This window comes from Pseudomonas sp. KCJK8993 (assembly GCF_046230915.1).
In the GTDB taxonomy this organism is placed as follows: Bacteria; Pseudomonadota; Gammaproteobacteria; order Pseudomonadales; family Pseudomonadaceae; genus Aquipseudomonas; species Aquipseudomonas piscis.
The window spans coordinates 1-47,323 of the sequence record NZ_JBJJLO010000043.1; the positions used below are offsets into that span (position 1 = coordinate 1).

Consider the following 47,323-nt stretch of genomic DNA (forward strand, 5'->3'; position numbering starts at 1 on the left):
GTGGCAGGTATTTATCGCGAGCCGCCGCGGTTTGCGTCTATGCTCGCAACATGCTCCCGTTCGCCGATTTGCTCAACCTCCCCCGCCAGCTACGCCAGCCCGAAGTGCGCGATCTGGCCTGGGTGATCCTCGCCCCGCCAATGCTCAGCGCCACGCCCTGGCCCCAACGCCACCCCCTGGCCGGCAGCGACTGGACCCTGGAGCCGCAACGGCTGGCCCACTGGCTACAAGTGCAGGACCAGGACAGCGGCGCACTGCGCCAGTGGCTCAGCCGCAGCCCGACCCGGCGCCTGGGCCTGTACTACGAGCGGCTCTGGCAGTTCGCCGTGCAGCACGCCCCGGGAGTGGAGCTATTGGCGGCCAACCTGCCGATCCGCCGTGACGGCCATACCCTGGGCGAGCTGGACATGCTCCTGCGCGACCGCGACGGGGTGCACCACCTGGAACTGGCGATCAAGCTCTACCTCGGCCCGCAGCAAGGGCCCGGCGGCGATAGCGCGCAATGGCTAGGCCCGGGCTGCCACGACCGCCTGGACCGCAAGCTGGCCCACCTGGCCGCGCACCAGCTGCCGCTTTCGGCCCGGGAAGAAAGCCACGCCACCCTGGCGGCGCTGGAGGTCGGCCAACCCAGCGCCCACCTGTGGCTCGGCGGCTATCTGCTGTATCCCTGGCCGGGCCATGCCGACCCGCCCCTGGGCGCCCATCCGCAGCACTTGCGCGGGCGCTGGCTGCATCAGCGCGACTGGCCGGCGTTCATCGGCAAGAGTCCGCCGGGACGCTGGCAGCCCCTGCCCCGGCATGCCTGGCTGGCCCCGGCGCGCTACCCCGGCGAACACACCTGGAGCGCCGCCCAGTTGCAGCAATGGCTGGCCGAGCTGGATCCCCAAGCTCCGGCGCAACTGCTGGTGCGCCTGCAAGAGAGCGCCGAAGGCGACTGGATCGAGGCCGAGCGCCTGTTCCTGGTAGCCGACCAGTGGCCCGACCTGCCCGCCGTACCCCAGCCCTAGCCCGCCTCAGAGCAACAGGCGCAGGGCCAGCGCCGCCAGGGTCGCCAGCAACACCGGCAGGGTCAGCACGAGCCCGACCCGCAGGTAGTAACCCCAGCCGACATGAATGCCCTTGCGGTCCAGCACATGCAGCCAGAGCAAGGTCGCCAGGCTGCCTATGGGGGTAATCTTGGGCCCCAGGTCGCTGCCGATCACGTTGGCGTAGACCATCGCCTCCCTGACCACGCCCGTGGCCTGGCTGGCGTCGATGGACAAGGCGCCGACCAGCACCGCCGGCAGATTGTTCATCACCGACGACAAGCCGGCTGCCAGCAGCCCGGTGCCCAGCGCCGCACCCCAGACCCCGCCGGCGGCGAAAGCGTCCAGCCAGCCGGCCAGGTGCGCGGTAAGCCCGGCATTGCGCAAGCCATACACCACCAGGTACATGCCCAGGGAGAACAGCACGATCTGCCACGGGGCCTCCTTGAGCACCTTGCGCGTGGAAATCCTCTGGCCCCGGGCAGCCACGCTCAACAACAGGCAGGCGCAGCCCGCTGAAATGGCGCTGATGGGAATGCCCAGGGGTTCCAGGGCGAAGCAGCCCAGCAGCAGGATCGACAGCACCCACCAGCCGGCGAGAAAGGTGCCGCGATCGTGAATGGCGCTTGCCGGGTCGGCCAGTTGCCGGGGGTCATAGGCCTGGGGAATATCCCGGCGAAAAAACCACAGCAACACCACCAGGGTGGCGACGACGCTTACCAGGTTCACCGGCAGCATCACCGCGGCGTAGCGGTTGAAACCGATACCGAAGAAGTCGGCGGAAACGATGTTCACCAGGTTCGACACCACCAGCGGCAGGCTCGCGGTGTCGGCGATGAACCCGGCGCCCATGACGAAGGCCAGGGTGGCTGCCCTGGAAAAGCGCAAGGCCAGGAGCATGGAGATGACGATGGGCGTCAGGATCAGCGCCGCGCCATCGTTGGCGAACAACGCCGAGACCAGTGCCCCGAGCAGTACCATCCAGGCAAACAGCCTCCGGCCCTTGCCCTGCCCCCAGCGCGCCACGTGCAACGCGGCCCAGGCGAAGAAGCCGGCCTCGTCCAGCAACAGGCTGATGATGATCAAGGCGACGAAAGTGCCGGTGGCATTCCAGATGATCTGCCATACCACCGGGATATCGGCGAGCTGCACTGCCCCGCAGAGCAGCGCCAGCAGCGCACCGCCCAGCGCGCTCCAGCCCACGCCCAGCCCCCGGGGCTGCCAGATCACCAGGATGATGGTCAGCAGGAAGATCGCTAGGGCAATCAGCATGTCTTGGCAGGCATCCATGACTCGCGGGCAACGCCCCATGGGTAGGGCTTGAGGAGCGACGGTCCCGCCATTTCGCAAGCCGGGACCGCCGAACTGGAGGGAACTCAGGTGCGCTTCTGTTGCTCGACCCACTGGCCGAAGGCGTTGATGAACCCCTGGAGGAATGGCCGGGTGGCCTCCGCCAGCTTGCCGGACTCATCGAATGCGGAACCGGCGCCGCCCAGGTAGGCCTCGGGCTGCTGCATGCATGGCACATTCAAGAACACCAGGGACTGGCGCAAGTGATGGTTGGCGCCGAAACCGCCGATGGCCCCCGGGGACACACTGATCACCGCTCCCGGCTTGCCGCTCCAGTTGTTCTTGCCGTAGGGGCGCGAACCGACGTCGATGGCATTCTTCAGCACCGCCGGCACCGAGCGGTTGTACTCGGGGGTCACGAACAGCACCGCATCGGCCTCGACGATCCGTTGGCGGAACGCCACGTAGCTGGCCGGGGGAGTCGCCTCGATGTCCTCGTTGTAGAACGGCAAGTCGCCGATCTCGACAATGTTCAGCTGGAGATTGGCCGGGGCCAGCTCAGCCAGGGTCAAGGCAACCTTGCGGTTCAGGGACTGCTTTCTCAAACTGCCGACCAGTACGGCGACCTTGTAGACATTGCTCATTGGAGTTTCCAACCGTTGGCTTGGGGGAAGTGCTAGTTATAGATGAGCCAAGGCGGACTCTGCTACCCCGGCGCCAGGCGCCCTCGAATATTTTTTCCCCTGGGCAAAACTTCCGCCCCGCCAGCTGGGTCTACAACACCGAAATTTGCGTGTTCTATCTCCAGAGGCTCTAAAAAGATGGCAGAAGTACTTGTCGGACAGTTCCATGCAAGAGATGCCGAGGGGCGGGTGTATTCCGTCCACGAATTCCAGGAATCCATGCCAGCGCAAGATGGCGAGGCCAGCGCGGAACCCGTGACCACCTACCGCCTGGCCATCGGTGACCGGGTACGCAAGCTCGACGACAACAACTTCCTGCTGGTGCAACTGGACGTGACCCTGGTACGCGAACCCGACTTCCCCGTGACTCCCTGACCTGCGATCTCCCCTCCTTGCGCGCCGGGCATTCGCCCCGGCCTGCCCCTGCGACAACCGCTACAGATTCCGGGCGCGGACTTGGGGTAGGATTCGACGCTTGCGTCCCTAACCGGCTGGATATGGATTTCAAGCATGCGTTTACGTCATATCGAAGTGATTCAGGCGCTCCTGCAAACCGCTCACCTGGGCACCGCCGCCCAATTGCTGCAGCTATCGGTGGCCGAAGTCGAGGCCCTGCTGCGCGATGCGGAAAGCCAGCTGGGCTTCATGTTGTTCGCCAGTGTGCGCGGACGCTTGCAGGCCACCCGCGAAGCGCGGGAGCTGCAGGGTGCAATCACCCGGGTCTATGACGCCTTCGAACCCGTGCAACGCCTGGCCGACAGCCTGAGGTTCCACCAGGCGCCGCCTCTGCGCATCGTCGGCACCGCCCCCTTGGTCCAGCAATTGGTGCCCCACTGCATCGCCGCCCTGCGCCGGCGCTTCGCCGATACGCCGTGCAGCCTCCTATGCCAGAGCACCCGAGAGATCATCGACAGCCTGCTGTTGCGCCATTGCGACCTGGGCCTGAGCCTGCATGACCCCGAACATCCGGACATCCACAGCCAGGCCCTGGCCCAGGGCAAGCTGTTCCTGCTGGCGCCCCATGGCTGGCTGCAGGCCAAGCAGAAATACGTGTCCCTGCAGGACCTGGCCGGCCAGGCCATGGTGGGCCTGGAGGGACACGACCCGCTGAGCGCGGCCCTGGCCGGCAAGTTGCAGAACCTGCGGCCCAGCCCGGTGATCCAGACCCGGGTCCAGACCTACCAGATGATGCGCAGCCTGGTGGAGGCCGGCGAAGGCCTGGCCATCGTCGACCCGTTCACCGCCGCCGGGGCCCGGGGCTCGGGGCTCGACATCAGCCCCTTGTCGCCACCCGTGGGCGTCACCCTCTACGCCTTGCGCCGCCACGGCAGCGACAGCTCGCCCCTGCTCAATGCCCTGCTGGAGTTGCTGGCCGAGCAAGCCACGGCGTTGCTGGCAGGCTAGGCTGGCTCTTCGGCGAACAGCAGGTACCAGAAGATCGCCGTTTCAGCGGTCTGCGGGTCGATGCCGCGATAGCGCAAGTGATCCACGCCGCCCACCACGTAGCCGCAACGTTCGTACAAGCGGCAGGCACCGAGGTTGTTGTTCTGGGTTTCCAGCATTACCCCCGGCAGGCCCTTGTTGCGGCTCCAGAACTGCGCCACCTCCAGCAGGGCCCTGGCCACCCCATGGCGCCGCGCCGGGGCATGTACCGCCAGTTCATCGATATGGCCATAGCCGTTCCAGTTGGTACTGACCACCACATGCCCCACCGGATGCTCATCCAGGTAGGCCATGAAGACCTCGCTGTCCGGAGCATCGCGGTAGCTGCTGAATTCCTCCGGGTCGATGCCGTAGCACTTGCGATAAGGCGCGACCTGGCGCAACGGCCAACTGGCCACCGCCACACCGCGCTCGGCCTCGGCGTAGGCTTCGACCTGGAAACTGAAGTCGCTGTCGTTGATATAGGCCGCGAAACCGTCATCGGCAACACGGACCGCGAGCCCCTGAGGCGGGCAGATTGCAGGCGGCATGGACACTCTCTCTTCACTCCCGGACGCAATCGACGGTGTACTGCCGTCCGTTGTCCAGGTCCTCATGTTGCAGGCCGTGCACATCGGCGACGAACCCGGGGAAGCGACTGTCGAAATCCCGGGCGAACGCCAGGTAGTCGATGATCGAACGGGTGGACTCGGTAAAGCGCTCGCCGGGCATGATCAATGGGATGCCCGGCGGATAGGGCACCAGCATCACGGCAGCGATGCGCCCCTGCAACTGATCGATCGACACCGCCTCGACATCGCCGCGCACCAGGTGGTCATAGGCATCGGCGGGTTTCATCGCCACCTCCGGCAGCACCGTGTACATGCGCTTGAGGTGCTTGGCGGTGGCATTGCTCCGATAGCAGGCATGCAGTTGGTCGCACAGGTCTTGCAAGCCCATGCCCTGGTAACGCTGCGGGTCCTGGCTGGCGACGCTGGGCAGGCAACTGGCCAGGCTGGCGTTGGCGTCGTAGCTGCGCTTGAACTCCAGCAACTCGGTGAGCAAGGTGCTCCACTTGCCCTTGGTAATGCCCATGGAGAACAGCACCAGGAACGAATACAGGCCGGTCTTCTCCACCACCAGCCCACGCTCCCAGAGGAACTTGCTGACCACCGCCGCCGGAATCCCGTGCTCGCTCAAGGCCCCTCCCGCGGTCAGCCCAGGCATGACCAGGGTCACCTTGATCGGGTCGAGCAACACGTAGTCATCGGTGACACCGGCAAAGCCGTGCCACTCGCCCTCGGGCTCCAGCAGCCAGTCGGCGGTGCATACCTGGTCGATGCCCTCGACCCGCTCCGGTTGCCAGACCGAGAACCACCAGTCATCGGCGGCGATGTTCTGCCGCAGGTTGGCCAGGGCGCGGCGGAAGCTCAGGGCCTCGTCGAACATTTCTTGCAGCAGCGAGCGGCCGGCCGGGCCTTCCATCATGGCCGAGGCCACGTCCAGCGAAGCCATGATGCTGTACTGCGGGGACGTGGAGGTGTGCATCATGAAGGCTTCGTTGAAGCGGTCACGATCCAGTTGCCGGACCCCACCGTCCTGCACATGGATCATCGACGCCTGGCTGAAGGCGGCCAGCAGCTTGTGGGTCGAGTGGGTGGTGAACACCAGCGGGCTATCGGCCGAACGCGAGGTGCCCATGCCGTAGCGCCCAGCGAAAAACTCGTGGAACGCCGCATAGGCGTACCAGGCCTCGTCGAAGTGCAGCACCTCGACGCTGTTGCCCAGGCTCTGCTTGATCAACTCGGCGTTGTAGCACAGGCCGTCGTAGGTGGAGTTGGTGATCACCGCCAGCTTGACCTTGGGCGCCCGGCCACGGGTCAGCGGACTGGCGTCGATCTTGGCCTGGATCGACTCGACGCTGAACTCGCCCAGCGGGATCGGGCCGATGATTCCCAGTTCGTTGCGCTCCGGGCACAGGTACAGTGGGATCGCCCCGGTCATGATGATTGAGTGCAGCACCGATTTGTGGCAGTTGCGATCCACCAGCACCAGGTCATCGCGGCCGACCATGGAATGCCAGACGATCTTGTTGGCCGTGGAGGTGCCATTGATCACGAAGAAGGTGTGGTCGGCACCGAAATTGCGCGCCGCGCGAGCCTCGGCTTCCGCCAGGGGCCCGGTATGGTCGAGCAGCGAGCCCAGCTCCGGCACCGATACCGACAGGTCCGAACGCAGGGTGTTCTCGCCGAAGAACTGGTGGAACGCCTGCCCCACCGCGCTCTTGCGATAGGCCACGCCACCACCGTGACCCGGGGTGTGCCAGGAATAGTTGGAGTCGGCGGTGTGTTGTACCAGGGCCTTGAAGAAGGGTGGCAGCAGGCCATCCAGGTAACCCCGGGCGGCGCGGGCCACTTGCCGGGCCAGGAATGGCACGGTGTCTTCGAACAGGTAGAGGATGCCGCGCAACTGATTGAGTTCGCTCATGGCATCGGCGGGGGCGTTTTCCAGGGTCACCTGCTCGCCCAGGGCGAAGATCGGCAACAGCGGCGCCCGGACCCGGGCCAGGCGAATCAACTCCACCATGTTCTGCAACAGGTGGGTGTTCTCCCCCGCCCCCTCGGCGGCGATCAGCATGCAGGCCAGGCCGTGATGGGTGGAGGCCACCAACCGGCCCTCGGCATAGTCCACTGCGGAAAAGATGCTGAAGCCATCCTTTTCCAGCTCCCGGGCGATGCCCCGCACCCGGTCCCCCGCGACCGTGTCGGCCTTGATATCACGGTGCACGATCAGGATCGGGAACTGCAGGTCTTTATACATGGGGCGACAAGTCCTGAGACGACGGGTAAGCCCCGCCAATGGACTCAGGGTAGAAGCTGCACGGCTGGCGTGTCACCCCGGCTGGGGACACCCTGTAACAAAACGTCGCACTGGAACAACAACCGGCTGGAGCCGCCGCCGGGCCCGAGAGGCTGCGACAGCGGCTACAGGATCAATGCTGGGTGTCGAGCAGTTGAGTCCAGAGCGCCGGGCCGCCAGCGGATTTGGCGATGGCTTCCAGGCGGGCCTGGTGCTCGGCCAGTTCCGCCTCGTTGGCCATGATGATCCGTCCGCGTGGCCGATCGGCCGACAGGCGCCGGATCGCCGAGGCCTGGGCACGACCCTCGCCCGCCCCGCCATCGGCGCCATTGCCGGCCAGGGACAGGCTGGTCTGGCCGCCGGTCATGGTCAGGTAGACGTCGGCGAGGATCTCCGAGTCGAGCAGGGCGCCGTGCAACTCACGGCCGGAGTTGTCGACGCCATAGCGCTTGCACAAGGCGTCGAGGCTGTTGCGTTGGCCCGGGTGCCGCTCGCGGGCCATCAGCAAGGTATCGAGGATGCTGCAGTGCTGGGTGATATCCGCCCGCTCATGCTGGCCCAGCAAGGCGAATTCGTTGTTGATGAAGCCAACGTCGAACGCCGCGTTGTGGATGATCAGCTGTGCGCCCTTGATGAATTCGAAGAACTCATCGGCCACTTCGGCGAAACGCGGCTTGCCCACCAAAAATTCGTTGGTGATGCCATGGACGCCGATGGCGCCCTCGTCGCTCTCGCGATCAGGTTGCAGGTAGACGTGGAAATGACGCCCGGTCAGGCGTCGGCCAATCAACTCGACGCCACCGATTTCAATGATCCGGTGGCCGTCGGTCACCGGCATACCGGTGGTTTCGGTATCGAGGACAATAGATCTGTTGGCCATCAGTGGTCAGTTCTCAATCTGGCAAAGAGCGGGATTTTAGCACGCCCCGCCCGGGGACTGCGCACGGGGGCGGCAAGACCGGCCCAGCGCACATGAATGCATTGAACGGCAGGACGACAGCCATCAGCCCTTGCTGCCACGGACCTCGTCCACGCCACGGTTGGCCAACTGGTCGGCCCGCTCGTTGCCATGGTGGCCGGTATGGCCGCGCACCCATTTCCAGGTGACCTGATGCCGGTTGACCTGCTCGTCCAGCTGTTGCCACAGGTCGGCATTCTTCACTGGCTCCTTGGTAGCGGTCTTCCAGCCGCGCTTCTTCCAGTTGACCATCCACTCGGTGATGCCCTTCATCACGTACTGCGAGTCGGTGATCAGCTGTACGTCGCACTGGCGCTTGAGTTCCTGCAGGCCGCGAATCGCCGCCAGCAGCTCCATGCGGTTGTTGGTGGTATTGGCCTCTCCCCCCCAGAGTTCCTTCTCGACGCCCTTGCACACCAGCAGCGCGCCCCAGCCACCCGGGCCGGGATTGCCCTTGCAGGCACCGTCGGTAAAGATTTCTACGCTATCGCTCATCCACGCCTTCCATCAGAAATTGCCATCGCCCCGCCAGCCACCGCCGACAGGGCCAAGGCCGGGCAAGCCCGGCCGATCTATATAAAGAGAGGGTTGCAGCAGCGGGTCAGGGCTCGCTGTTGCGCCGGTTGACCTTGGCCATGGGCAGCGGCACCAGCTTGCCCACCGGCTCGCGCCGGACCTGGCGTACCGGGCGCAGGCCCACGGCGATCTTGCGCGCCACCAGCAGGTAGAAACCGCCCCCCGATAGCTGCCATTCGCCGGCCCCGCGTTCCCAACCGGCCAGCCGCGCCTGCCATGCTGGCGAAGCAAGCGGCGGACGATAGCACCCGAAGCGCCGTTTCTCCAGCGCGAAGCCCAGCAGGTTGAGCCAGTCGCCGACGCGCGAGGGTGCGATACAACGGGCCTGGCGCAAGCCGTCGTGGGCGAATACCCGGCGCAAGCCCCAGGTGCTCCAGGGATTGATCCCGACGATCAGCAGGTGGCCTCCCGGACGCACGCTGCTGGCCGCCTCGCGCAGCAAGCCATGGGGCGACAGCGAGAAATCCAGGCCATGCTGCAGCACCACTACATCGGCAGCATGTTCGCTCAGGGGCCAGGCCTGCTCCTCGCAGACAATCTCCACCCCCGGCAGCGGCGCTCCCAGGCGAACGTTGCGCTGGACCTGGGGCGCCGGCGGCGGGGTCTGCGCCGAAGGGCCGTAGTGCACCAGGTAACCGCCGAAAAACCGTCCCAGCTCCTCTTCGAGCATGCGCCGCTCTTCATCCAGCAGGAATTGCCCCAGCGGCCCGGACAGCCAGTCCCGGGCCGTGCTGATCAGGGCCAGCCAGTCGGGATCTGCCTGAGCGAAGGCTTTATCGGTCATTGCATTCTCCAACACGCCAGGAAGTTCTAAGATGCGCCATTGTTTTCCCCTTGGCGAATCCGAAGATGATACAGATCAGTGCCCTGCCCGCCTTCACCGACAACTACATCTGGTTGTTACAAGATCATCGCAGCCAACGCTGCGCCGTCGTCGACCCGGGGGATGCGGCACCGGTACTGGCCTGGCTGGAACAACACCCGGACTGGCGCCTGAGCGACATCCTGGCGACCCATCACCACCACGACCACGTCGGCGGCATCGAGCGCTTGAAACAGCATAGCGGCGCCAGGGTCTATGGCCCGGCCCGGGAGAAGATCCCCGCTCGCGATGTGGCCCTGGACGACGAAGACCAGCTCAACATCCTCGGCTGGGACTTCCAGGTCCTGGCGGTGCCCGGCCATACCCTGGGGCACATCGCCTACTACCACCGGGGCCTGCTGTTCTGTGGCGACACCCTGTTCGCCGCCGGTTGCGGTCGCCTGTTCGAGGGCACCGCCGAACAGATGCACCAGTCCCTGGGCCGCCTCGCGGCGCTGCCGGACGACACCCTGGTCTACTGCACCCACGAATACACCTTGGGCAACCTGCGCTTCGCCCAGGCCGTGGAGCCGGACAACCCGGACATCGCCCAGCGCCTGGAGAAGGTAGTGCAAATGCGTGAGCAAGGCGTCATGACCCTGCCATCGACCCTGGCCCTGGAGAGGCTGACCAACCCATTCCTGCGTACGGGTGAAACATCTGTTAAACAAAAAGCAGACGAACGGAACGGCCGGGATACCCCGTCGCAGAGTGCGGTCTTTGCGGCGTTGAGAGCCTGGAAAGATAAATTCTAAGAGACCCCGGCATTGGCATAGAAATTCTGAATGGTTGACCGCTCTTCGGGTGCTTTCTAGAATCGCCCGACATTTTTGCCCGGAACTGACTTCCAGCCAATGTCGTCATTTATTCGTTACGCCATCAGTTCAGACGCATTGACGCGCTTGGCCCAGGCCATCGCGGTAGCTGTGTCGGCGACTCTTGCGGGCTGCCAAAGCACCGGTCACGTCCCGCAGACTGAAGCGACACACACTCCGAATCTCAACGCCCGCATCAAGCAGAAACCCATCTGGCTCGGCAAACAGCCCAGCCCGCAAGTACCCCAGGACGTCTGGGAGCGCATGCGCCAGGGCTTCCAGTTGCAAGAAAACCTGGGCGTCAACCCGCGTATCGAACAACAACGCCTGTGGTTCGCCAGCAATCCGTCCTTCCTGCAGAACGCCAGCGAGCGCGGCAGCCTTTATATCCACTACATCGTCGAGCGTCTTGAAGAGCGCAACATGCCGCTGGAGCTGGCCCTGCTGCCGGTGATCGAAAGTGCCTACAACCCGCTGGCCTATTCCCGAGCCGATGCCGTGGGCCTGTGGCAATTCGTCCCGGCCACCGGCCGCTCCTTCAACCTGCGCCAGACCCGCTTCTACGATGGCCGCCGCGACATCACCGCCTCGACCACCGCGGCCATGGACTACCTGACCCGCCTGCATGACATGTTCAACGGCGACTGGCTGCTGGCCCTGGCGGCCTACAACGCCGGCGAAGGCACCGTGAGCCGGGCCATCGAGCGCAACGAGAAGCTGGGGCTGCCCACCGACTACTGGAACCTGCCGCTGCCATCGGAAACCCAGGCCTACGTGCCCAAGCTGCTGGCCCTGTCCCAGGTGGTGCTGGCCCCCGAGGCCTACGGCATCAACCTCAACCCCATCGCCAACGAGCCCTACTTCCAGGTGGTGGAGATCAACCAGCGCATGGACCTGTCCAAGGTCGCGGCGGTGGCCAACATCGATGAGGACGAGCTATTCCAGCTCAACCCGGCGTTCAAGCAGCGCACCACCATCGACGGTCCGCAACACCTGCTGGTGCCGACCTCCAAGGCTCAGTTGCTGACCACCAGCCTGTCGACCATGAAACCCGAGGAACTGATCAGCAAGCGTTCGCTCAAGGCTGCGTTCGCCAGCGATGAAGGCCGCGACTCGCTGCGCAAGCGGGTCTACCGGGTCAAGCGCGGCGACAACCTGGCGCTGATCGCCAAGGCCAACAAGGTCGGGGTCCAGGACCTGCAGCGCTGGAACAAGCTCAGCGGCAAGAACCTCAAGGTCGGCCAGACCCTGGTCCTGCAGGACGCGCGCCAGGCCGTCGGCAAGAAGACCACCGTGGCCGCTACCGAGAAACGCAAGTCGACCCAGTACAAGGTCAAGCAAGGCGATTCGCTGTACATGGTGGCCAAGCGTTTCAACGTCGAGATGCAGCACCTCAAGCGCTGGAACCCACGGGCCGGCCAGGCCCTCAAGCCGGGCCAGACGCTCACCGTCTACCTGCCGCACTGAGTGCCGACGGGGCCTGCCGGTGCCAGCACCGGCAAGCCCTGCGCCTGAGCTTCCCTGGGCACCCGGCAATACCGACACGCCCCGCTCCGGAGCCATCCGCGCGTCCCGCCAGAACGAGCTTTTTCCTGCCGATACAAGCTGTTACTGTACCGGACACATAGCCCAAGCCGCCTGGATCGGATCTCTGACTCGATGCGTCTCCTGCTCCCGCTCCTCATCAGCCTGGCCTTGAGCTTTCCCGCTAGCGCGACGCTCATCGAGAGTCATGGCTATGCGCAGTTCGGCACGCTCAAGTACCCGGCCCGCTTCACCCACTTCGACTGGGTCAACCCCGCCGCGCCCAAGGGCGGCACCTTGCGGGTCATGGCCTTCGGCACCTTCGACACCCTCAACCCCTACACCTTCAAGGGCACCAGCCCGGTGGCCACGCCGAACTTCCTGCAATACGGGGTCAACGAGCTCAACGAGCCGCTGATGGTGGGCACAGGCCTCTATGCGCCCTCCGGCGACGAACCCACCTCCAGCTACGGCCTGATCGCCCGCTCGGTGGAGTACAGCGAGGATCGCAGCTGGGTGGTGTTCAACTTGCGCCCCGAGGCCCGCTTCCACGACGGCATGCCGATCACCGCCCGGGACGTGGCGTTCTCCTACCGCCTGCTGCTCAAGGAAGGCCATCCGCAATACCGCACCAACCTGCAGGAAGTGCAACGGGTCGACATCCTCGGCCCGCAGCGTATCCGCTTCGTGCTCAAGCGCGCCGGCAACCCGCTGCTGATCCTGCGCCTGGGGGAAATGCCGGTATTGCCCCAGCATTACTGGAAGGACCGCGACTTCAAGGCCACCACCTTCACCCCGCCCCTGGGCAGCGGCCCCTATCGCATCACCCAGGTGCAGCCGGGCCGCCAGCTGGTGTTCGAGCGGGTCAAGGACTATTGGGGCAAGGACTTGCCGGTCAACCGCGGGTTCGCCAACTTCGACCGGGTCGAAGTGGAGTTCTACCGCGACAGCGACGTGGCGTTCGAGGCCTTCAAGGCCGGTGAGTTCGATATCTACATCGAGCACCAGGCCAAGAACTGGGCCAGCGGCTACGACTTCCCGGCGGTACGCCGTGGCGAGGTGATCAAGGCCCAGGTGGCGCACCAGATCCCCACCCAGACCCAGGGCCTGTTCATGAACACCCGGCGCGCGACTTTCGCCGATGCGCGGGTACGTGAGGCCCTGGGCATGATGTTCGACTTCCAGTGGACCAACCGCGCGCTGTTCAGCGGCGCCTACCAGCGCGCCCTGAGCTACTACCCCAATAGCGAGTTCTGCGCCACGGGCGTGCCCCAGGGCCGCGAATGGCTGTTGCTTTCACCCTATCGCGAGCAGTTGCCCGCCAGCCTCTTCACCCAGCCCTTCAGCTTGCCGAGTACCGATGGCCGCGGCATCCCGCGCCAGACCCTGCGCCGGGCCCTTGGCCTGCTGGGCGAGGCGGGCTGGAAGCTCGACGGCCAGCGCCTGCAGAACAGTGCCGGGCAACCGCTGCGGTTCGAACTGATGCTGGTCAACCCCAACCTGGAGCGCATCCTCCAGCCCTACGTGGAGAACCTGGCCAGCATCGGCATCGACGCGCGCCTGCGCACCGTCGACCGCGCGCAATACAAGCAGCGCCTGGACCAGTTCGACTACGACATGATCCTCATGACCCTCAACCAGACCCTGAGCCCGGGCCTGGAGCAATGGCAGTACTTCCACTCCAGCCAGGTAGCGGTCAAGGGCAGCAAGAACTATGCGGGCATCGACAACCCCATCGTCGATCACCTGCTGGAGCAGCTCCTGGCGGCCCAGAGCCGCGACGACCAGCTGGCCGCCGGCCGTGCCCTGGACCGGGTGCTACTGTGGCAGCACTACATGATTCCCAACTGGTACCTCAACTATCACCGCCTGGCCTACCGTAACCGGTTCGCCTTCGTCACCACGCCGCCCTATACCCTGGGTCTCGGCGCCTGGTGGCTGAAGTCCTTGGAGACCACCCAATGATGCCCCTGCGTGCCCTGCTCCTGCGCACCAGCGGCGTGTTGCTCGGCGTCATCGCCTGCTGCGCCCAGGCCACGCCACAACATGCCGTGACCCTCTACGGCGAAGCGCCGAAATACCCGGCGGGTTTCCAGCACTTCGACTTCGTCAAGCCCGACGCCCCCAAGGGCGGGACCTTCCGAATGGCCGGTTTCGGCAGCTTCGACAGCCTCAACCCGTTCATCAGCAAGGGCGTGCCGGAGAGCAACATCGGCCTGGTGTACGACACCCTGATGGCCCAGAGCCTGGACGAACCCTTCACTGAGTACGGCCTGGTGGCCGGGCGGATCGAAAAAGCGCCGGACAACAGCTGGGTACGTTTCTACCTGCGGCCCGAGGCACGCTTCAACGATGGCCACCCGCTGCGCGCCGAGGATGTGGTGTTCAGCTTCCAGACCCTGACCAGCGCCGGCTCGCCGCTGTATCGCGGCTATTACGCCGATGTCGAGCAGGTGATCGCCGAAGACCCGCTGCGGGTCCTGTTCAAGTTCAAGCACAGCAACAACCGCGAGCTGCCGCTGATCCTCGGCCAGCTGACGATCCTGCCCAAGCACTGGTGGGAACACCGCGACTTCGCCAAGAGCAACCTCGAAGTGCCCCTGGGCAGCGGCCCCTACCGGGTGACCGAGGTCAAGGCCGGACGCTCGATCCGCTATGAGCGGGTCAAGGACTACTGGGCCCGCGACCTGCCGGTCAATCGTGGCTTCTACAACTTCGACACCATCACCAGCGACTACTACCGCGACAACACCGTGGCCCTGGAAGCCCTCAAGGCCGGCCAGTTCGACTACTGGCTGGAAATGAGCGCGAAGAACTGGGCCAATGCCTACAACGTCCCGGCCGTGGCCCAGGGCCGGCTGATCAAGGAGCAGATCCCCAACGGCAACCCCACCGGCATGCAGGGTTTCGTCTTCAACACCCGGCGCCCGCTGTTCCAGGACGTGCGGGTGCGCCATGCCCTGAGCCTGCTGCTGGACTTCGAATGGAGCAACAAGCAGCTGTTCAACGGCGCCTATACCCGCACCCGCAGCTACTTCGAGAACTCGGAGATGGCCGCCACCGGCCTGCCAGGCCCGGACGAGCTGGCGATCCTCGAACCTTTGCGCGGGCAGATTCCCGAGCAGGTGTTCACCCAGGCCTTCGCCCCGGCCCTGTGCGACGGCAGTGGCATGATCCGCGCCCAACAGCGCCAGGCCTACCAGCTGCTGCAGGAGGCCGGCTGGCACATCGTCGACGACAAGATGGTGGACGCCCAGGGCAAGCCGGTGGTGCTCGAGTTCCTGCTGGCCCAGACCGAGTTCGAGCGCGTGCTGCTGCCGTTCAAGCGCAACCTCGCCGACCTGGGGATCGACCTGGTGATCCGCCGGGTGGACGTGTCCCAGTACATCACCCGGGTCCGCTCGCGGGACTTCGACATGATCGTCGGCAGCTTCCCGCAGTCCAACTCCCCGGGTAACGAGCAGCGTGAGTTCTGGATGTCCAGCAGCGCCGACAAGCCCGGCAGCCGCAACTACATCGGCCTCAAGGACCCGGCCATCGACCGGTTGGTGGAGAGCCTGATCAACGCCGACTCCCGGGCCAGCCTGGTGGCCCATGCCAAGGCCCTGGACCGGGTCCTGCAATGGGGCTACTACGTGATCCCCAACTGGCACATCAAGACCTGGCGCGTGGCCCACTGGGACCACATCGGCCACCCGCAGGTCGCGCCCAAGTACGACATCGGGGTCAATACCTGGTGGATCAAGCCCGATGCCAAGCCCGCCGTGGAACCGGCGCCGGACAACCAGGCGGCCGCGGCCGAAGCGGTGCAATGAGATGCTGGCCTATATCGTTCGCCGCCTGTTGCTGATCATCCCGACCCTGCTGGGCATCCTGCTGATCAACTTCGTGATCATCCAGGCCGCCCCGGGCGGGCCGGTGGAGCAGATGATCGCCAAGCTCGAAGGCTTCGACGGCGCCACCAGCCGCATCGCCGGCGGTGGCGCCGAGGTCTCGGTGGCCGGATCCAGCTACCGTGGCGCCCAGGGCCTGGACCCGGCGCTGATCAAGGAAATCGAGCACATGTACGGCTTCGACAAGTCGGCGCCGGAACGCCTGTGGATCATGATCAAGAACTACGCCACCCTGGACTTCGGCGACAGTTTCTTCCGCGATGCCAAGGTGGTGGACCTGATCAAGGAAAAGATGCCGGTCTCGATCTCCCTCGGGTTGTGGAGCACCCTGATCATGTACCTGGTGTCGATCCCCCTGGGGATCGCCAAGGCCACCCGCCACGGTAGCCACTTCGACGTCTGGACCAGCTCGGCGATCATCATCGGCTACGCGATTCCGGCATTCCTGTTCGCCATCCTGCTGATCGTGGTGTTCGCCGGTGGCAGCTACCTCAACTGGTTTCCCCTGCGCGGCCTGACCTCCAGCGACTTCGAGCAACTGAGCCTGGGGCGCCAGGTGCTCGACTACTTCTGGCACCTGGCGCTGCCGGTCACGGCCCTGGTGATCGGCCACTTCGCCACCATGACCCTGCTGACCAAGAACAGCTTCCTCGACGAGATCAACAAGCAGTACGTGATCACCGCCAAGGCCAAGGGCCTGACCCAGCGCCGGGTGCTCTATGGCCATGTGTTCCGCAACGCCATGCTGCTGGTGATCGCCGGCTTCCCGTCGGCCTTCATCGGCATCTTCTTCACCGGGTCCTTGCTGGTGGAAGTGATCTTTTCCCTGGACGGCCTGGGCCTGATGAGCTTCGAGGCCGCGATCAACCGCGACTACCCGGTGGTGTTCGGCACGCTGTTCATCTTCACCCTGCTGGGCCTGGTGGTGAAACTGATCGGCGACCTGACCTACACCCTGGTCGACCCACGCATCGACTTCGACAGCCGGGAGCATTGAGATGAACCTGTCCCCCCTCAATCGCCGGCGCTTCGAGCGCTTCAAGGCCAACAAGCGCGGCTGGTGGTCGCTGTGGCTGTTCCTGGTGCTGTTCGTCCTGAGCCTGGGCGCCGAGTTGATCGCCAACGACAAGCCCCTGGTGGTGCATTACGACGGCGGCTGGTATTTCCCGGCGCTCAAGCGCTACCCGGAAACCACCTTCGGCGGCGAATTCCCCCTGGAAGCCAACTACAAGAGCCCGTACATCCGCGAACTGCTGGCGCAGAAGGATGCCTGGGTGCTCTGGGCGCCGATTCCCTTCAGCTACCAGAGCATCAACTACGACCTGCGGGTGCCAGCCCCGGCGCCGCCCTCCAGCGACAACCTGCTGGGCACCGACGACCAGGGCCGCGACGTCCTGGCGCGGATCATCTACGGCTTCCGGGTGTCGGTGCTGTTCGCCCTGACCCTGACCATCCTCAGTTCGATCATCGGCGTCACCGCCGGCGCCCTCCAGGGTTTCTACGGTGGCTGGGTGGACCTGGCGGGCCAGCGCTTCCTGGAGATGTGGTCCGGGCTGCCGGTGCTTTACCTGCTGATCATCCTCGCCAGCTTCGTGCAGCCCAACTTCTGGTGGCTGCTGGGCATCATGCTGCTGTTTTCCTGGATGAGCCTGGTGGACGTGGTGCGCGCCGAATTCCTGCGCGGGCGCAACCTGGAATACGTGCGCGCGGCCCGGGCCCTGGGGATGCAGAACGGCGCCATCATGTTCCGTCACATCCTGCCCAACGCCATGGTCTCGACCATGACCTTCATGCCGTTCATCCTCACCGGCGCCATCGGCACCCTCACCGCCCTGGACTTCCTCGGCTTCGGCCTGCCTCCCGGCGCACCATCCCTGGGCGAGCTGGTGGCCCAGGGCAAGTCCAACCTGCAGGCGCCCTGGCTGGGCATGAGCGCCTTCGCCGTGCTGGCCCTGATGCTCAGCCTGCTGGTGTTCATCGGTGAATCCGCCCGCGATGCCTTCGACCCGAGGAAATGACATGACCCAGGACAACCTGATCGAAGTCCGCGACCTGGCGGTGGAATTCGTCGCCGGCCAACAGCGCCAGCGCGTGGTCGAAGGCCTCAGTTTCGACATCAAGCGCGGCGAGACCCTGGCCCTGGTGGGCGAAAGCGGGTCGGGCAAGTCGGTCACCGCCCACTCCATCCTGCGCCTGTTGCCCTACCCGCTGGCCCAGCACCCGTCGGGCAGCATCAACTATGCCGGGCACGATTTGCTGACCCTGAAGGAAAAGAGCATCCGGCACATTCGTGGCAACCGCATCGCCATGATCTTCCAGGAGCCCATGACCTCGCTGAACCCGCTGCACACCATCGAAAAGCAGATCAACGAGGTGCTGGCGATCCACAAGGGCCTGACCGGCAAGGTCGCCACCCGGCGCACCCTGGAACTGCTGGAGCTGGTGGGCATCCCCGAGCCGCGCAAGCGCCTCAAGGCCCTGCCCCACGAGCTGTCCGGCGGCCAGCGCCAACGGGTGATGATCGCCATGGCCCTGGCCTGCGAGCCGGAACTGCTGATCGCCGACGAACCGACCACGGCGCTCGACGTCACCGTGCAGTTGAAGATCCTGCAGTTGCTCAAGGAACTGCAGACGCGCCTGGGCATGGCCCTGCTGCTGATCAGCCACGACCTCAACCTGGTGCGGCGCATCGCCCATCGGGTCTGCGTCATGCAGAAGGGCCGCATCGTCGAGCAGGCGCCCTGCGAAGAGCTGTTCCGGGCCCCGCAGCATCCCTATACCCGGGAACTGCTGGCCGCCGAGCCCAGTGGCCTGCCAGTCGCCAGCCAGGTCGGCGCGCCACTGCTGGAAGTGAATGACCTCAAGGTCTGGTTCCCGATCAAGAAGGGCCTGCTGCGCCGCACCGTGGATCACCTCAAGGCGGTGGACGGCATCCATTTCAGCCTGCCCCAGGGCCAGACCCTGGGCATCGTCGGCGAGAGCGGCTCGGGCAAGTCGACCCTGGGCCTGGCGATCCTGCGGCTGATCGCCAGCCAGGGCCTGATCCGCTTCGAAGGCCGGCAGCTGGACTGCCTGTCCCAGCAACAGGTACGACCGCTACGGCGAGAAATGCAGGTGGTGTTCCAGGACCCCTTCGGCAGCCTCAGCCCACGCATGAGCGTAAGCCAGATCGTTGGCGAGGGCTTGCGCATCCATGGGATTGGCACCCTGCAGGAACAAGAACAGGCGATCATCGCGGCGCTCGAGGAAGTGGGCCTGGACCCGCAGACCCGCCACCGCTACCCCCACGAGTTTTCCGGCGGCCAACGCCAGCGCATCGCCATCGCCCGGGCCCTGGTGCTCAAGCCCCGGCTGATCCTGCTGGACGAACCGACCTCGGCCCTGGACCGCACCGTCCAGCGCCAGGTGGTGGAGCTGCTGCGCAGGCTGCAAGGCAAGTACAACCTGACCTACCTGTTCATCAGCCACGACCTGGCGGTGGTCAAGGCCCTGAGCCACCAACTGATGGTGATCAAGCACGGCCAGGTGGTGGAACAAGGCGACGCCCGGCAGATCTTCGACGCGCCGCAACACCCTTACACCCGGCAATTGCTGGAAGCCGCGTTCCTGGTACCGGCAAACGCCGGATAACCCCTGACAGGAGACCGGTGACGAGGCCCTGCCTCATCACCGGAGATGCCAAATCCATGCATGACAAACAATGGACCATGATGGCCCTGGGCGGTCTTTTCGCAATGAGCGTCCAGGCCCAACCGATGACTTTCCAGCCGGACAAGCACAGCACCGTCACGCTTGCCCTGCATGGCCAGCAGGTCAACCTGGAAGTACAACGCAACGGTCACACCCAATCCAGAGAACTGCGGGTGCAGGCCGAAAAGCCACTGCACATCGAGCTCGACGATTTCAACTTCGATGGGGCCGGCGACTTCGCCATCTGGCATGTCGATGATGGGATGGGTACTTACACGATCCACCGGGTGTTCATCTACGACCCGACGCAGGGCGAGTTCGTCGAGCGATTTCCCGCCTGCGGTGATGAATTCCTCAATCTCAAGGTCAACAAGCCCGGGAAATTCCTGGTCAGTACCTACTATCAGGGCAACATCCCAAGACGCTGCCTGACGCGACTCAAACCAGGCTCCGGGGCCTGAGCCACTGCCTGCCGATCAGTCTCGATGCTGGCGCTTGCTGGCCTGCTTTTGCAGGTACATCGCCTTGTCGGCATCGGCCAGCAGCGCCTCCACGTCCGGATGGCGCTCGGCGTTGTATTCGATCTGGCCAACGCTGAAGCGAATGTCGTAGCCGCGCTTCAACGTGGCGTTGCGTTCATCGAGGATCTCGCGCAATCGGGCCATGATGTTCGAGGTTTCCACATGATCGGCGGCGGTCAACAACGCCACGAACTCATCGCCGCCCAAGCGGCCGATCACATCGCTCTCACGAAAGGCGATACGCAGCACATCGGCGAAGGTCTTCAATGCCCCGTCGCCCTCGGCATGGCCATAGGTGTCGTTGATCTGCTTGAAATCATTGAGATCGAAGAACAGCAGCGTCGCCGGTTTCTCCAGGCGCCTGCAGACGCCCAGCGCGTGCCGGGCCAGGGCCTCGAAACCACGGCGGTTGGACAGCAGGGTCAGCTCATCCATGCTGGCCATCTGCACGGCCGCCAGCTCCTGCTCGGCCATGCGCGCCAGGTCCCGCAGCAGCGCCCGTTCCTCGTCGTCCAGGTCCCGGGGCTTGACGTCGATCAGGCACAAGGTGCCCAGCTTGCTGCCGTTGGCCACCGTCAGCGGGCAACCGGCGTAGAAGCGGATCCCGGGGTCGCCCACCACCAGCGGATTGTCATGGAAACGCATGTCCTGTTCGGCATCGCAGACCGTGAGGATCTGGTCGCCAAGGATCGCGTGCCCGCAAAACGAGATATCCCGCGCCGTCTCGCTGGCCTCCAGGCCCATGCAGGACTTGAACCACTGGCGATCGCCATCCACCAGGCTGACCAGGGCGATAGGCACGTTGAACAGGCGCTTGGCCAGGCGGGTCAGGCGGTCGAACCGTTCCTCCGGCGGCGTGTCGAGGACATTGAGCGCCCGCAGGGTCTGGATTCGCAGGGCCTCATTGTTCGGTTTGCTTGGGTACAACATAGCTGACTCCATTCGCGGCTAAGACGGCAAGCGTAGTCCAAAATGGCCAGTGCCTGGGCCAGAGCTGTCGCCAGGCGATAACGCGCCCGCTCACGTACCGCGGGCCGCCATGGCATCCTGCGCCCGCTGCTTGACGAACTCGGGGAGCTGCCGGGCGGGCAGCGACTTGCTGTAGTACCACCCCTGGATCACCAACTCCGAGCTTGAATGCAGGAAATCCAGCTGCTCGCCTGTCTCCACGCCCTCCACCACCACCTTGAGATCCAGGGTCTCGCAAAAACGCAGCAGGCCATTGAGTACCAGTGCACCCTTGGGCTCGCATTGGGCAAGAACGAAGCTGCGGTCGATCTTGATCCCATCCACCGCAAACTGGTGCAAATAGCTCAAGGCGGAAAAACCGGTACCGAAATCATCGATGTAGACCCGTGCCCCCAGCGCATGCAGTTGCCCGATCCAGCGCTGGGTCAACAGCGCATCGCCCACCAGGGCATCCTCGGTGATTTCCACCGACACCTGGCCACCAGCTCGGGCAAGGATCTCCAGCAGGCGCCGACCATGCTCCGCCGACGCCAGGGTGGCACTGGAGATATTGATCGTGATCGGCAGCTCGAAGCCCTCGCGACGCCAGGCCTGATGCTGGCGTACCGCCTGGGAAGCGACCCAGAAATCCACCTCGGGCATCAACCTGGCCTGCCCCAGCCACTGCAGCAACTCCCAGGGCGAGCGCACCTGGCCATCGCGGTCCCGAGCGCGGATCAACGCCTCGCACCCGGTGCAACGGCCACTGTCCTTGTCCACCTGCGGCTGGTACTCCAGGTGAAAGTCGTATTCGCTCAACTGCTGGATTCGCGCCAATTGCAAGGACTGCTGGGCCGCTTGCCGATAGGAGGTCACCATCGGGTCCAGTTCGAACAGGCGGCCCCGCTCTTCCAGGCCATGAAAGGTGGTGTCGAAGGTCTTCAGGTAGACCTGCTCGGCGCCTTCGCCCTGGTACTGGATACTGCGGATATAGGGAATGTAGATCAGCGTACCGATCCCCAGCAGCACCAGTTGCAACAACACCGCGCCCCAATCGCCCTGGGTACTGAGGTAGGCATTGAGCAGTACCGGCGAGGTGAAGGGCACCTCCACCAGTGCCGGGCGCACCCACCCCTGCTGGACCACCAGCAACGCCAGGCTGACGTTGACCATGGGCACCAGCATGAATGGCATCAGCAATCTCGGGTTGAGGATGATCGGCAGGCCGAACAACAGCAGCTCGTTGATGTTGAACAGCGACAACCCCAGGCTGGCCAGGGCCAACAGGCGCATCGAGCGATTGCGAGAAAAACCCAGGATCGCCAGGATCAGCGCCAAGGAACCGCCAGAGCCACCGATGAAGGCGAAACAGCCCAGCAAGCCGCTGTTGAGGGCATAGCGCACAGGACGCCCAACCGCCTGGTCCAGGGCATTGAGCGACACCGCCTGATCCATCACGTCCATGAATGGCTGCATGGCGTGACTGCCATGGATCCCGAAGAACCACAGCAGCGAATTGCTGGCCGTCAGCAACATCCCACCCAGGTAGGGACTGCCCAGCTCGTCGAGGTCCAGCGGCCGCTGGATATAGGCAAACTCCTGGATCTGCAGCAACAGTTGCAGCACCAGTACCAGCAACAGCGAAGTGACGATCCCCGGCAGCACCATATTGATGGTGCTCTGCAGGTTGTAGCCCACCAGGTCCTCGGCGATCAGCCGGGTCCAGCGTCGACGGTGCAGCCAGCCGATGATCGGAACATTGACCAGTGGCGAGGCGATGGCGATGAACAGCACGAACGTCGCCGCCGCCAGCGGGTAATCGCGCAACACGTAGGTGGCGATCACCACATGGGACAGGCAGAGAAAGGCCACGGGAAGCTGCGGCAGACGATGCTGGATCGCCAGCATGTAGCCGATGGAAGCCGCGACCAGCAAGGGAATGATCGAGCTGATGCGATCGTGTAGCCCCGTCAGCAGTTCCACCACCGCCCGCGGAGCTCCGAGGGCCTCTACACACTGGGCGAGTATCAGCAGCACCGCCGAAACCAGCAGGCACGGCAGTAGCCAGAGCAGGCCCTCGCGGATCGAACGCAAAGCCTCGGCCCCTGCCAGGAGCGCCAGGCGATGGGTGAAAAACAGCTTGAGTCGCGGCAGGCGCATCAGCTTCCCCTCCCTTGCAGTCACTACCGACCTGCTACCGGCAGGCATTTCAGGTAGCGCTTCCCCCCCGCACGGCGGCGTTCTATGACCGCTCGAGGCTGATAGCGAAGATACCACTGAAGAAACCCGTATCAGCAAGCATTCAATCGCCCGTGCCCGGCCAGGGCTTGGCTACGCTTGTTCAAGGGGCAGCAGTCGACAAAGGGGCGCCAGCATGCAGCGTATCCAGACCATCACACCCTGCCTGTGGTTCGACCACCAGGCCCAGGAGGCGGCGCAGTTCTACTGCACGGTCTTCGAGCGCTCGCACATCACTCATGTGAGTCACTACGGCAAGGCCGGCTTCGAGTTCCATGGCCGTGCCGAGGGCTCGGTGATGAGCGTGGTGTTCGAACTCGACGGCCAGGCCTTTACAGCGCTCAACGGCGGTCCGGCCTTCACCTTCAACGAGGCGGTATCGCTGCAGGTGCATTGCCGGAGCCAGGCCGAACTGGACCACTACTGGAACGCCCTGGGCTTTGGCGGCCCGCCACAGGCCCAGCAATGCGGCTGGCTCAAGGACCGCTTCGGCCTGTCCTGGCAGATTGTGCCGCAGGTCCTGGCGCAGATGATGTGCGACCCCGACCCGAGCCGTTCGCAACGGGTGATGCAAGCCCTGCTGGGCATGAAGAAACTGGATATCCAGCGCCTGCAGCGCGCCTTCGATGGCAAATCCTGAGCCATCCCCTCTACAATCGCCGGCACCCTGGACAATGGACGACCCTGATGAAGAGCGCCCTGCACCCTGACATCGCCCCGCGTTTCTGGCGCGACCCGGCCCTGCCCTTCATCGAGGCCCGGTCCATCGCCGATGGACGCAAGGTCTGCTACAACCGCCATGCCCATGAGCAGTTCTCCATCGGCTGCATCACCGCGGGCCAGAGCACCTACCTCAGTGAAGGCGAACAGTGGCAGATCGGTGCCGGCACCGTGGTGCTGATGAACCCCGGCGTGGTGCATGCCTGCAACCCCATCGACGACCAGCCCTGGTCTTATCGCATGCTCTACGTCGACACTCCCTGGCTGACCGCCTTGCAGCATGAGCTGGGCTTCGATGCGGCTTCGGGCTTTCGTCCGTTCAGTACCCCCCACAGCGACGACCCGCAATTGTTTGCCGAGCTCGAGACGCTGTACCAGGTCCTGGTGGACGAACGCGGCGATGCCCTGCACAAGCACCGCTGTGCGGTGGCATTCTTCAGCGACCTGCACCAGCGCCTGAACCCGGTCGACAGCCGCCCCCGGGACAGCAACGAAAAGCTCGAACGGGCCGCCCGCTACATCCGCCAACACTGCACCCAGCCCTTGGCCCTGGAAGATATCTGCCAGGCCGCCGAGCTCTCGGCCTCCTACTTGACCCGCGCCTTTGGCCAGCAGTTCGGCATGCCGCCCCATGCCTACCTGGTCAACCAGCGAGTGCAGTTCGCCCAGGCCCGCCTGCGCAGCGGCGCATCGATCGCCGAGGCGGCCCTGGAGGCCGGTTTCGCCGACCAGGCGCACTTCCAGCGGGCGTTCAAGCAGCACTTGGCCGCAACCCCCGGGCAGTACCAGCAGGGCCTCAGGTAAACAGGTACGCCGCACTGAGGGCCAGCAACGCCGCCATGCTGCGGTTGAACAGGCGCATGCCCGCAGGATTGTCCAGGTAGTGGCGCAGGAAACTGCCGGCATAGGCCCAGCAGGCAATCGACAGGTAGCAGATAACGAGATACACCGCGGCGAACAGCCAGACCAGCCGCGTATCGCCGTCGGCGGCAAACGCCCCGATGCCAGCCACGCAAGCCAGCCAGGCCTTGGGATTGAGCCACTGCATCAGGGCGCCGTACCAGGCCGAAGGTGCGCGGACCTGACCGTCGGCAGCCACTCGACCATCATCCCGCACCAGCTTCCAGGCCATGTACAGCAGGAACGCCACGCCAAACAGGCGGATGCCCTGGGTCAGCACCGGCCACTGGCGCAACAGTTCGTTCAACCCCAGGCCCGTCAGTACCAGCAGCAAGGTAAAGCCCAGGGTCGCGCCAGCGACGTGGCCCAGGCTGGCCTTGAAACCGAAACGGGCCCCGCTGCCCAGGGCCAGGATATTCACCGGCCCCGGGGTAATGGATGCGGCCAGGGCAAAGGCCGCCATGGAAAACACTACGCTCATCTCTCGCCTCTCTTGTCCGGATCGAATCGACCGCCGACAGGTTACGAAGCGAGCAACATCACGTATTGAAGAAAACAACCCTGCAATCGTCGTTCAGCTATTGAAACGCGTGACCAGGGCATTGAGCTCATGGGCCGTGGACTCAAGGTCGCCGCCGATGCTGCAGGAGTGCACGGCGATATCTGCGTTCTGGTCCGAGACCCGGGCGATATTGGTGATCTGCCCGGAAATCTCCTCGGCCACATGGGCCTGCTGCTCGGAAGCGGCGGCCATCTGCTGGCTCATCTGCTGGATGCGCTCCATCGCCGTATTGATGCCATCCAGGGCCTGCTCGGTACTGATGACCTGGGCCACCCCGGACCGCGCCTCGACGCTGCCCTGGCGCGCCACTTCCACCGCCTGGCTGGCCACCTCCTGCAAGGTGGCGATGATCTGCTGGATGCTCTGGGTCGACTCCCGGGTCTTGGACGCCAAGGCCCGCACCTCGTCGGCCACCACCGCGAAGCCGCGGCCCTGCTCGCCGGCGCGCGCGGCCTCGATGGCGGCGTTGAGCGCCAAGAGGTTGGTCTGCTCGGCAATGGAATGAATCATGTTCGCCGCCAGCTGGATCGACTGGGTTTCATTGGCCAGGCCTTGGACCGACTGGCTGACCGTGTCCACGGTAGCGGCCAGTTTCTCGATCATGACCCGGGTCCGCCGGGCTTCCTCGGAACCGACATGGGTCAGCTCGTTGACCCGGTCGGCCGCCGAGGCGGTGTCCTGCACATGCACCGAGACCTGGGCGATGGACGCCGCCATCTGGTTCATCGCCGTGGCCGCCATGTCCGCCTCGTCACGCTGCTTGCCCAGGGCCGACTCCGCCTGGCGCGACAGGTTCTGGCTGGTGGAAGCCAGCTCCGCGGCCTGGTTGGCATAGTCCCCGAGGCGGCTCAGGGCGGTACGGATCTTCGCCGCCTCGCTGATCAGGATCATCTGCAGGCGCGCTACCGGCCCACGCTCGTCGGTATAGGTGCGGGCAATCAGTTCGCTATCGAAGCTGCCCAGGGACACCGCGCTGATGCGCGCCAACAGCCGCCGGGTGCGATAGGCGCCATGGGCCTGCACGGCGAACAGCCCGGCCACGGCGCAAGCCAATCCGGCCCAGGGTCCACCCAGCCAGCTGGCCAGGGCAATGGCGGCCAGGGCGAGCAGCGGCGGTAGCAGGATCTCGCCAGCCACCAGCAGCCGCTGGCTCCAGGGCATGGCCATGTCGGCGCCACGCATGCGCTGGTAGAGGGCTGCGGCCCGCTCGACCTGCTCGCGCTCGGGCTTGACCCGCACCGACTCGTAGCCGGTGATCACCCCCGCGCTGAAAATCGGCGTGACATAGGCATTGACCCAATAGTGGTCGCCGTTCTGGCAGCGGTTCTTGACGATGCCCATCCAGCTCTTGCCGTCCTTGAGGTAGGACCACATGTGGGCGAACACCGCCGGCGGCATGTCCGGGTGGCGCACGATGTTGTGCGGGCTGCCGATCAGTTGTTCGCGGGTGAAACCGCTGACCTCGACGAACTCGTCGTTGCAGTAGGTCAGCTTGCCGTGGGAGTCGGTGGCGGAGATGAGCCGCTGCTCGGCGGGGAACACCCGCTCGCGCTGGGTCACTGGGAGATTGTTCTTCACCTTGAAAAAACCTCGCAGGAAGTCTGTTGATTGCCCGTCATGATCGAACCGCAACTGCGCATCCTGCGATGACTCGAAGACTGCTCCTGCCCCCGGCAGGACTTCCCCGGCAGTCGGCGCCGGTGGAGTCGAGTGTAGATAGCGGCTTGGTGAGCGCTATCGAATACGCGGTGGAGGCAGGAACGATCCGGCAACAATCTGCAAAATCCTTGACGTGGATCAATACATAGCCTGGCAACTGAAAACCTTTCTGAGAAAGCTTCGTGATGGTGTAGCACAAGCCTGGTCCCGGGACCCTGCGTCGCACCCGGGGAGGATTGACAAAACGCCGGACGGTTATTGAAACTGGGCGCCTTGTTTGCGAGCCGGCCACCACCATGCCCCACGCCACCTTCCACGCTCCGCGCGCCATTGGCCAAGTTGCCAAGGCCCCGGCGTGGATGGCCTGCAGCCGCAAATCGAAGAAACAGCCGCTCATGTGACCGGGGCGCTGTGTCCCGTCAGATGAGCTGACAGGACCTCGCCACGGAACACCCCCTTGCCGACCGCCCCTCTACTCTTCTGACGACGACCCGACGGTCAAGCATCAGGAGAATATGCATGTCATCGTTTCAAGGTATCTGGGTCCCCATCGTCACGCCCTTTCGCCACGGCGCCATCGATTTCGCCGCCCTGCGCCGCCTCGCCGCCCACCTGCTGGAGAGCGGCGTGGCCGGACTGGTAGCCTGCGGCACCACCGGTGAAGCCGCCGCCCTGGACAAGGCCGAACAACTGGCGGTGCTCGACGCCCTGCTGGAACTGGCGCCTGCCGGGAAAGTGCTCATGGGGCTGGCGGGCAACAACCTGCCGGCCCTGCTGGACCTGCAACAACGCATCCTGGAACGTCCGGTGGCCGGCCTCCTGGTGCCGGCGCCCTACTACATCCGCCCCTCCCAGGCCGCCCTGGAAAGCTTCTTCGGCTACGTGGCCGATGCGTCCAGCGTGCCGCTGATCATCTACGACATCCCGTATCGCACCGGCGTGGCCCTGAACCAGCAGACGTTGCTGGCGATCATCCGCCACCCGCAGGTCGCGGCGGTCAAGGACTGTGGCGGCAACCTGGACAAGACCCTGGCCGTGCTGGCCAGCGGTGAAGCGCAGGTGCTGTGCGGCGAAGACCTGCAACTGTTCAACGCGCTCTGCCTGGGCGCCAGCGGCGCGATCGCCGCCTCGGCGCATATCCGCCCGGACTTGTTCGTGCAGTTGCAACGCCAGGTGGTGGACCAGCAGCTGGACGCCGCCCGCGCCACCTTCATGCGCCTGGCACCGTTGATCCAGGGCTTGTTCAGCGAGCCCAATCCGGCGCCGGTCAAGGCCTTGCTGGCCCATCAGGGATTGCTCGAAGCACAGTTGCGGGCACCGATGGAGGATTGCAGCGCAGCAACCGCCGAGCACCTGCAGCGCCTGCTGGCCGCCTTGTAGCCCGCAAACCGGCTCCAGCCCTCGCGGCAGGAGCCGGCAGGCCGTTCAGCGCACCGGAGGAACGCGGATCTGCCCGGAGCGGCACTGGGTCTTCACGCCCTTACCGCAGTCGGCGAACTCCAGGTCCTTGCCCAGGCACACCCGCACTTCAGACAGCTCCGGCCCGCTGCACAGGACCGCCACGCCATTTTCAGTGATGCCCGGGTTGCTCTGGCGCAACTGCTGGGCGATTTCCGCCGCCTCGTAGTAGCGCACGCTGGTGGAGGGTTGCAGGGTCTCGGGAATCTTCACCTTGCCCAGGGCCTGGTCGGCCTTATCCAGGTAACCCATGGCACCCAGGCCACTGCAGGTACCGTGCTTGCTCCACTCATGCTTGAGCAGCTTCTCGGTAGGGAAGAGGGTCAGGCCCTTGGCGATTTCCTCGCGGTTGAGCTGGGTCAAGGGGGGACACGATTGCGGCCAGCCGCCCCGGGCATATTGCGGCCACAGGCCATGCAGGACGAACCCGTAGCCCTTGCCCGAGCACTGCTCGTTGTCCGGATGCATCAGGCAGAAGGTCGGCGACCAGGACAGGCTCAGCAAGTAGTAGTCGAAGCTGCCGGCTACCGAATCGCGTTGCTGCTTGGGCGAACGCGCGTCGCTGACCCCCACCATCCCCAGGGTCAGCGCCAGGGCTGCCAGCAGGGTGAAAAACTTTCTCATCGTGACCTCTCCTTGAAAAACAGACGTGTCCCTGCCCGGATTGCGGGACGCTGCCGATCCAACAGGGCGGATCCTTATTGGCACGCAGGCGTTGCAGGAACATGACAGGAACGCCAAGGCGCCCCCGGATAGCCGGTCAGCGTCGGCGCGCCAAGATACCAGCGAACCCGGACGAAAGCAGGACGGCAACCCAGGGTCGAGCGCAAGATCCGCGGTTAGGGAGAGAGGTTCTTCGCGCTCGCCGATGGATCCGGCTCCTGGACGAAAACGCTGTACCGCGCGCCCTCCATGGCCTCGAAGGCGATGAGTTTCTGCACCAGGGGTTCGCTCAGCACCTTGCCGGCATTGAGCAGCAACATGCCATTGTCGGCATTCAGGTTGCGTCGCAGGATCATGCCGCCCTTCAACTCACGGGTCCCCAGGACCTTCACCGTCGGGTCATCGACCGTCACGTCGTCGAGATAGGCCGCGCACACCCGGACGAAATCCTCCACCAGGTTCGGGTCGTACAGGCGGCCGGCATATTTGCGGATGAACAACAAGGCCTCGTCGCTGTTCAAGTGGCGCTCCAGGACCAGCCCGGACTGCAGCTCAATGAAATCCACAGCCAGCTTCAGCAGTCGCGCGCCCCAGGGAATGGCTTCGCCCTTGAGATGCTGGGGAAAACCGCTGCCGTCCCAGCGCTCCTGGTGATGCAAGATCAGCCGGGCGGCATCCTGCATCGGTTCCAGGGCCATCAACAGCGTTTCACTCTGTCCCGGATAGGCCCGGTAGCGCTCTTGCTCGGAATGGCGCAGCAGGTCCGCCGGTGCGGTCAGCATGGCATCGCTCCAGCCCAGCTTGGCGATGTTGTAGAGAGCGGCGGCCATGGTCAGGTCGCGACTCGCGGCTTCGTCCAGGCCACGATCCTTGCAGCAGGCCCTGACCAGCTCGATGATCTTGCGGTTGGTCTGCTTGTCCGCCGGAAGACGCAGGTTGGCCAACAAGGAAAACACCTCGGTTGCGGTCACGTAGCTGTGCTTGAGCTCTTCGTAGGCCAGGTCCAGCATGTCCGCGGTCTGCTGCAACTCCGCGGTCCGCGCGGCCACCCGTTGCTCCAGGGTGGCGTTGTTGGCCTTCAGCTCGCGGTTCTGCTCCAGCACTCGCTGCTGCAAGCGCTTGAGTTCCCGCTCGGCCTGCTGGTACTGCAGGTTCTGGCGCAATACCAGCAACAGCTCCTGGTCGTTCCAGGGTTTGTTCAGGTACTGATGGATTTGGCCTTCGTTGACGGCCTTGACGATGGTGTCCAGGTCGGCATAGCCGGTCAGCAGGATGCGCCGGGTGGCCGGGTGGCCCTCGCGCACCTTCGCCAGGAGCGTGGCACCGTCCATGCCGGGCATGCGCGCATCGCTCATCACCAGGTCCACGGGCTGCCGCGCCAGGATATCCAGGGCCTGGGCCCCACTGTTGGCCAGCAGTACTTCATAAGGCTGGCCGCGCAACAAGCGACGCAGGCTGTTGAGAATCGGCTCTTCATCATCGACCAGGAGCACTCTTGGCCGCTCGGCCGGGGTCAGGGCTGGTTGTTCTTCCATGGCTGTTCTCGAGCAAAGAGGTGGGGGCGGACCGCCCCCTGTGGCCCGCCTTCGACAAGGCTAGATGATTTTTCCCCACCGGCCATGCCAACCACAGGCGAAATGACGGCGAGCTAACTATGCTCCATACGCCGAGTTCGGGTGTCCGGCGAACAGGTCCATGATGAGGGGAAAAGGATGATCCCGTTGGGTTGCGGATGTGGACGTGGATCGGCGAGCGCTGCCGCATGATTACGCCCTGTACACGGATCAATCGCCGGGTACTCATCGTCGACGATACCCGGTCGATCCACGACGACTTCGCCAAGATCCTGTGCAACGCGCCGCAGGGCCCTCTGGATGCAGCCGAGGCCCTGCTGTTCGGCCCATCGGGCAACAGGCCCGCGCAGTGCTTCGAAATGGATTCGGCGTTCCAGGGGCAGGAAGCCCTGGTAAAGCTCGAGGCCGCGCTCGCCGCGGGCAGGCCCTACGCCATGGCTTTCATCGACATGCGCATGCCGCCGGGCTGGGATGGCCTGGAAACCATTGCCAGGCTGTGGCAAGCCGATCCGAAACTGCAAGTAGCGCTTTGTACCGCCTATTCGGACTATTCCTGGGAAGACATCGACCAGCGGCTGGCGCTGGGCGACCGTCTGCTGATCTTGAAGAAACCCTTTGACGCCATCGAGATCCGGCAAATGGCCAACACCCTCACGGTGAAATGGCAAATGACCGAGGATGCCGCGCTCAAGATGGAAGAACTGGAACAAGCGGTAAGCGAACGTACCAGGGAGCTGTCCAACGCCAACATCATCGTGCAGAACAGCCCGACGATTCTCTACCGGCTGCGCGGCGAGCCATCGTTTCCCCTGATGTATATCTCCCACAACATCACCCGCTACGGCCATCGCGCCAGCAACCTGGTGGGCGCGGCCGACTGGGCCCAAGCCCTGATCCACCCGGATGACCAGCCCAATGTCGATGCCGCCATGGCCCGGGTCCTCGACCGCCACGCCCAGGGCTCCTCGATCGAATTTCGCCTGCGTACCGGACAAGGCGACTGGCGCTGGGTCGAGAACCGTTATGTCCCGGTCCGCGACCTGGATGGCCGGCTCCTGGAGATCGAGGGCATCATCCTCGACATCACCGAACGCCGGCAGGCCGAAGAAAAGATGGCACTACTGGCCCGTACCGATGCGCTCACGGGCCTGGTCAACCGCGCCACCCTGATCGAGCGCCTGCACCAGGCATTCGCCGCGGCCCGGCGTGGTGCGCCAGCCTTCGCGGTGTTCTACCTGGACCTGGATCACTTCAAGCGGATCAACGACACCCTGGGCCATCCGGTGGGCGACCAGCTGTTGCAGGAAGTATCCCGCCGCATCCGCTATACCGTGCGGGAAAACGATGTGGTGGCGCGCCTGGGTGGCGATGAGTTCGCCATCTTGCAACTGGACGTCGGCGATCCGACCCAGTCGGCCGCCATGGCCGGCAATATCCTCGATGCGCTGCAGGCTCCCTACAGCTTGTCCGGTAATTCCGTGCACATCTCGGCCAGTCTCGGCATCAGCAGCTACACCCCTTCCAGCCTCGACGCCGACAGCCTGTTGAGCCAGGCCGACATGGCGCTGTACCGGGCCAAGGAACTGGGCCGCAACCAGTATCATTTCCACTCCCATGCCATTACTCAGGAAGTGGCCGAGCGCATGGTCATCGCCAGTGAACTACTCGTGGCGCTCGAAGGCGATGAATTGGAGCTGCAATATGCACCGGAACTGGACATGCACGATGGCAGGGTCCTGGGCATGGAGGCACAAGTCATCTGGAAACACCCGCGGCGAGGCCTGCTGCGTGCCATTGACTTCGTACCGGTGGCGGAAAGGACCGGAACCATCATTGCCCTGGGACGCTGGATCCTGGATCACGCCTGTCAGCAACTGCACAGGTGGTCCGCCGAGGGGCTGACACCACCTGTCATGGCGCTCAAGATCTCCCTGGCCCAGCTCAAGAGCGGGCCCGAGCTCATCTACGATGTATTGCGTACCACCGCGCGATGGGGGATCGCGCCCTGGGACCTGCGCTTCGATGTCACCGAAGCGACCCTGGCCCAGACCAAGTGGTCCCATAACGATGTATTGCCAAGACTGCGCGAACTGGGGGTCAGGATCGCCATCGCCGACTTCGGCACCGAATATTCTTCGTTCGACTACCTGAGGACCTATCGGGTCAATCATCTCAAGCTCGGCCATGGGTTCATCAATGGTGCCGCCCAAGACCCGGGCTACGCCAATACCTTGCGGGCCATCGTCAATTTCGCCCGGGACCTGGACATCGGCATCATCGCCGAAGGAGCTCCCCCTTCGCCTCAGCAACCAGCCGCGCCTGCCCCAAGCCTGTTGCCCAGCGTACAGAGCCTGTATTTCAGCGAGGCGGTCAGCCCGCAGCAAGCCATCCTGTTGCTCAAGGAAAAAAACAAGGTAGCGCCGCTCCCACAGGAGGATGAGGAATGAAGGTACCTTTCCCCCCATCCAACCGCCGCATCTTGATCGTCGACGACACCCCGCGGATCCATGAGGACTTTCGCAAGATCCTTTGCCCGGACGCCATTCCCCAGGCGTCCATGGTCAGTCTGGAACGAGAACTGTTCGGCACCCGCCCGCCGGCGCCCCTCGCGTTCGAACTGGACTCGGCCTACCAAGGCCAGGAGGCCTTGAACCTGGTTGAGCAGGCGGTAGCGCAGGGACGGCCATACGCCCTGGCCTTCACCGACATGCGCATGCCTCCTGGCTGGGACGGCCTGGAAACCGTCGAACGACTGTGGCAAGCCGATCCGGACCTGCAGATCGCCTTGTGCACGGCCTATTCGGACTATTCCTGGGAGACCATGGCCCAACGCCTGGCGTTCGGCGATCGGTTGCTGATCCTGAAGAAGCCTTTCGACAGCCTGGAGATTCGCCAGATGGCCAGCGCCCTGACCTGGAAATGGCAGATGGCACAGGATGCCCGGCAGAAGCTGGACGACCTGCAACGAACCATCGAAGAACGGGTTGCCGAACTGCTCAGGGTCTCGCACCTGTTGCATTACGACCTGCTCACCGGGCTGCCGTCGAGCGTCCTGCTGGGCGACCGCCTGGGCCAGGCCATGGCCCGCGCCCGGCGCTATGAGCAGGAACTGGCGGTGATGTTCCTTGGCCTGGACCGTTTCAAGCGGATCAACAATGCCCTGGGCTATCCGGCGGGCGATGAACTGCTGCAAAGGATCGCCCAGTGCCTGCAACATGGCATGCGTGAATCGGACTCGGTATTCCGCTATGGCTCCGATGAGTTCGTGGTATTGATCTGCGCCCTGCAACCGACCCATTTACACAACGTCGCCCAGAAGATCCTGGCCCTGGTCAACCAGCCCCACGAGATCGCCGGACACGAACTGCGAGTCACCACCAGCCTGGGTATCAGCCTCTACCCAGGGGATGGCCAGGAAACCCTGGCCCTGATCAAGCAAGCCGAAATGGCCATGCGCAACAGCAAGGATCAAGCGCTGGGCGGCTACGCATTCTTCACCGAGGACATGACCCTCCGCGCGCGTGAACAACAGCGCCTGGAATCGGGTATTCGCCTGGCCCTGGAACAGGGGGAATTCCAGCTGCACTACCAGCCCAAGGTCCATCTGGACTCCGGTGAAGTGGTGGGCGCCGAAGCGCTGATCCGCTGGTACGACACGCGGCAGGGCTGGATCAGTCCCGCGCAATTCATTCCAGTGGCCGAGGACTGCGGCCTGATCAATCGCATCAGCCATTGGGTATTGGGCGAGGCCATCGGCCAGGCCCGCGCCTGGCAACGGGCAGGCCTGGAGCGCATCCGGCTGTCGGTGAACCTGTCGGCCAGCGACTTCCGGCGGCCACACCTGCTCGAGCACATCCGGGTACTGCTCGATGACAGCGGGCTGGACCCGGCATGGCTGGAGCTGGAGATCACCGAAGGCGTGCTGATGCAGAATGTCGATACGACCCTGGCCACCCTGCAAGCCATCAAGGCCATGGGGATACGTCTGGCCATCGATGATTTCGGCACCGGTTATTCAAGCCTGAGCTACCTGCGCAAGTTTCCAGTGGATGTGCTCAAGATCGACCAATCCTTCGTCCAGGGCTTGAGCCACGAACCCCGCGACGCGGCCCTGGTCGGCGCCGTCATCAACCTCGGGCGCAGCCTGAACCTGAACGTCATCGCCGAAGGGGTGGAAACCGCACAGCAGCTGGCGTACCTCCAGCAACAAGGCTGCGAGGAAGGCCAGGGCTACTATTTCAGCAAGGCCCTGCCGGCCGAAGATTTTGCCCGTTTACTCGACAACCGGGCGTTGCGCCCATGGATGGCCGGTCATGCCCAGTGAATGCCTGCCGGCCAGCCGCCGGTACTTCGTCCATACCGTGCTGGGCCTGCTGTTGGCCTGGGGCAGCCTGCCTGCCCTGGCCGCGCCCCTGGATGAACCTCTCAAGCCCCTGCCCCCGCCTCCCGACCTGGATCCCCAGCGGGTCGAACTGGGCCGCCGGTTGTTCAACGATCCGCGCCTGTCGGTGGATAACAGCCGTTCCTGCACCAGCTGCCATCGCCTGGACCTGGGTGGCACCGACAGACAGCCCAGGTCACCAGGCATCAAAGGCCAGTTCACCCGGGTCAATGCCCCAAGCGTGTTCAACGCTGCACTGAACTTCCGCCAGTTCTGGGATGGCCGTGCCGAAACCCTCGAGGAGCAGATCGACGGCGTGCTGCAAAGTCCCATCGAGATGGGCAACAACTGGGAGGGCCTGCTGCAGACCCTGGACCAGGCCCCGGAATATCGCCAAGCCTTCGCCCAGCTCTATCCGGATGCCCTCACCGCGGCCAACGTGCGCAACGCCCTGGCCACTTACGAGCGGACCTTGCTGAGCCGCAACTCACGCTTCGACCAGTACCTGCTGGGCAATACCGACATCCTCAGCCTGGAGGAGAAATATGGCTACCAGCGCTTCAAGGACTATGGCTGCATCGCTTGCCACCAAGGGGTGAATATCGGGGGCAATATGTTCCAGAAGTTCGGTGTGATGGGCGACTATTTCGGCGCTCGGGGCTCGCCCACCGACGCTGACCTGGGACGCTTTTTGGTCACTGGCGACGAGCAGGACCGCAATGTCTTCAAGGTTCCCAGCCTGCGTAACGTGGCAGTCACTGCGCCATACTTCCACGACGGTTCGGCCCAGACCCTGGAACAGGCCGTGGAAGTGATGTTCAAGTACCAGCTGGGGCGCCCGCCAAACCCCCTGGATACCAGCCTGATCGTCAAGTTCCTCAAGACCCTGACCGGCGAATGGGAAGGCAAGCCCCTATGAAAGCATCTCGCCGCCTGCCCACTACATTGCTGATCCTGCTGGCCGGGACACTGGTCACGGCGCTCGGGTTCTTCTACCTGAAGATGGTGACGGACCCATCGACCAACTACACCCTGTCCCGGGACTTGGTCGGGCACATCAAGCAGTTGAACGCCCAATGGGAAACCGAAGTGCTCAAGGCACGGATCGCCATCACCCACAACTACGATCCACTGGTGTCTCCGGTGCAACAGATCAACCAGCTCTGGAGCCAGTTCGATCAGGTCTCCAAACAGCCACACAGCAACCTGCAAGCCTGGCAAACCAGCCAGGAAGCGTTTCTCCAGGCCTTCCGGGAAAAGGCCGAACTGGTTGAACGCTTCAAGTCGCACAACTCGATACTGCGCAACTCCCTGGCCTTCCTGCCCAGTGCCGAGGATGACATCCAGCGGCAACTGTCCGACCTGGATGACCAGCAACGGATACCCCAGCAGAACATCGCGATCGACACCTATGACTTGCTGCTCAGCAGCCTCGAGTTCGCCCAGGTCTCCAGCGACGACAAGGCGGCGGACATCCTGGTGGGCCTGAACAAGCTGGCGGTGAACAAGGCACGCCTGCCCGAGGCGATGTACGATCCGGTGGAAATCCTCAGCAACCACGTCTCGGTCATCCTGCGGGAACAGCCGATCGTCAACGATTTGCTCGAGCGGATCACCTCGATCCCGGTAGCCGAACGCCTGGATGACATCACCGTGTTGCTCAACAGCGACCAGTTGCAGGCGGATATACAAGACCAGAAGGCCCATCGGTACCTGCTGGTGTTCTCGGTGCTCCTGGTGTTGTTGATCCTGTACCTGGCCCTGCGCCTGATACGCAGCTATGCCGTGATCAGCCGGGTCAACACCGACTTGCAGAGCGCCAACGAACATCTGGAGCAGCGGGTCGAGGAACGTACCCGGGAGCTCAAGGAAACCCAGAGCGAACTGCTGGATACCGCACGCCAGGCCGGCATGGCGGAGATCGCTACCAATGTATTGCACAACGTCGGCAACGTGCTCAACAGCGTCAATATCTCCAGCGAGATCCTCAGCCGCAAGCTGCGTAGCAGCAAGGCCCTGGGACTGGGCAAGGCCATGCAACTGGTCAACCAGCACAGCGACGACCTGGGGCGTTTCTTCTGTGAAGACGAAAAAGGCAAGATGCTTCCCGGCTACCTCAACCAATTGGTGGTAGCCATTGCCGACGAACAGCAGAGCATGGGCGAGGAACTGGCCCAGCTCAGCCGCAGTGTCGACCACATCAAGGAAATCGTCGCCACCCAGCAGTCCTACGCCGGGGCCTCGCGCCTGGTCGAGCCCCTGCGGGTAGCCGACCTGATGGACGATGCCCTGCGGATGAATTCCGGCGCCCTGACTCGTCACCAGGTCACGGTGATCCGCGACTATGCCGATGTGCCGCCGATCATGGGCGACAAGCATCGCCTGTTGCTCATCCTGATCAACCTGATCAGCAATGCGAAGTACGCCATGTCCAGCCTGGACGAACACTCGCGCAAACTGACCCTGAGCGCCCACGTGGTCGATGGGCGGACTTTGCGTATCCGGGTCAAGGATGAAGGCGAAGGCATCACCGCGCAGAACCTGACCAAGATCTTCGTTCATGGTTTCACCACTCGCAAGGAAGGCCACGGCTTCGGCCTGCACAGCTGTGCCCTGGCCGCGATAGAGATGAATGGGCAACTGAGCGTACACAGCGATGGCCCGGGGACCGGCGCCACCTTCACCCTGGACATCCCCCTGATCAGTGCCGAGGGCCAATAATGGACGACTTGACCAACCGCCGTATCCTGCTCATCGACGATACCCCGTCGATCCATGAGGACTTTCGCAAGATCCTCACTCCCGCGCCGGCTACGAACGACGCCCTGGACGACCTCGAAAGCCAGTTGTTCGGCAGCCAGGGCAAGAGCCGCCAGCAGGCCTTCGAACTGGAATCGGCCTATGGTGGCCAGGAGGGCCTGGACAAGCTTTGCCGAGCCATGGAGCAGCAGCGGCCCTATGCCCTGGCCTTCGTCGACATGCGCATGCCCCAGGGCTGGGACGGGGCGCAGACCATCGAACAGCTCTGGCTGCGCGACCAGCGCCTGCAAGTGGTGGTCTGCACCGCCTATTCCGACTATTCCTGGGAAGAATTGCTGGAACGCCTGCAAGGCTACGACCGGCTGCTGATCCTGAAGAAACCATTCGACAATATCGAAGTCCAGCAACTGGCCAGCACCCTGACCCGCAAATGGGAAATGACTGCCCGGGCGCAGTTGCAAATGGATCATCTGGAACATCTGGTGCAACAGCGCACCGAGGACCTGGAACGGGCCGGGGCGGCGCTGCGCCAGGAGATCGACGAACGCAAGCAGCTGGAAAACCAACTGGTGCAATCCGAGAAACTGGCGTCCCTGGGCCAGCTCGCCGCTGGGGTCGCCCACGAAATCAATAACCCCATTGGCTTCGTTTCATCCAACCTGGGCAGCCTGGCCGGATACCTCGAACAGATCGACCAGATGCTCGAGGCCTACCGGCAAAGCGAAGAGGCCATCGCCGACGGGGCCCTGCGCCAGCGCCTGGGCAGCCTGCGCGACAGCATCGAACTGGATTTCCTTCGCCAGGACATCCCGCAGTTGATCAAGGAGTCCAAGGAAGGCATCGGCCGGGTGGAGCAGATCGTCAAGGACCTGAAGAACTTCTCCCGCGTCGACACCGACCAGCAGTGGCAACTGGCGAATCTGCAACAAGGTATCGACTCGACCTTGAACATCGTCGCCAACGAGATCAAGTACAAGGCCGATGTGATCAAGGAGTACCAACCCTTGCCGGACATCGAGTGTCTGCCCTCGCAGCTCAACCAGGTGGTGATGAACCTGGTGGTCAACGCCGCCCAGGCCATCGGTCCGGAACGCGGCACCATCACCCTGCGCACCGGCGTCGAGGACCAGTGGGTCTGGCTGGAGGTCAGCGACAGTGGCTCCGGCATCGACGAGCAACACCTGCAGAAGATCTTCGACCCCTTCTTCACCACCAAGCCCATCGGCCAGGGCACCGGGCTGGGGCTATCGCTGTCCTACGGCATCGTCAAGAAACACGGGGGGCGGATCACCGTCCACAGCCAGCCGGGCCACGGCAGCACTTTCCGCGTGGTCCTGCCGGTGCGCCAGGGCGTTGCCGCCGATCCGGCCTGACCCCTCGCAGACGGCCCGCCGCCTGGCACCCTGACGAACTGGCCCGCCAGCGCGTCCCTGCGGCTCCCGCGCGGCGTTCGACGAAGCTCGCGCTTGCCTAGAGACGATAGGCAGTATCTTTCACGGGGCTGGCAGCCACATTGCACGGATGGACAGAGGTCGGCGGAACGCCCGGATGAACCCGGGCGCCGCTGGCGCGAGGGAGGAGAAGCTGGATGGCTCAGCTGCGTTGGACGGCGACTACCGGCAACTGTTCGACCCCGTGGTAGATGGCCAGGCCCTGGCGCCGCGCCTGCTCGAGCATGGCATCGCAACCGGCCGATGGCCCGCCGATCCGCAACACCGCGTCGCAGCGCTGCAACAGGCGTGCGGCATAGGCATGGAACTGCGCTTCGTAGACTTCATCGCCCACTGCCGTGGAACCGGCCAGGCGCGTCATGGGCAGGGCCACCCACTCCCCCAGCAGCGGGAAATGCCCGGCGGCCAGGACCTGCGCCGCACACTGCTCCATGGCCTCGACGTTGCGCGCCAGCAGCGCCGGATCGTCCCCGGTGCCGGAACGGTAAGGACCGGCCACCAGCACCATCAGGCTGCGGGGCTTGAGCACATGCAGCTGCAGGTATTGCAGGAGCATGATGGTCTTGCCGTCGGCGATCTCCCCGCTGTGGATCATGCCCAGGGCCTGGTCGATATCCAGTTCCAGGACTTCGATGTCCTCGCCTTCGTGCTCCAGGCCGCCGCCGTCGTCGATCCGGTCCTCGGCCTGGTAGCGGGCAATGAAGAAATGCACGCGCTCGGTCACCGAGCCGGGGCTCATGAAGGCGTCGAAGACCTTCTGCACCTCATCGACCCGGTAGCCGGTTTCCTCCTCGGCTTCCTGGCGGATGCGCACCTCGGGGCTGGCGTTGTCCAGCAGCCCGGCGGCGGTCTCGATCAGGTAGCCGTCGTGATCGTTGACATAGGCCGGCATGCGGAACTGCCGGGTCAGCAGCACCGTGCGCCGCTCCAGGTTGTACAAGAGGATGGTGGCGCCGTTACCGCGGTCATAGACCTCGCGGGTCTGGGCCTGCCAGCTGCCGTCGCGGCGGCGCAGTTCGAAGCTGTACTTCTTCAGCACATACCAGTTGTCGGAGAGGGTCTGCTCGCCGGTGATGCGGATCGTGGCCTTGCTCATGGCTGCTCCTGCAGATCAAGTGGGGTGGCGGGAAAGCCGGCCAGCTGGTCGAGCAAGTGCTGGCGATAATCGGCGCTGAAGGCAAAGCCGCCGCCGACCTGGAGCAACTGGCCACCGGCCATCCGCGCGCGCCACCAGGCGTCGATGAAGTCCGGGGCGTAACCGCCGGTGCCGAAGCCCTTGGCGAAGGCGATCATCTCGCGGTAGTCCTGCAGGTACTGCTGCTTGCCGATGACCCCGTGGCGCTCCTGGTACAGCCAGAACTGCAGGTCGTACAGCAGTTGCGACAAGGGGTCGGCATGCAGGGCGAAGTAGCGCTTGTCCTGGACGATGCCCAGGGCGATGTGGCGGATGCGCGGGCCCAGGTCCGGCACCTGGGCGAAGTGCTCCAGCAGCTCGGCCAGCATTGGCGAGAATTCGGCATTGGCCACCTTGTGCAGGTCATCCAGGTAGTCCTGCTCGGAGGTGTCGTAGACCTCCCAGGACACCAGGCCACGGACGAAGGCCTCGAAATTCGGGGCCAGGACGGTCACCTCGTAGTCGCCTTCCTGGTCCACGTGCACCACCCGCGGCTCGCCTTGGGGGCCGCACTCGCGGTAGTCCAGGGCCACCATGTCGTGCCCGGCGGACGGGCAGTCGCAGATGTAGATCCCCAGATCCGGATAGCCCCAGTCCTCGATCATGAAACGGCTGCCGGAAGGTCCGCCCAGACTGTCGCCACCCTCACGGGCGATGGCCAGGAACGAGTCGATCGCACAATGATCCTCGGCCCAGGAGGTGCCCTGCTCCACCGGGAAACAGGTGAGTTCGGGCCGCCCGCCATTGCGCAGGCGCATGAAGGCCACGTAGGAATCGGGGAAACGGTAGCCCAGTTCCTCTTGCAGTTCGGCGATCAGCTGGTCGCTGGGAGGTGGCAGGCGCTTGGCGGGATCATCCTGGCCCCAGAACTGGTCCAGGTCGATGTCATGGGGAAATTCGCTCATCCGGTGCTTCCGTTGCGGTTGGCGGGCCGCCTGGGCCCAAAGGTGCCCAGGCTACCGCAATCGGCCGCTACAGCCACCAGCGCAAGAGAAAAAAGAAGCCCATGCTCAGCAGCATGCTGAGCAAGGTATTGCGGGTGTAGATCACCAGCACGATGGCCACCAGCGAGCTCGACAGGTAGGGATTGTCCAGCCGCAGGTTCAACTGGTGCTCGGGCATGAATACGATCGGCCCGCAGATCGCGGTGAGCATGCCCGGCACGGCGAAACCGAGGAACTGCCGCGCATGGCTGCTCAAGCGCAGCGGCAGGCGCGGTTCGAGGAACACGTAGCGGTTGAGGAAGACCAGCAGGCCCATGCCGAAAATCACTGCCCAGACCATCATGCGCGCCCCCGATACAGCTTGTTGCAGACAAACCCCGCGGTCATGCCCGCCAGGCCCGAGATCACCAGGGCCGAGCCCCATTGCCAGTAGCTCAACAGCACCGAGCAGCACAACGACACCGCGACGCAGACCACGGTCGGCACATTGCGCACCAGGGGGGTGATCAAGGCGATGAAGGTGGCGGCGATGGAGAAGTCCAGCCCCAGGTGCTCCAGCCCCGGAATGCTCTTGCCGAGCACGATGCCCAGCAGGGTGAACAGGTTCCAGGCCACGTAGAAGGTCAGGCCCACGCCCAGGGCATACCAGCGATCGAACTGCTGCTTGTCGTGGGCGCTGGTGAGGGCGAACAGCTCGTCGGTGAGCAGAAAGCCCAGGCCCAGGCGCCAGCGTCCTGGCAACGGCGCGATCACCGACCGCATGCTCATGCCGTACAGCAGGTGCTGGGAGGTGAGCAGCAAGGTGGTCAGCAGGATCGAGAAGATCCCCGCCCCGCCCTTGAGCATGCCGATGGCCACCAGCTGCGCGGCACCGGCGAACACGATGCTCGACAGGCCCTGGCCCTGCAACGGCGTGAGATTGGCCTCGATAGCCATGGAACCGGCCAGCAAGCCCCAGGGCGCGGTGGCCAGGGACAAGGGCACGATGGCGATGGCGCCGCGGATGAAGGCGGCGCGCGGTAGAAGAATGCTGGACATGGAACCCCGCACGCAAAGGATGGACCCGGACTGTGCCAGCCGCTGCCGGTCCTGGCTTGAACGATCTTGCGCACTTGCGCCTGCTACAAGCCGGAGATGGAACGCCAGGCCGCGGCGGCCAAGTGCTCGCGGTACTCGCGGGGTCGCCCCTGGACCCGCCCGGACAACCAGGCCCGGCAATAGCTCTCGGCCTGGCCGATGATCAACGACGGTAGCAATTCGGCCGGGATGGCCGGCAAAGCGTCCGACGCCGAGCGGGCCTTGAGCCACTCCAGCAAGCGGCGGTTGCGCGTGCGGTTGCGCTCGGCCAGTTCCTGGCCGAAGGGCCCACGGGTCACGGCAAATCGCGCATGGAACTGGAACCGCGCCCACTCCGGCTGGGCGTCGACCCAATCCACATAGCTGTGCACCAGGGCCTGGACGCCCTGCTCCAGGGTCTGCGCCTGGGCCAGGTAGCGGTCGCGCAATTGCGCCTGGTCGTCCAGGGCGGTGAAGAACAGCGCGGCGACCAGGCCTTCCTTGTTAGTGAAATGGTGATAGATGGCGCCGACGCTGGTCTCGCATTCGGCACGAATCATCTCGATGGTGGTGGCCTCCAGGCCCAGGCGGTTGAAGCAGCCCAGGGCCCGATGGAGGATGGTGCGCTTGAGTTCGGCGCGACGGCCCGGGTAGCAGCGCTCCAGCAGATCGGCATCCGGCATGGGGAATCTGGCTCCTTGCAAGGTCAGTGGATAGGGCAGGCACGAGCCTAACAGGCCGTTCAAAAACTACCTGCGTTGCCATCGCTCGCCTACGTTTTTCAACGGCCTGCCAAGGCCCATAGCTTGACAGGTTTTCTTTTCACAGAATATTGTTCTTTTACAGAATATTATTCTGTAAACCCATTCTCTTGCGACAGCGAGGCATTTCCATGAGCCAGGTTCTCAGCATGTTCACCGCCGCCGGGGCGGAAAAATTCACCCAGATGGCCTGCCAGATGGCGCCCTACTTCTCCAGCATCACGCCCTTGATCGATGAATTGCAGGCCGGCCACTGCCAGGTGCGGGTGCCGTTTCGCCGGGAAATCACCAACCACCTGGGTACGGTGCACGCCATCGCCCTGTGCAATGCCGCCGAACTGGCGGCCGGGGTCATGACCGATGTGTCGATTCCCACCGGCGCGCGGTGGATCCCCAAGGGCATGACCGTGGCCTACCTGGCCAAGGCCAAGGGCGATATCCGGGCAGTGGCCGACGGCAGCGCGGTGGACTGGTCCAGCGCCGGGGACAAGGTGGTGGCGGTGACGGCCTTCGATGGCCAGGAGCAAGCGGTGTTCACCGCGCAGATCACCATGAACGTGAAGCTGGCCTGAGCCATGAACGACAACGCCCCTCACGATGGAGGGGCGTTGGGTGACGCGGGCAGTAGCGTTACAGCTGGACCAGCTTGTCGATCTTCACGTCCGGATCGACATCGGCTTCGTAGTCGACACCGTCGATCTCGAAACCGAACAGGCGCAGGAACTCCTGCTTGTAGCCGGCGAAGTCGGTCAGCTGGTACAGGTTCTCGCTGGTGACTTCGTCCCACAGCTGCTTCACGCGGTCCTGGACCTCAGGTTGCAGCTCCTTGTAGTCGGCGCGCAGGCGGCCTTCTTCGTCGATGATCGGGTTCGGGTTGTACAGGCTGTCCTTGTACAGGCCGTAGACCTGCTCGATGCAACCTTCGTGGCTGCCCTGCTCCTTCATCACCTTGAACAGCAGCGACAGGTACAGCGGCATGATCGGGATCGCCGAGCTGGCCTGGGTCACCACGGCCTTGAGCACCGACACCCGGGCATCGCCGCCCAGGTCCGAGAGTTCCTTGCGAATGCCGATGACCTTCTGGTCCAGGTCCTTCTTGGCTTCGCCGATGGAACCGTTCCAGTAGATGTCGTGGGTCAGCTTCTCGCCCAGGTAGGTGAAGGCGGTGGTCTTCGCGCCTTCGGCCAGGACGCCGGCTTCGTGCAGGGCGTCGATCCACATCTGCCAGTCTTCGCCACCCATGACCGCCACGGTGCCGTCGATCTCTTCCTGGGTTGCTGGTTGCAGGGTGGTTTCCTTGACGATTTCCTTGTCGGTGTCGACACCGCGCAGGGTCACGGACTTGCCCAGGGGCTTGAGGGTCGAGCTCAGCACTTCGCCGGTCTTGGGGTGGGTGCGGCGCGGGGCGGCCAGGCTGTAGACCACCAGGTCGATCTTGCCCAGGTCGCGCTTGATGGTCTCGATGGTTTCGGCCTTGACCGCATCGGAGAAGGCGTCGCCGTTGATGCTCTTGGCGTACAGGCCCTTTTCCTCGGCGAACTTGTGGAACGCCGCGCTGTTGTACCAGCCGGCGGTGCCCAGCTTGCCGTCGACGCTGCCGCGCTCGAAGAACACGCCCAGGGTATTGGCGCCACAGCCGAAGGCTGCAGTGATCCGCGCGGCCAGGCCGTAGCCGGTGGAAGCGCCGAGGACCAGTACGTTCTTCGGCCCTGCGTCGATGGCGCCCTGCTGGGTGACGTAATCGATCTGTTGCTTGACGTTGGCCTCACAGCCGACCGGGTGGGTCGTCACACAGATAAAGCCGCGAACGCGGGGTTTGATGACCATACAGATTCTCCCAATTTCAAATGTGCCAGGCGCCGATGACGGCGGCGGCGGTGTCACTTGCACAAGTCGTAGACGCTCTCGCGGGCTTCGCGTCACCAACCGCTGGAATTTGTCCGCCAGGACCGGGTGTCCCCGCCTGCCAGGGGCGAGACTCTAGCAGTTGCGCGAGCAGGCTTCAGCATCCCCGCGCGTAAATTCCAGGGCGCCGGGTCAGGGCATCATGTCCAGTGCCAGATGCTTGCCCTTGGTGCGTTCTTCGTACCACGCCTGCACCACGTCCGGCAGGCTGTGCTTCCACTCGGGTTCGGTGGTGTAGTAACGCACCCGCACCTCATCCTTGGGTCCCACCACCGCCAGCAGCGCGACCCACAGCTGCCCCTGGGCTCCACGCACGAAAATCGCCGCATTGGTATTGGCCAGCCCCTGCAGCCACATATCGGTGACCTCGGCGCCCTTGAGCTCGGCCGAGGTGTCCTGGGAGAACACCGAGCCGCTGTCGAGCAGGGTCTGGTAGTCCTTTTGCAGCAGTTTCCGAGCTCGCTGGTCCTCCTCCTCGGTACGCACCAGCGCGGTGGACAGCAAATCGTACTGATTCTCCAGGATCTGCTGGGAGGCCACGTAGAGCCCGTCGTAATACACCCCCGAACCGGCACCGCAGGCATAGGGGTCGCCCTCCTGGGTCACTTGCAACAGGCCGTTGCGCGGGGTGAAGCGCAACGTGCAGCCCTCGACGCCGTAGCGCGCTTCACCGTCCTTGAGCTGCAGCGCGCCTGCGAGCGCACCGGAATTGGCGCCACCCATGGCCGACAGGTCGAAGCTCAGACGATCTTCGCCGGTGCGCCGGATCACCAGCTCACCGCCATAGAACGGGCTGACCGAGACCCGCTGCCAGGTACCCTGCCAGTTGAACGGAATATTCACATAGCGCAGTACCATCAGGCGGCTCAGGTACTGGCTGCGCAGGCAGCCCAGGTCGGCCTGGCACTGGTCGCGCTGCTTGAGCCATTCACGCTGGCCCAGGCGCAGCGCCTTGGGGTCCTTGGCCTCGCCCAGGGTCGCCGTCCAGGCCTTGCCCAGGCGGCTGTCCAGCTTGGCGGTGTAAGCGTCGGCGCAGATGGCCTTTTCACTGGCGCTGGCGGCCTTGGCGCAGTCGAAACTGCTGGCTTGCACGCCCTGGGAACAGGCCAGGACCGCGAACAGCAAGCCAGAGGCTCGCAAGGGACGAACAAGGGGAGCGAACATGGGTCGATTCCATTCTGAAAAGGCGGCGCAAGAATAACTGCAGTGGCGTGTTTTCAGCGATATCCCGACGAAAAAAGCCCCGGGCATCGCCCTCTGAAGCCAGGCACAGAGCCAGCAGCGTTTATCGCGACAGGCGGCAACCAGTCGTACTAAGCTCTGCCTTTTGAACCTCCAAGGGCACTGCATGAAATGGATGCTGCAGGCACTGTTGCCGCTATTGAGCCTTGCGGCCCACGCTGGCGAGCTGCGCATGCTGACCGACAATCACCCGCCGCTGCACTTCCAGCAGGGCGAGCACATGGCAGGTTTCGCCGTCGACGTGGTGCAGGCCCTGGCGCAACGCAGCGGCGACCCTGTCCAGATCCAGCAACGGCCGATGCTGCGGGCCCTGCGCGATGCCAGCGAGGAAGCCGACACCGCCGTGTTCACCATTTTGCGCACGGCCGAGCGCGAAAACCGCTACCAGTGGGTCGGACCCTTGATGCAGACCGAGACCGCGCTCTACAGCCGCAGCAGCGACACCACGCCAGTGGCCAACCTGCAACAGACCCAGGGCCAGATCGCCGTGCCGCGCAAGTGGCTGGTCTACAGCGTCCTCCGGCAACAGGGCCTGGCCAACCTGTGGGGCGTGGACAGCCCGGAAATCATGATGCGCCTGTTGCAGATCGGCCGCGTGCAGTACGTGGTCGCCGACACCATGAGCGTCGGCACCTTCGCCGCCGAGCAAGGCATGGGGCTGGAACAGCTGCGCTACCAGATCCCGCTGATGCACCAGGATGCCTATATCGCCTTCTCGCCCAAGGTCGACCCGGCCCAGGTCGCCCGCTGGCAGCAGGCCCTGGAGGCGATGGAGCGCGATGGCAGCTTGCAACGGCTCAAGCAGCGCT

General features: G+C 64.3%; 41 protein-coding genes. 21 read left to right on the plus strand and 20 right to left on the minus strand.

The window, feature by feature from the left end; all coding sequences use genetic code 11:
• Nucleotides 1-50: 50 nt before the first annotated feature.
• Complete coding sequence (locus ACK6AU_RS15580) at nucleotides 51-1,007, plus strand: DUF1853 family protein (RefSeq protein ID WP_185701211.1); 957 nt, start codon at nucleotides 51-53, stop codon at nucleotides 1,005-1,007.
• Nucleotides 1,008-1,013: 6 nt separating this feature from the next.
• On the opposite strand, the gene ACK6AU_RS15585 is transcribed toward ACK6AU_RS15580, so the two are convergent.
• Together ACK6AU_RS15585 and ACK6AU_RS15590 are read right to left on the minus strand one after the other, a co-directional pair.
• Nucleotides 1,014-2,297, minus strand: coding sequence for an arsenic transporter (locus ACK6AU_RS15585; RefSeq protein ID WP_185701212.1), 1,284 nt, complete (start codon nucleotides 2,295-2,297; stop codon nucleotides 1,014-1,016).
• 104 nt (nucleotides 2,298-2,401) lie between these two features.
• Nucleotides 2,402-2,959 (minus strand): NADPH-dependent FMN reductase, encoded by a 558-nt coding sequence (locus ACK6AU_RS15590; protein ID WP_185701213.1) that lies wholly within the window; start codon nucleotides 2,957-2,959, stop codon nucleotides 2,402-2,404.
• A 177-nt stretch (nucleotides 2,960-3,136) separates the two neighbouring features.
• Here ACK6AU_RS15590 and ACK6AU_RS15595 point away from each other — a divergent pair, with 177 nt between their 5' ends.
• On the plus strand, nucleotides 3,137-3,373 hold the full coding sequence (locus ACK6AU_RS15595; protein WP_185701214.1) for a hypothetical protein: 237 nt from the start codon (nucleotides 3,137-3,139) through the stop codon (nucleotides 3,371-3,373).
• 135 nt (nucleotides 3,374-3,508) lie between these two features.
• A complete protein-coding gene (locus ACK6AU_RS15600; protein WP_185701215.1) occupies nucleotides 3,509-4,402 on the plus strand; it encodes a LysR family transcriptional regulator in 894 nt (297 codons plus the stop codon).
• Here the strand turns inward: ACK6AU_RS15600 and ACK6AU_RS15605 are convergent.
• The 5 genes from ACK6AU_RS15605 to ACK6AU_RS15625 all read right to left on the minus strand — a co-directional run bounded on the left by ACK6AU_RS15605 (nucleotide 4,399) and on the right by ACK6AU_RS15625 (nucleotide 9,597).
• Nucleotides 4,399-4,971: a GNAT family N-acetyltransferase gene (locus ACK6AU_RS15605; protein ID WP_185701216.1), complete on the minus strand. Its 573-nt coding sequence runs from the start codon at nucleotides 4,969-4,971 to the stop codon at nucleotides 4,399-4,401. The two genes, ACK6AU_RS15600 and ACK6AU_RS15605, sit on opposite strands and share 4 nt — an antisense overlap.
• Before the next feature lie 13 nt (nucleotides 4,972-4,984).
• A complete protein-coding gene (locus tag ACK6AU_RS15610; protein ID WP_409299903.1) occupies nucleotides 4,985-7,240 on the minus strand; it encodes an Orn/Lys/Arg decarboxylase N-terminal domain-containing protein in 2,256 nt (751 codons plus the stop codon).
• A 172-nt stretch (nucleotides 7,241-7,412) separates the two neighbouring features.
• Nucleotides 7,413-8,159, minus strand: coding sequence for a DNA polymerase III subunit epsilon (dnaQ, locus tag ACK6AU_RS15615; protein WP_185701218.1), 747 nt, complete (start codon nucleotides 8,157-8,159; stop codon nucleotides 7,413-7,415).
• 123 nt (nucleotides 8,160-8,282) lie between these two features.
• A complete protein-coding gene (gene rnhA / locus ACK6AU_RS15620) occupies nucleotides 8,283-8,732 on the minus strand; it encodes a ribonuclease HI (RefSeq protein ID WP_185701219.1) in 450 nt (149 codons plus the stop codon).
• 106 nt (nucleotides 8,733-8,838) lie between these two features.
• Nucleotides 8,839-9,597, minus strand: a complete 759-nt coding sequence (locus tag ACK6AU_RS15625) for a class I SAM-dependent methyltransferase (protein WP_409299906.1) — start codon at nucleotides 9,595-9,597, stop codon at nucleotides 8,839-8,841.
• Between the two features lie 65 nt (nucleotides 9,598-9,662).
• On the opposite strand from ACK6AU_RS15625, the gene gloB reads away from it, so the two are divergent.
• From gloB to ACK6AU_RS15665, 8 genes are all read left to right on the plus strand, one after another.
• Complete coding sequence (gene gloB / locus ACK6AU_RS15630) at nucleotides 9,663-10,430, plus strand: hydroxyacylglutathione hydrolase (RefSeq protein WP_185701221.1); 768 nt, start codon at nucleotides 9,663-9,665, stop codon at nucleotides 10,428-10,430.
• A 99-nt stretch (nucleotides 10,431-10,529) separates the two neighbouring features.
• A complete protein-coding gene (locus tag ACK6AU_RS15635; RefSeq protein WP_185701222.1) occupies nucleotides 10,530-11,957 on the plus strand; it encodes a transglycosylase SLT domain-containing protein in 1,428 nt (475 codons plus the stop codon).
• A gap of 192 nt (nucleotides 11,958-12,149) precedes the next feature.
• A complete protein-coding gene (locus ACK6AU_RS15640) occupies nucleotides 12,150-13,979 on the plus strand; it encodes an extracellular solute-binding protein (RefSeq protein ID WP_409299909.1) in 1,830 nt (609 codons plus the stop codon).
• On the plus strand, nucleotides 13,976-15,829 hold the full coding sequence (locus ACK6AU_RS15645; protein ID WP_409299911.1) for an extracellular solute-binding protein: 1,854 nt from the start codon (nucleotides 13,976-13,978) through the stop codon (nucleotides 15,827-15,829). Before ACK6AU_RS15640 ends, ACK6AU_RS15645 begins: the two co-directional genes overlap by 4 nt.
• Nucleotide 15,830: 1 nt before the next feature.
• On the plus strand, nucleotides 15,831-16,904 hold the full coding sequence (locus tag ACK6AU_RS15650) for a microcin C ABC transporter permease YejB (RefSeq protein ID WP_185701225.1): 1,074 nt from the start codon (nucleotides 15,831-15,833) through the stop codon (nucleotides 16,902-16,904).
• 1 nt (nucleotide 16,905) lies between these two features.
• The gene (locus ACK6AU_RS15655) at nucleotides 16,906-17,925 is read left to right on the plus strand and encodes an ABC transporter permease (protein WP_022639046.1); all 1,020 of its coding nucleotides are present in this window, start codon (nucleotides 16,906-16,908) and stop codon (nucleotides 17,923-17,925) included.
• A 1-nt stretch (nucleotide 17,926) separates the two neighbouring features.
• Nucleotides 17,927-19,537, plus strand: a complete 1,611-nt coding sequence (locus ACK6AU_RS15660) for an ABC transporter ATP-binding protein (RefSeq protein WP_185701226.1) — start codon at nucleotides 17,927-17,929, stop codon at nucleotides 19,535-19,537.
• Between the two features lie 56 nt (nucleotides 19,538-19,593).
• Nucleotides 19,594-20,058, plus strand: a complete 465-nt coding sequence (locus ACK6AU_RS15665; protein ID WP_409299914.1) for an XAC2610-related protein — start codon at nucleotides 19,594-19,596, stop codon at nucleotides 20,056-20,058.
• Between the two features lie 15 nt (nucleotides 20,059-20,073).
• Here ACK6AU_RS15665 and ACK6AU_RS15670 read toward each other — a convergent pair whose 3' ends face one another.
• Nucleotides 20,074-21,048 carry a sensor domain-containing diguanylate cyclase gene (locus ACK6AU_RS15670; RefSeq protein WP_185701228.1) on the minus strand — a complete coding sequence of 325 codons (975 nt, stop codon included), beginning with the start codon at nucleotides 21,046-21,048 and terminating at the stop codon, nucleotides 20,074-20,076.
• 90 nt (nucleotides 21,049-21,138) lie between these two features.
• Nucleotides 21,139-23,226 carry an EAL domain-containing protein gene (locus ACK6AU_RS15675; protein ID WP_409299916.1) on the minus strand — a complete coding sequence of 696 codons (2,088 nt, stop codon included), beginning with the start codon at nucleotides 23,224-23,226 and terminating at the stop codon, nucleotides 21,139-21,141.
• A gap of 214 nt (nucleotides 23,227-23,440) precedes the next feature.
• On the opposite strand from ACK6AU_RS15675, the gene ACK6AU_RS15680 reads away from it, so the two are divergent.
• Both ACK6AU_RS15680 and ACK6AU_RS15685 read left to right on the plus strand, forming a co-directional pair.
• Nucleotides 23,441-23,944, plus strand: a complete 504-nt coding sequence (locus ACK6AU_RS15680) for a VOC family protein (RefSeq protein ID WP_409299918.1) — start codon at nucleotides 23,441-23,443, stop codon at nucleotides 23,942-23,944.
• Nucleotides 23,945-23,991: 47 nt separating this feature from the next.
• Complete coding sequence (locus ACK6AU_RS15685) at nucleotides 23,992-24,828, plus strand: AraC family ligand binding domain-containing protein (protein WP_409299920.1); 837 nt, start codon at nucleotides 23,992-23,994, stop codon at nucleotides 24,826-24,828.
• Here the strand turns inward: ACK6AU_RS15685 and ACK6AU_RS15690 are convergent.
• Together ACK6AU_RS15690 and ACK6AU_RS15695 are read right to left on the minus strand one after the other, a co-directional pair.
• Nucleotides 24,821-25,405 (minus strand): LysE family translocator, encoded by a 585-nt coding sequence (locus ACK6AU_RS15690; RefSeq protein WP_409299922.1) that lies wholly within the window; start codon nucleotides 25,403-25,405, stop codon nucleotides 24,821-24,823. The two genes, ACK6AU_RS15685 and ACK6AU_RS15690, sit on opposite strands and share 8 nt — an antisense overlap.
• A gap of 93 nt (nucleotides 25,406-25,498) precedes the next feature.
• Nucleotides 25,499-27,064 carry a PAS domain-containing methyl-accepting chemotaxis protein gene (locus ACK6AU_RS15695; protein ID WP_185701233.1) on the minus strand — a complete coding sequence of 522 codons (1,566 nt, stop codon included), beginning with the start codon at nucleotides 27,062-27,064 and terminating at the stop codon, nucleotides 25,499-25,501.
• A 600-nt stretch (nucleotides 27,065-27,664) separates the two neighbouring features.
• Between ACK6AU_RS15695 and dapA the strand changes: the two genes are divergently transcribed.
• Entirely contained in the window at nucleotides 27,665-28,525 is an 861-nt protein-coding gene (gene dapA / locus ACK6AU_RS15700) for a 4-hydroxy-tetrahydrodipicolinate synthase (protein ID WP_409299925.1), read from the plus strand.
• 45 nt (nucleotides 28,526-28,570) lie between these two features.
• On the opposite strand, the gene ACK6AU_RS15705 is transcribed toward dapA, so the two are convergent.
• Complete coding sequence (locus ACK6AU_RS15705; protein WP_185701235.1) at nucleotides 28,571-29,227, minus strand: ribonuclease T2 family protein; 657 nt, start codon at nucleotides 29,225-29,227, stop codon at nucleotides 28,571-28,573.
• A 215-nt stretch (nucleotides 29,228-29,442) separates the two neighbouring features.
• On the minus strand, nucleotides 29,443-30,801 hold the full coding sequence (locus ACK6AU_RS15710; RefSeq protein ID WP_409299927.1) for an HD domain-containing phosphohydrolase: 1,359 nt from the start codon (nucleotides 30,799-30,801) through the stop codon (nucleotides 29,443-29,445).
• A 227-nt stretch (nucleotides 30,802-31,028) separates the two neighbouring features.
• On the opposite strand from ACK6AU_RS15710, the gene ACK6AU_RS15715 reads away from it, so the two are divergent.
• From ACK6AU_RS15715 to ACK6AU_RS15735, 5 genes are read left to right on the plus strand one after another with little or no spacing between them, the layout of a single operon-like run.
• A complete protein-coding gene (locus ACK6AU_RS15715; RefSeq protein ID WP_409299929.1) occupies nucleotides 31,029-33,287 on the plus strand; it encodes a diguanylate cyclase domain-containing protein in 2,259 nt (752 codons plus the stop codon).
• The gene (locus ACK6AU_RS15720) at nucleotides 33,284-35,164 is read left to right on the plus strand and encodes a putative bifunctional diguanylate cyclase/phosphodiesterase (protein ID WP_409299931.1); all 1,881 of its coding nucleotides are present in this window, start codon (nucleotides 33,284-33,286) and stop codon (nucleotides 35,162-35,164) included. Before ACK6AU_RS15715 ends, ACK6AU_RS15720 begins: the two co-directional genes overlap by 4 nt.
• Nucleotides 35,154-36,140, plus strand: coding sequence for a cytochrome-c peroxidase (locus ACK6AU_RS15725; RefSeq protein ID WP_185701239.1), 987 nt, complete (start codon nucleotides 35,154-35,156; stop codon nucleotides 36,138-36,140). Before ACK6AU_RS15720 ends, ACK6AU_RS15725 begins: the two co-directional genes overlap by 11 nt.
• A complete protein-coding gene (locus ACK6AU_RS15730) occupies nucleotides 36,137-37,942 on the plus strand; it encodes a DAHL domain-containing protein (protein ID WP_409299933.1) in 1,806 nt (601 codons plus the stop codon). The genes ACK6AU_RS15725 and ACK6AU_RS15730 overlap by 4 nt, the downstream gene beginning before the upstream one ends.
• Nucleotides 37,942-39,354, plus strand: a complete 1,413-nt coding sequence (locus tag ACK6AU_RS15735) for an ATP-binding protein (protein WP_185701241.1) — start codon at nucleotides 37,942-37,944, stop codon at nucleotides 39,352-39,354. The genes ACK6AU_RS15730 and ACK6AU_RS15735 overlap by 1 nt, the downstream gene beginning before the upstream one ends.
• A gap of 220 nt (nucleotides 39,355-39,574) precedes the next feature.
• On the opposite strand, the gene nudK is transcribed toward ACK6AU_RS15735, so the two are convergent.
• The 5 genes from nudK to ACK6AU_RS15760 all read right to left on the minus strand — a co-directional run bounded on the left by nudK (nucleotide 39,575) and on the right by ACK6AU_RS15760 (nucleotide 43,289).
• Nucleotides 39,575-40,528 (minus strand): GDP-mannose pyrophosphatase NudK, encoded by a 954-nt coding sequence (nudK, locus tag ACK6AU_RS15740; RefSeq protein ID WP_409299936.1) that lies wholly within the window; start codon nucleotides 40,526-40,528, stop codon nucleotides 39,575-39,577.
• On the minus strand, nucleotides 40,525-41,511 hold the full coding sequence (locus tag ACK6AU_RS15745) for an SMI1/KNR4 family protein (RefSeq protein ID WP_185701243.1): 987 nt from the start codon (nucleotides 41,509-41,511) through the stop codon (nucleotides 40,525-40,527). The genes nudK and ACK6AU_RS15745 overlap by 4 nt, the downstream gene beginning before the upstream one ends.
• Before the next feature lie 67 nt (nucleotides 41,512-41,578).
• Nucleotides 41,579-41,890 (minus strand): AzlD domain-containing protein, encoded by a 312-nt coding sequence (locus tag ACK6AU_RS15750; protein WP_409299944.1) that lies wholly within the window; start codon nucleotides 41,888-41,890, stop codon nucleotides 41,579-41,581.
• Nucleotides 41,890-42,588 carry an AzlC family ABC transporter permease gene (locus ACK6AU_RS15755; protein WP_185701245.1) on the minus strand — a complete coding sequence of 233 codons (699 nt, stop codon included), beginning with the start codon at nucleotides 42,586-42,588 and terminating at the stop codon, nucleotides 41,890-41,892. The genes ACK6AU_RS15750 and ACK6AU_RS15755 overlap by 1 nt, the downstream gene beginning before the upstream one ends.
• Before the next feature lie 83 nt (nucleotides 42,589-42,671).
• Nucleotides 42,672-43,289, minus strand: a complete 618-nt coding sequence (locus ACK6AU_RS15760; RefSeq protein WP_185701246.1) for a TetR/AcrR family transcriptional regulator — start codon at nucleotides 43,287-43,289, stop codon at nucleotides 42,672-42,674.
• 209 nt (nucleotides 43,290-43,498) lie between these two features.
• Between ACK6AU_RS15760 and ACK6AU_RS15765 the strand changes: the two genes are divergently transcribed.
• Nucleotides 43,499-43,939 carry a hotdog fold domain-containing protein gene (locus tag ACK6AU_RS15765; RefSeq protein WP_185701247.1) on the plus strand — a complete coding sequence of 147 codons (441 nt, stop codon included), beginning with the start codon at nucleotides 43,499-43,501 and terminating at the stop codon, nucleotides 43,937-43,939.
• Nucleotides 43,940-43,997: 58 nt separating this feature from the next.
• Here ACK6AU_RS15765 and fabV read toward each other — a convergent pair whose 3' ends face one another.
• Together fabV and ACK6AU_RS15775 are read right to left on the minus strand one after the other, a co-directional pair.
• A complete protein-coding gene (gene fabV / locus ACK6AU_RS15770; RefSeq protein WP_124346661.1) occupies nucleotides 43,998-45,194 on the minus strand; it encodes an enoyl-ACP reductase FabV in 1,197 nt (398 codons plus the stop codon).
• Nucleotides 45,195-45,404: 210 nt separating this feature from the next.
• Nucleotides 45,405-46,436, minus strand: a complete 1,032-nt coding sequence (locus ACK6AU_RS15775; protein ID WP_409299940.1) for a lysozyme inhibitor LprI family protein — start codon at nucleotides 46,434-46,436, stop codon at nucleotides 45,405-45,407.
• A 184-nt stretch (nucleotides 46,437-46,620) separates the two neighbouring features.
• Here ACK6AU_RS15775 and ACK6AU_RS15780 point away from each other — a divergent pair.
• On the plus strand, nucleotides 46,621-47,323 hold a 703-nt coding region (locus tag ACK6AU_RS15780; protein WP_409299942.1), incomplete at its 3' end, for a substrate-binding periplasmic protein.

Excerpts from the sequence above, each read along its gene's own strand:
- ACK6AU_RS15685 (WP_409299920.1), top strand. The coding sequence starts at position 23,992 with ATGAAGAGCGCCCTGCACCCTGACATCGCCCCGCGTTTCTGGCGCGAC.
- dnaQ (WP_185701218.1), bottom strand. The coding sequence starts at position 8,159 with ATGGCCAACAGATCTATTGTCCTCGATACCGAAACCACCGGTATGCCG.
- ACK6AU_RS15635 (WP_185701222.1), top strand. The coding sequence starts at position 10,530 with ATGTCGTCATTTATTCGTTACGCCATCAGTTCAGACGCATTGACGCGC.
- ACK6AU_RS15710 (WP_409299927.1), bottom strand. The coding sequence starts at position 30,801 with ATGGAAGAACAACCAGCCCTGACCCCGGCCGAGCGGCCAAGAGTGCTC.
- ACK6AU_RS15725 (WP_185701239.1), top strand. The coding sequence starts at position 35,154 with ATGCCCAGTGAATGCCTGCCGGCCAGCCGCCGGTACTTCGTCCATACC.
- ACK6AU_RS15755 (WP_185701245.1), bottom strand. The coding sequence starts at position 42,588 with ATGTCCAGCATTCTTCTACCGCGCGCCGCCTTCATCCGCGGCGCCATC.
- ACK6AU_RS15610 (WP_409299903.1), bottom strand. The coding sequence starts at position 7,240 with ATGTATAAAGACCTGCAGTTCCCGATCCTGATCGTGCACCGTGATATC.
- ACK6AU_RS15590 (WP_185701213.1), bottom strand. The coding sequence starts at position 2,959 with ATGAGCAATGTCTACAAGGTCGCCGTACTGGTCGGCAGTTTGAGAAAG.
- ACK6AU_RS15720 (WP_409299931.1), top strand. The coding sequence starts at position 33,284 with ATGAAGGTACCTTTCCCCCCATCCAACCGCCGCATCTTGATCGTCGAC.
- gloB (WP_185701221.1), top strand. The coding sequence starts at position 9,663 with ATGATACAGATCAGTGCCCTGCCCGCCTTCACCGACAACTACATCTGG.
- ACK6AU_RS15715 (WP_409299929.1), top strand. The coding sequence starts at position 31,029 with ATGATTACGCCCTGTACACGGATCAATCGCCGGGTACTCATCGTCGAC.
- ACK6AU_RS15605 (WP_185701216.1), bottom strand. The coding sequence starts at position 4,971 with ATGCCGCCTGCAATCTGCCCGCCTCAGGGGCTCGCGGTCCGTGTTGCC.
- dapA (WP_409299925.1), top strand. The coding sequence starts at position 27,665 with ATGTCATCGTTTCAAGGTATCTGGGTCCCCATCGTCACGCCCTTTCGC.
- ACK6AU_RS15730 (WP_409299933.1), top strand. The coding sequence starts at position 36,137 with ATGAAAGCATCTCGCCGCCTGCCCACTACATTGCTGATCCTGCTGGCC.
- ACK6AU_RS15705 (WP_185701235.1), bottom strand. The coding sequence starts at position 29,227 with ATGAGAAAGTTTTTCACCCTGCTGGCAGCCCTGGCGCTGACCCTGGGG.
- ACK6AU_RS15675 (WP_409299916.1), bottom strand. The coding sequence starts at position 23,226 with ATGCGCCTGCCGCGACTCAAGCTGTTTTTCACCCATCGCCTGGCGCTC.
- ACK6AU_RS15760 (WP_185701246.1), bottom strand. The coding sequence starts at position 43,289 with ATGCCGGATGCCGATCTGCTGGAGCGCTGCTACCCGGGCCGTCGCGCC.
- ACK6AU_RS15735 (WP_185701241.1), top strand. The coding sequence starts at position 37,942 with ATGGACGACTTGACCAACCGCCGTATCCTGCTCATCGACGATACCCCG.
- nudK (WP_409299936.1), bottom strand. The coding sequence starts at position 40,528 with ATGAGCAAGGCCACGATCCGCATCACCGGCGAGCAGACCCTCTCCGAC.
- rnhA (WP_185701219.1), bottom strand. The coding sequence starts at position 8,732 with ATGAGCGATAGCGTAGAAATCTTTACCGACGGTGCCTGCAAGGGCAAT.
- ACK6AU_RS15665 (WP_409299914.1), top strand. The coding sequence starts at position 19,594 with ATGCATGACAAACAATGGACCATGATGGCCCTGGGCGGTCTTTTCGCA.
- ACK6AU_RS15765 (WP_185701247.1), top strand. The coding sequence starts at position 43,499 with ATGAGCCAGGTTCTCAGCATGTTCACCGCCGCCGGGGCGGAAAAATTC.
- ACK6AU_RS15580 (WP_185701211.1), top strand. The coding sequence starts at position 51 with ATGCTCCCGTTCGCCGATTTGCTCAACCTCCCCCGCCAGCTACGCCAG.
- ACK6AU_RS15670 (WP_185701228.1), bottom strand. The coding sequence starts at position 21,048 with ATGTTGTACCCAAGCAAACCGAACAATGAGGCCCTGCGAATCCAGACC.
- ACK6AU_RS15625 (WP_409299906.1), bottom strand. The coding sequence starts at position 9,597 with ATGACCGATAAAGCCTTCGCTCAGGCAGATCCCGACTGGCTGGCCCTG.
- ACK6AU_RS15650 (WP_185701225.1), top strand. The coding sequence starts at position 15,831 with ATGCTGGCCTATATCGTTCGCCGCCTGTTGCTGATCATCCCGACCCTG.
- ACK6AU_RS15585 (WP_185701212.1), bottom strand. The coding sequence starts at position 2,297 with ATGCTGATTGCCCTAGCGATCTTCCTGCTGACCATCATCCTGGTGATC.
- ACK6AU_RS15640 (WP_409299909.1), top strand. The coding sequence starts at position 12,150 with ATGCGTCTCCTGCTCCCGCTCCTCATCAGCCTGGCCTTGAGCTTTCCC.
- ACK6AU_RS15680 (WP_409299918.1), top strand. The coding sequence starts at position 23,441 with ATGCAGCGTATCCAGACCATCACACCCTGCCTGTGGTTCGACCACCAG.
- ACK6AU_RS15600 (WP_185701215.1), top strand. The coding sequence starts at position 3,509 with ATGCGTTTACGTCATATCGAAGTGATTCAGGCGCTCCTGCAAACCGCT.
- ACK6AU_RS15645 (WP_409299911.1), top strand. The coding sequence starts at position 13,976 with ATGATGCCCCTGCGTGCCCTGCTCCTGCGCACCAGCGGCGTGTTGCTC.
- fabV (WP_124346661.1), bottom strand. The coding sequence starts at position 45,194 with ATGGTCATCAAACCCCGCGTTCGCGGCTTTATCTGTGTGACGACCCAC.
- ACK6AU_RS15775 (WP_409299940.1), bottom strand. The coding sequence starts at position 46,436 with ATGTTCGCTCCCCTTGTTCGTCCCTTGCGAGCCTCTGGCTTGCTGTTC.
- ACK6AU_RS15595 (WP_185701214.1), top strand. The coding sequence starts at position 3,137 with ATGGCAGAAGTACTTGTCGGACAGTTCCATGCAAGAGATGCCGAGGGG.
- ACK6AU_RS15660 (WP_185701226.1), top strand. The coding sequence starts at position 17,927 with ATGACCCAGGACAACCTGATCGAAGTCCGCGACCTGGCGGTGGAATTC.
- ACK6AU_RS15745 (WP_185701243.1), bottom strand. The coding sequence starts at position 41,511 with ATGAGCGAATTTCCCCATGACATCGACCTGGACCAGTTCTGGGGCCAG.
- ACK6AU_RS15690 (WP_409299922.1), bottom strand. The coding sequence starts at position 25,405 with ATGAGCGTAGTGTTTTCCATGGCGGCCTTTGCCCTGGCCGCATCCATT.
- ACK6AU_RS15655 (WP_022639046.1), top strand. The coding sequence starts at position 16,906 with ATGAACCTGTCCCCCCTCAATCGCCGGCGCTTCGAGCGCTTCAAGGCC.
- ACK6AU_RS15750 (WP_409299944.1), bottom strand. The coding sequence starts at position 41,890 with ATGGTCTGGGCAGTGATTTTCGGCATGGGCCTGCTGGTCTTCCTCAAC.